Annotated in this window: 55 protein-coding genes (1 of these 55 only partly in view); 29 read left to right on the top strand and 26 right to left on the bottom strand. The window is 69.9% G+C overall.

From position 1 onward, the window contains the following. From ACTOWL_RS18980 to ACTOWL_RS18970, 3 genes are all read left to right on the top strand, one after another. A protein-coding gene (locus ACTOWL_RS18980; protein ID WP_441322828.1) for a hypothetical protein crosses the window boundary here: on the top strand, positions 1-272 show its end. 445 nt of this gene lie to the left of the window's left edge; only the last 272 of its 717 coding nucleotides appear in the window; the start codon falls outside the window, past its left edge; the stop codon is at positions 270-272. A gap of 84 nt (positions 273-356) precedes the next feature. Next, the gene (locus ACTOWL_RS18975; RefSeq protein ID WP_441322827.1) at positions 357-1,274 is read left to right on the top strand and encodes an extracellular catalytic domain type 1 short-chain-length polyhydroxyalkanoate depolymerase; all 918 of its coding nucleotides are present in this window, start codon (positions 357-359) and stop codon (positions 1,272-1,274) included. Then, entirely contained in the window at positions 1,271-1,834 is a 564-nt protein-coding gene (locus ACTOWL_RS18970; protein ID WP_441322826.1) for a DUF2867 domain-containing protein, read from the top strand. Before ACTOWL_RS18975 ends, ACTOWL_RS18970 begins: the two co-directional genes overlap by 4 nt. A 105-nt stretch (positions 1,835-1,939) precedes the next feature. Here the strand turns inward: ACTOWL_RS18970 and ACTOWL_RS18965 are convergent, their stop codons facing one another. Together ACTOWL_RS18965 and pabB are read right to left on the bottom strand one after the other, a co-directional pair. Further along, the gene (locus ACTOWL_RS18965; RefSeq protein WP_441322825.1) at positions 1,940-2,746 is read right to left on the bottom strand and encodes an aminotransferase class IV; all 807 of its coding nucleotides are present in this window, start codon (positions 2,744-2,746) and stop codon (positions 1,940-1,942) included. Continuing rightward, a complete protein-coding gene (pabB, locus tag ACTOWL_RS18960; RefSeq protein WP_441322824.1) occupies positions 2,746-4,155 on the bottom strand; it encodes an aminodeoxychorismate synthase component I in 1,410 nt (469 codons plus the stop codon). Before pabB ends, ACTOWL_RS18965 begins: the two co-directional genes overlap by 1 nt. 98 nt (positions 4,156-4,253) lie before the next feature. Here pabB and ACTOWL_RS18955 point away from each other — a divergent pair, with 98 nt between their 5' ends. After that, positions 4,254-4,778 (top strand): hypothetical protein, encoded by a 525-nt coding sequence (locus ACTOWL_RS18955; protein WP_441322823.1) that lies wholly within the window; start codon positions 4,254-4,256, stop codon positions 4,776-4,778. Positions 4,779-4,787: 9 nt separating this feature from the next. Here ACTOWL_RS18955 and ACTOWL_RS18950 read toward each other — a convergent pair whose 3' ends face one another. From ACTOWL_RS18950 to gabD, 6 genes are all read right to left on the bottom strand, one after another. Then, the gene (locus ACTOWL_RS18950; RefSeq protein ID WP_441322822.1) at positions 4,788-5,960 is read right to left on the bottom strand and encodes a nicotinate phosphoribosyltransferase; all 1,173 of its coding nucleotides are present in this window, start codon (positions 5,958-5,960) and stop codon (positions 4,788-4,790) included. Positions 5,961-5,980: 20 nt separating this feature from the next. After that, positions 5,981-7,369 (bottom strand): class II 3-deoxy-7-phosphoheptulonate synthase, encoded by a 1,389-nt coding sequence (locus ACTOWL_RS18945; protein WP_441322821.1) that lies wholly within the window; start codon positions 7,367-7,369, stop codon positions 5,981-5,983. Positions 7,370-7,512: 143 nt separating this feature from the next. Next, positions 7,513-8,262: a class I SAM-dependent methyltransferase gene (locus tag ACTOWL_RS18940; protein WP_441322820.1), complete on the bottom strand. Its 750-nt coding sequence runs from the start codon at positions 8,260-8,262 to the stop codon at positions 7,513-7,515. Next, on the bottom strand, positions 8,259-9,641 hold the full coding sequence (gene gor, locus ACTOWL_RS18935; RefSeq protein WP_441322819.1) for a glutathione-disulfide reductase: 1,383 nt from the start codon (positions 9,639-9,641) through the stop codon (positions 8,259-8,261). The genes ACTOWL_RS18940 and gor overlap by 4 nt, the downstream gene beginning before the upstream one ends. Before the next feature lie 144 nt (positions 9,642-9,785). Further along, positions 9,786-10,496, bottom strand: a complete 711-nt coding sequence (gene rpiA, locus ACTOWL_RS18930) for a ribose-5-phosphate isomerase RpiA (RefSeq protein WP_441322818.1) — start codon at positions 10,494-10,496, stop codon at positions 9,786-9,788. After that, positions 10,493-11,950, bottom strand: coding sequence for an NADP-dependent succinate-semialdehyde dehydrogenase (gene gabD, locus ACTOWL_RS18925; protein ID WP_441322817.1), 1,458 nt, complete (start codon positions 11,948-11,950; stop codon positions 10,493-10,495). The genes rpiA and gabD overlap by 4 nt, the downstream gene beginning before the upstream one ends. A gap of 655 nt (positions 11,951-12,605) precedes the next feature. Here gabD and ACTOWL_RS18920 point away from each other — a divergent pair. The 5 genes from ACTOWL_RS18920 to ACTOWL_RS18900 all read left to right on the top strand — a co-directional run bounded on the left by ACTOWL_RS18920 (position 12,606) and on the right by ACTOWL_RS18900 (position 17,724). Then, on the top strand, positions 12,606-13,349 hold the full coding sequence (locus tag ACTOWL_RS18920) for a CHAP domain-containing protein (RefSeq protein ID WP_441322816.1): 744 nt from the start codon (positions 12,606-12,608) through the stop codon (positions 13,347-13,349). A 382-nt stretch (positions 13,350-13,731) separates the two neighbouring features. Beyond that, positions 13,732-15,303 (top strand): glycosyltransferase family 39 protein, encoded by a 1,572-nt coding sequence (locus tag ACTOWL_RS18915; protein ID WP_441322815.1) that lies wholly within the window; start codon positions 13,732-13,734, stop codon positions 15,301-15,303. Between the two features lie 8 nt (positions 15,304-15,311). Then, on the top strand, positions 15,312-16,328 hold the full coding sequence (locus ACTOWL_RS18910) for a glycosyltransferase family 2 protein (RefSeq protein WP_441322814.1): 1,017 nt from the start codon (positions 15,312-15,314) through the stop codon (positions 16,326-16,328). Next, a complete protein-coding gene (locus ACTOWL_RS18905) occupies positions 16,294-17,202 on the top strand; it encodes a ChbG/HpnK family deacetylase (RefSeq protein WP_441322813.1) in 909 nt (302 codons plus the stop codon). The genes ACTOWL_RS18910 and ACTOWL_RS18905 overlap by 35 nt, the downstream gene beginning before the upstream one ends. Positions 17,203-17,238: 36 nt before the next feature. Further along, positions 17,239-17,724, top strand: a complete 486-nt coding sequence (locus ACTOWL_RS18900) for a YajQ family cyclic di-GMP-binding protein (protein ID WP_441322812.1) — start codon at positions 17,239-17,241, stop codon at positions 17,722-17,724. 45 nt (positions 17,725-17,769) lie between these two features. Here the strand turns inward: ACTOWL_RS18900 and ACTOWL_RS18895 are convergent, their stop codons facing one another. Next, the gene (locus ACTOWL_RS18895; protein WP_441322811.1) at positions 17,770-19,476 is read right to left on the bottom strand and encodes a calcium-binding protein; all 1,707 of its coding nucleotides are present in this window, start codon (positions 19,474-19,476) and stop codon (positions 17,770-17,772) included. 212 nt (positions 19,477-19,688) lie between these two features. On the opposite strand from ACTOWL_RS18895, the gene ACTOWL_RS18890 reads away from it, so the two are divergent. After that, a complete protein-coding gene (locus tag ACTOWL_RS18890) occupies positions 19,689-20,123 on the top strand; it encodes a YbaY family lipoprotein (RefSeq protein ID WP_441322810.1) in 435 nt (144 codons plus the stop codon). On the opposite strand, the gene ACTOWL_RS18885 is transcribed toward ACTOWL_RS18890, so the two are convergent. Genes ACTOWL_RS18885 through ACTOWL_RS18875 form a run of 3 tightly spaced genes read right to left on the bottom strand, consistent with a single transcriptional unit; the run spans position 20,098 to position 21,723 of the window. Further along, complete coding sequence (locus tag ACTOWL_RS18885; RefSeq protein WP_441322809.1) at positions 20,098-20,580, bottom strand: nucleoside deaminase; 483 nt, start codon at positions 20,578-20,580, stop codon at positions 20,098-20,100. The genes ACTOWL_RS18890 and ACTOWL_RS18885 overlap by 26 nt on opposite strands. Further along, positions 20,567-21,175 carry a dimethylsulfonioproprionate lyase family protein gene (locus tag ACTOWL_RS18880; RefSeq protein ID WP_441322808.1) on the bottom strand — a complete coding sequence of 203 codons (609 nt, stop codon included), beginning with the start codon at positions 21,173-21,175 and terminating at the stop codon, positions 20,567-20,569. The genes ACTOWL_RS18885 and ACTOWL_RS18880 overlap by 14 nt, the downstream gene beginning before the upstream one ends. After that, entirely contained in the window at positions 21,172-21,723 is a 552-nt protein-coding gene (locus ACTOWL_RS18875) for an AAA family ATPase (RefSeq protein WP_441322807.1), read from the bottom strand. Before ACTOWL_RS18875 ends, ACTOWL_RS18880 begins: the two co-directional genes overlap by 4 nt. Positions 21,724-21,817: 94 nt before the next feature. On the opposite strand from ACTOWL_RS18875, the gene ACTOWL_RS18870 reads away from it, so the two are divergent. Next, entirely contained in the window at positions 21,818-22,225 is a 408-nt protein-coding gene (locus ACTOWL_RS18870; protein ID WP_441322806.1) for an NUDIX hydrolase, read from the top strand. Here the strand turns inward: ACTOWL_RS18870 and ACTOWL_RS18865 are convergent. Next, positions 22,222-22,737, bottom strand: a complete 516-nt coding sequence (locus tag ACTOWL_RS18865; RefSeq protein WP_441322805.1) for a hypothetical protein — start codon at positions 22,735-22,737, stop codon at positions 22,222-22,224. The genes ACTOWL_RS18870 and ACTOWL_RS18865 overlap by 4 nt on opposite strands. 390 nt (positions 22,738-23,127) lie before the next feature. Between ACTOWL_RS18865 and ACTOWL_RS18860 the strand changes: the two genes are divergently transcribed. Then, complete coding sequence (locus ACTOWL_RS18860) at positions 23,128-25,566, top strand: S8 family serine peptidase (protein WP_441322804.1); 2,439 nt, start codon at positions 23,128-23,130, stop codon at positions 25,564-25,566. A gap of 155 nt (positions 25,567-25,721) precedes the next feature. Then, a complete protein-coding gene (locus ACTOWL_RS18855; protein ID WP_441322803.1) occupies positions 25,722-26,432 on the top strand; it encodes a Crp/Fnr family transcriptional regulator in 711 nt (236 codons plus the stop codon). A 3-nt stretch (positions 26,433-26,435) separates the two neighbouring features. Here the strand turns inward: ACTOWL_RS18855 and ACTOWL_RS18850 are convergent, their stop codons facing one another. Beyond that, positions 26,436-26,816, bottom strand: a complete 381-nt coding sequence (locus ACTOWL_RS18850) for a winged helix-turn-helix transcriptional regulator (RefSeq protein ID WP_441322802.1) — start codon at positions 26,814-26,816, stop codon at positions 26,436-26,438. A 215-nt stretch (positions 26,817-27,031) separates the two neighbouring features. Here ACTOWL_RS18850 and ACTOWL_RS18845 point away from each other — a divergent pair, with 215 nt between their 5' ends. Then, positions 27,032-27,343 (top strand): general stress protein, encoded by a 312-nt coding sequence (locus ACTOWL_RS18845; RefSeq protein WP_138891958.1) that lies wholly within the window; start codon positions 27,032-27,034, stop codon positions 27,341-27,343. 203 nt (positions 27,344-27,546) lie between these two features. Here the strand turns inward: ACTOWL_RS18845 and ACTOWL_RS18840 are convergent, their stop codons facing one another. Next, positions 27,547-28,248 carry a PhoH family protein gene (locus ACTOWL_RS18840; RefSeq protein ID WP_429228253.1) on the bottom strand — a complete coding sequence of 234 codons (702 nt, stop codon included), beginning with the start codon at positions 28,246-28,248 and terminating at the stop codon, positions 27,547-27,549. Positions 28,249-28,644: 396 nt separating this feature from the next. Next, a complete protein-coding gene (locus tag ACTOWL_RS18835; RefSeq protein ID WP_441322801.1) occupies positions 28,645-29,565 on the bottom strand; it encodes a LysR substrate-binding domain-containing protein in 921 nt (306 codons plus the stop codon). A 110-nt stretch (positions 29,566-29,675) separates the two neighbouring features. Between ACTOWL_RS18835 and ACTOWL_RS18830 the strand changes: the two genes are divergently transcribed. Then, positions 29,676-30,959, top strand: a complete 1,284-nt coding sequence (locus ACTOWL_RS18830) for an MFS transporter (protein ID WP_441322800.1) — start codon at positions 29,676-29,678, stop codon at positions 30,957-30,959. 120 nt (positions 30,960-31,079) lie between these two features. After that, complete coding sequence (locus tag ACTOWL_RS18825; RefSeq protein WP_441322799.1) at positions 31,080-32,168, top strand: AbrB family transcriptional regulator; 1,089 nt, start codon at positions 31,080-31,082, stop codon at positions 32,166-32,168. On the opposite strand, the gene ACTOWL_RS18820 is transcribed toward ACTOWL_RS18825, so the two are convergent. The 6 genes from ACTOWL_RS18820 to ACTOWL_RS18795 all read right to left on the bottom strand — a co-directional run bounded on the left by ACTOWL_RS18820 (position 32,165) and on the right by ACTOWL_RS18795 (position 38,066). Further along, a complete protein-coding gene (locus ACTOWL_RS18820) occupies positions 32,165-32,803 on the bottom strand; it encodes an HD family hydrolase (protein ID WP_441322798.1) in 639 nt (212 codons plus the stop codon). The two genes, ACTOWL_RS18825 and ACTOWL_RS18820, sit on opposite strands and share 4 nt — an antisense overlap. 14 nt (positions 32,804-32,817) lie before the next feature. Further along, positions 32,818-34,572, bottom strand: a complete 1,755-nt coding sequence (locus ACTOWL_RS18815) for a DUF4153 domain-containing protein (protein ID WP_441322797.1) — start codon at positions 34,570-34,572, stop codon at positions 32,818-32,820. Between the two features lie 206 nt (positions 34,573-34,778). Then, a complete protein-coding gene (locus ACTOWL_RS18810) occupies positions 34,779-34,964 on the bottom strand; it encodes a hypothetical protein (RefSeq protein ID WP_441322796.1) in 186 nt (61 codons plus the stop codon). Between the two features lie 475 nt (positions 34,965-35,439). Then, positions 35,440-36,150, bottom strand: coding sequence for a pseudouridine synthase (locus tag ACTOWL_RS18805; RefSeq protein ID WP_441322795.1), 711 nt, complete (start codon positions 36,148-36,150; stop codon positions 35,440-35,442). Positions 36,151-36,160: 10 nt separating this feature from the next. Beyond that, positions 36,161-37,198 carry a class I SAM-dependent methyltransferase gene (locus ACTOWL_RS18800; protein WP_441322794.1) on the bottom strand — a complete coding sequence of 346 codons (1,038 nt, stop codon included), beginning with the start codon at positions 37,196-37,198 and terminating at the stop codon, positions 36,161-36,163. 40 nt (positions 37,199-37,238) lie between these two features. Then, complete coding sequence (locus ACTOWL_RS18795; RefSeq protein ID WP_441322793.1) at positions 37,239-38,066, bottom strand: IclR family transcriptional regulator; 828 nt, start codon at positions 38,064-38,066, stop codon at positions 37,239-37,241. 218 nt (positions 38,067-38,284) lie between these two features. Between ACTOWL_RS18795 and ACTOWL_RS18790 the strand changes: the two genes are divergently transcribed. The 7 genes from ACTOWL_RS18790 to ACTOWL_RS18760 are packed head-to-tail and all read left to right on the top strand — an operon-like array spanning position 38,285 to position 44,896. Continuing rightward, positions 38,285-39,358 carry an ABC transporter ATP-binding protein gene (locus ACTOWL_RS18790; RefSeq protein ID WP_441322792.1) on the top strand — a complete coding sequence of 358 codons (1,074 nt, stop codon included), beginning with the start codon at positions 38,285-38,287 and terminating at the stop codon, positions 39,356-39,358. Continuing rightward, positions 39,355-40,218, top strand: coding sequence for an ABC transporter permease (locus ACTOWL_RS18785; RefSeq protein WP_441322791.1), 864 nt, complete (start codon positions 39,355-39,357; stop codon positions 40,216-40,218). The genes ACTOWL_RS18790 and ACTOWL_RS18785 overlap by 4 nt, the downstream gene beginning before the upstream one ends. Before the next feature lie 7 nt (positions 40,219-40,225). Beyond that, positions 40,226-41,020 (top strand): ABC transporter permease, encoded by a 795-nt coding sequence (locus ACTOWL_RS18780; RefSeq protein ID WP_441322790.1) that lies wholly within the window; start codon positions 40,226-40,228, stop codon positions 41,018-41,020. A 13-nt stretch (positions 41,021-41,033) separates the two neighbouring features. Further along, positions 41,034-41,324 (top strand): (2Fe-2S)-binding protein, encoded by a 291-nt coding sequence (locus ACTOWL_RS18775; protein WP_441322789.1) that lies wholly within the window; start codon positions 41,034-41,036, stop codon positions 41,322-41,324. Then, the gene (locus tag ACTOWL_RS18770) at positions 41,321-42,694 is read left to right on the top strand and encodes an FAD-dependent oxidoreductase (protein WP_441322788.1); all 1,374 of its coding nucleotides are present in this window, start codon (positions 41,321-41,323) and stop codon (positions 42,692-42,694) included. Before ACTOWL_RS18775 ends, ACTOWL_RS18770 begins: the two co-directional genes overlap by 4 nt. Next, positions 42,691-43,818 (top strand): NAD(P)/FAD-dependent oxidoreductase, encoded by a 1,128-nt coding sequence (locus tag ACTOWL_RS18765; protein WP_441322787.1) that lies wholly within the window; start codon positions 42,691-42,693, stop codon positions 43,816-43,818. The genes ACTOWL_RS18770 and ACTOWL_RS18765 overlap by 4 nt, the downstream gene beginning before the upstream one ends. Before the next feature lie 31 nt (positions 43,819-43,849). Then, entirely contained in the window at positions 43,850-44,896 is a 1,047-nt protein-coding gene (locus tag ACTOWL_RS18760; protein WP_441322786.1) for an ABC transporter substrate-binding protein, read from the top strand. A gap of 73 nt (positions 44,897-44,969) precedes the next feature. Here the strand turns inward: ACTOWL_RS18760 and katG are convergent, their stop codons facing one another. After that, the gene (gene katG / locus ACTOWL_RS18755) at positions 44,970-47,147 is read right to left on the bottom strand and encodes a catalase/peroxidase HPI (protein ID WP_441322785.1); all 2,178 of its coding nucleotides are present in this window, start codon (positions 47,145-47,147) and stop codon (positions 44,970-44,972) included. A gap of 409 nt (positions 47,148-47,556) precedes the next feature. Here katG and ACTOWL_RS18750 point away from each other — a divergent pair, with 409 nt between their 5' ends. From ACTOWL_RS18750 to ACTOWL_RS18735, 4 genes are all read left to right on the top strand, one after another. Next, positions 47,557-48,606, top strand: a complete 1,050-nt coding sequence (locus ACTOWL_RS18750) for a LacI family DNA-binding transcriptional regulator (protein WP_441322784.1) — start codon at positions 47,557-47,559, stop codon at positions 48,604-48,606. An 84-nt stretch (positions 48,607-48,690) separates the two neighbouring features. Then, positions 48,691-50,079 carry an ABC transporter substrate-binding protein gene (locus tag ACTOWL_RS18745; RefSeq protein ID WP_441322783.1) on the top strand — a complete coding sequence of 463 codons (1,389 nt, stop codon included), beginning with the start codon at positions 48,691-48,693 and terminating at the stop codon, positions 50,077-50,079. Positions 50,080-50,153: 74 nt separating this feature from the next. Beyond that, positions 50,154-51,035: a carbohydrate ABC transporter permease gene (locus tag ACTOWL_RS18740; RefSeq protein ID WP_441322782.1), complete on the top strand. Its 882-nt coding sequence runs from the start codon at positions 50,154-50,156 to the stop codon at positions 51,033-51,035. Beyond that, a complete protein-coding gene (locus ACTOWL_RS18735) occupies positions 51,032-51,868 on the top strand; it encodes a carbohydrate ABC transporter permease (protein WP_441322781.1) in 837 nt (278 codons plus the stop codon). The genes ACTOWL_RS18740 and ACTOWL_RS18735 overlap by 4 nt, the downstream gene beginning before the upstream one ends. Before the next feature lie 61 nt (positions 51,869-51,929). Here the strand turns inward: ACTOWL_RS18735 and ACTOWL_RS18730 are convergent, their stop codons facing one another. Continuing rightward, on the bottom strand, positions 51,930-52,262 hold the full coding sequence (locus ACTOWL_RS18730; protein WP_441322780.1) for a DUF1476 domain-containing protein: 333 nt from the start codon (positions 52,260-52,262) through the stop codon (positions 51,930-51,932). A 212-nt stretch (positions 52,263-52,474) separates the two neighbouring features. Here ACTOWL_RS18730 and purC point away from each other — a divergent pair, with 212 nt between their 5' ends. Further along, the gene (gene purC, locus ACTOWL_RS18725) at positions 52,475-53,242 is read left to right on the top strand and encodes a phosphoribosylaminoimidazolesuccinocarboxamide synthase (RefSeq protein WP_026870296.1); all 768 of its coding nucleotides are present in this window, start codon (positions 52,475-52,477) and stop codon (positions 53,240-53,242) included. Then, positions 53,239-53,481 (top strand): phosphoribosylformylglycinamidine synthase subunit PurS, encoded by a 243-nt coding sequence (gene purS / locus ACTOWL_RS18720; protein WP_441322779.1) that lies wholly within the window; start codon positions 53,239-53,241, stop codon positions 53,479-53,481. Before purC ends, purS begins: the two co-directional genes overlap by 4 nt. A 112-nt stretch (positions 53,482-53,593) precedes the next feature. On the opposite strand, the gene ACTOWL_RS18715 is transcribed toward purS, so the two are convergent. Together ACTOWL_RS18715 and ACTOWL_RS18710 are read right to left on the bottom strand one after the other, a co-directional pair. Continuing rightward, on the bottom strand, positions 53,594-54,289 hold the full coding sequence (locus ACTOWL_RS18715) for a tellurite resistance TerB family protein (protein ID WP_441322778.1): 696 nt from the start codon (positions 54,287-54,289) through the stop codon (positions 53,594-53,596). 73 nt (positions 54,290-54,362) lie between these two features. Next, the coding region (locus tag ACTOWL_RS18710) for a LysR substrate-binding domain-containing protein (protein WP_441322777.1) at positions 54,363-54,840 on the bottom strand (478 nt) is incomplete at its 5' end.

Raw genomic sequence — 54,840 nt, 5'->3', positions numbered from 1 at the left:
TGCTGTTCCTGATCTACACGACCGGCGCCGAGCTGAACGCCCTGTTCGGTGACGGCGAGCTGGCCCGGATCCTGTTCCGGCACCGCTCCTCCGATCTCAAGCAGACCCGGCGGCAGCGCATCCGCGCCCTGGTGCGGCTGAGCCATCTGACCGAGGACCAGCCGACCTCCGCCCTGCGCGACCCCGCCACCCCTGCCCATCGCGAGCTCGTCGGGCTGATCGAGCAACTGGCGCAGGACGCCGGGCGGCGCGGCAAGGCGGCCAGAGGATAGCGGCGACCCCGCGACCCTTCATCGCGGCCGGATAGCTGGGCCGCCCGCGCTATTCTCGCGCCGGACCCGATCGAGACGGCAGAAATGGCACGACGGCTTGCACAAGCGCTGATGTTCGCGGTGATCGCGGCGCTCGCCCTACCATTGTCGATGGCATCGGGACGAGCCGCCGGCACGGATGTCGAAGCCACGCTGCCGGTCGACGGCGTGGCCCGCAGCTACATCCTGCACCTGCCGCCGGCCGCGGCGGGCGGCAACCCGCTGCCGCTGGTGGTGGTGCTGCATGGCGGCGGCTCCAACGCCGACAGCGCGATCGCCCTGACCGGCTTCAGCGCCGAGGCCGATACGGAAGGCTTCATCGTCGCCTATCCGAACGGCACCGGCCGCCTGAAGCCGACCGCCGAGACCGCCGGCCAGTTCAGCTGGAACGCCGGCGATTGCTGCGGCGCGGCGATGCGGCAGGACGCCGACGATGTCGGCTTCCTGCGCGCCCTGGTGTCGACGATCGAGCAGGAGCGCGCGGTCGACCGCCACCGCGTCTACGCCGCCGGCTTCTCCGCCGGGGGCATGATGGCCTATCGCCTGGCCTGCGACGCCAGCGACATCTTCGCCGGAATCGCCGTGGTCTCGGGCGCCATCCTGGTGCCGTCCTGCACCCCGAGCCGCCCCGTCTCGGTGATCCACGTCCACGGCACCGGCGACGAGGCGGTCCCGTTCAAGGGCACCCCCGAGCGCGAGAGCTATGCCCGCGCCAAGTTCCCGCCGGTGCGGGACTCGGTCGCCTTCTGGGCCGCCTTCGACGGCTGCCGGGCGCAGCCGGTGGCGCGGGCGACGGTGCTGGGCATCAAGGTGGAGGATTATCCGGACTGCCGGGCCGGAACCGCGGTCCGGTTCGACGTGGTCGAGGACGGCTACCACGCGTGGCCGGACGGCCAGATGACCCCCGGCTTCGCCGCCACGCCGCATATCTGGCGCTTCTTCGCCGACCACCCGCGGCTGTGAAGCGCGACATTCTGCCCGCAAATGACTTTATCGAGGCCGTCGGCATGTGTTTAGAACGAAAAGCACGGGTGCGCCGGACCACGCCGCCACCTGAAAGCGTCGTTGCAGGCTGGTACGAGAATGCCAGCCTACTCGATAGCTACAGCATCGATTTGAGTTCATCGAAACAGTACAGCATGCGCATGCTGGCGACCCGGACAGTCGGCGATCCGCCCGCGTGGATCAAGGCGTTGGTCGCGGTGCGCGATGCCATGGTGACGCCCCTTGGCGTCAAAACCTCCGGCGAGGTCCGAGCGTCCAGGGCCGACAACGATCGCGTGGACTTCTTCCCGGTGCAATGGGAAGGCAACGACGAGATTGTGCTGGGTGAGGATGATCGACACCTGGACTTCCGGTTATCGCTGCTCCGTCGCAATTCTCCAACCGGCACGCAGCTCATCGCGACAACCGTCGTGCACTCCCACAATGCCGTCGGCCTCACCTATCTCAACGTGATCAGGCCCTTTCATTACCTCGTGGTCAGGACTCACCTGGCACACTTTGCACGAGCACAAGGTTAGTGGTCACAAAAATCTTGATTTCTGCACCCAGCATCAAAATCGAAAGAAATACTTTCATTCAATCACGAATGTCTTCGCTTCCGCACCCTTCGAATATGTCTTACCTCATACCGCAGGCAATCCCAGTTCGCGGCGCAGGCCGATAGCGGCCTCTGCTCCGACCGGCAGAGCCCTGTCCTCCAGCCGCCCCACGGCGCGGATCGACAGAGCGTTGGTCAGCAGCAGCGCTCCCGCCCGCCGCAGATCCTCGACCGCGAGCGGCCGCTCCACTGCCTCCAGCCGCGCCAGCACCTCGGCGCGCATGATCCCGGGCAAGGCCCCCTCCGCCACCGGCGGCGTTACCCAGGCGCCATCGATCCGGGCGAACAGGTTGGCGATGGTGGTCTCGGCCACCCGGCCCGCGGTGTTCAGCATCACCGCGTCGTCGGCGCCGCGCTCCGCCGCCTCGCGCCGGGCCAGCACCGCGTCGAGATAGTTGAGCGACTTCACCCGGCTGAGCGGCGAGGCCTGGTTGCGGCAGGTCCCGCGGGCGACGACCAGAGCCACAGACCCCTGCGGCGGCAGCCCGGCATGGCCGGCGACCAGCACGGTTGGAAATGGCGCCGCCGGGGGCAGCACGCCGCGCGGTCCGGTGCCACGGCTGACGGTCAGGCGCAGCACCCCGGCCTCGATCCCCTCAGCCGCGATCACCGCGGCGCAGGCTTCGGCCAGCGCGGCATCGCCGAAGCGCGCCGGGATGCCCAGCACGGCGCTGCCTTCGGTCAGCCGCGCCAGATGCCGGTCCAGCCAGACCGCGGCGCCGTCGCGCACCCGGATGGTCTCGAACAGCCCGTCGCCGAGGATGAAGCCGCGGTCGGCCGGGTCAATCCGTGCCGCCCCGGCCGTCAGCATCTCGCCATTCAGCCAGGGCATCAGCCGGTCCCCGCCAGCGCCTGCAGCAGCGGCCGGACCTTCACCATGGCCTCGTCATACTCGGCGTCCGGGTCGGAATCATAGACGATGCCACCGCCGGCCTGGGCTGCCACCTGCCCCTGCGCCCCGCACAGCGTGCGGATGACGATGCTGGAATCCATCGACCCGTCGAAGCCGAGATGGACGACCGAGCCGCAATAGGCCCCGCGCCGCGCCGGCTCCAGCTCCCGGATGATCTCCATCGCCCGGATCTTCGGCGCGCCGGTGATCGAGCCGCCGGGGAAGCAGGCGCGCAGCAGGTCGACCGCGCTGCGGCCCGGCGCCAGCCGCCCCTCGACCACCGACACCAGGTGATGCACCCGGGGGAAGGTCTCGAGCCCGCACAGCACCGGCACCCGCACGCTGCCGACGGCGCAGACCTTCGACAGGTCGTTGCGCAGCAGGTCGACGATCATCAGGTTCTCGGCCCGGTCTTTCGTGCTGGCCTGCAGTTCCGCCGCCAGCGCGGCATCCGTCGCCGGATCGACGCCGCGCGGCCGGGTCCCCTTGATCGGCCGGGTCTCGACCCGCCCGGCCGGGTCGACCGCCAGGAACCGCTCCGGCGAGGCGCTGGCGATCCACCGCCCCTGCCCCAGGTCGAGGAAGGCGGCGAAGGGCGCCGGCGACAGGGCGCGCAGGCGGCGATGCAGCGTGAACGGGTCGAGCCCGTCCGGCAGGTCGGCCAGGAAGCGCTGGGTCAGGTTGGCCTGGTAGATGTCGCCGGCGGTGATCCAGTCGCGGATCCGCCGGACGCCGTCGCGATAGCCGTCCGCCGGCATCTCCGACTGCCAGACGCCGCGGGGCGTCGCGTCGGGCGGCGGCGAGGCCGGGGCTCCGGCGATCGCCGCGGTCAGGTCGTCGGCCTGCGCCTGCGCCCAGTGACGGCGGGCCACGGGGTTCTCCTCGGGCCAGCCGGTCGACAGCACCCAGGCCCGCCGCTGCACCGCGTCGAACACGGCGACGCAGTCATAGAGTCCGAAGGCGATGTCCGGCAGGGCGAGCCCGACCGGCTGCGGCGCCGGCATGCGGTCGGCGAAGCGCCCGGCCTCGTAGCCCAGAACACCGATCGCGCCGGGCCCGAGCGGCGGCAGCTCCGGATCGGGCTCGACCCGATAGCGGGCCAGCAGCGTGGCGATGGCGCCGAACGGATCGGCCGGCGTCTCAGCGGCCCCGACCTCGACCCAGCGGAACGGATCGGCCGCGATCAGCGACCAGCGGCCCCGCGTCCCGTCGACCAGGGCCGAATCGAGCAGCACCGGCCGGGACCGATGGCGGATCGCGGCGAAGGCCTCGACCGGGTCGCGCCACGGGATCGGCCGGCACAGGACATCCGGCGCCACGGTGACGGGCAAAGGGAACGGAGTGGCCAAGCGGTGGTTCACGTAACGATCGGGCTCCGGCGGACAGGTCAGCCCGAAGCTAGCACGCGGCGGGTCGGCACACACCGCCGCGCCTTCGGGAGGCATTCATGGAACTGGTTTCCCGCGCGGCCTTCTTTCTCGTCAGCGTCATCCTGATGCTTCTGGCGGCCGGGCTGACCGCCTATGCGATCTATTCGGTGGTGACGACCTTCCAGACGCCGCACGCCGCGACCGACACGGCGATGCTGGACGTCATCGGCTACCTGATCATCGCCATCGCCGTGTTCGACGTCGCCAAGTACCTGCTGGAGGAGGAGGTCGCGCGGGGCCAGGAGCGGCGCCGCGCCTCCGAAGTGCGCAAGAGCCTGACCAAATTCATCTCGACCATGATCATCGCCGTCTTCCTCGAAGCCCTGGTGGTGATCTTCAAGGTGGCGCGCGACGACGTGAACCTGCTGCTGTACCCGACCGCGCTGATCGTGGCCGGGACCGGCATGATGCTCGGCCTCGGCCTGTTCCAGCGGCTCAGCGCCTCGGTCGAGCGCGACATCGAGCGGGGCGCGGTCGACGACACCGACGACGAGGAGGGCGAAGCGCCGCGCGTCAGGCGGCGCAAACCGTCCCCGTCCTGAGTCCGCGCGTCAGATCCCGGAGCCGGCCATCGTGTCCGGCCCCGTCCGGGCGCTGCCGTCCGGGCGCAGCCGCAGCAGCCATTCGCGCCCGACCTTGACCATCGGCTTGCCGTCGTATTCGACGATGTCGGCCGTGGCGTAGGTCTCGCTCCAGCGCTCCGGCAGGAAGCTGCCGGTGCCGACCACGTCGATCGGCGCCTTGGCCAGCGCCATCACCCGGCACTTGGCCGGGCTGAAGCCGCTCGAGGCGACGATCTTGACCTTGCCGAAGCCGGCTTCGTCCAGCTTGTCGCGCAGATGGTGGATCGCCGCGGCCGAGACGCCGGTGCCGATCAGATGGCGCAGCTCCTCTTCGCTGCGATAGCCGCGCACCGCCTCGGGCACGTGCCGCTCCAGCACCGCGTAGGATTCGCCGGGCCCCAGCCCTTCCATGTAGCGGCCGCCGCCGGTGTCGATGCGGACCGACAGCCGGCCGGCCGCCGCCATCTCCGGGAAGCGGCGGCAGACCTCGAGCGCGTCGGTGACCTCGCGGGCGAAGTAGTCGACCAGGACGGTCAGCGCCTCGTCCGGGTACACCTCGTGGAACATCTCCGCGGCACGGACGGTCGAGCCGGCATAGCCGATCAGGGCGTGCGGCATGGTGCCGAGGCCGGCGGTCTGACCGAAGAAATGCGCCGTGGCGTCGGTGGCGTTGCCGACGAAGCCCTTGGCGTCGTGCTTGCGCCGGGCCCGGGCCGAGCCGACGCTGGCGGCATAGGCCATCGACTCCGCCATCTCGGTGCCGGCGCAGTGCCGCGCATCCATCGCCAGGAAGGCGGCGCGGGACAACTCGGCGCACATGGTATAGGCGTTGTAGGCGGCGACGCAGGCCGGGCCCAGCTTCTGCAGCAGCACCGTCTCGCAATCGACCAGGTGGCGCAGCGGGCCGGTGATGTAGAGCAGCGGCTCGCCCGACCCGACCCATTTGCCCTCGGCGTAGCGCAGCTCGATCTCGACCGTGAAGCCGCGCTCCTTGGCCACCTGCTGCAGCCACTCGATCGCCAGCCGCGGCGCGGCCACCACCGGCCGGCGCATGAACACGGCATAGGTGACGCGGGTGTCGCCGAAGCGCTCCACGATCCCCTTGGTCCGCAGGAAGTACTTGTCGGTCCAGCGCGACAGCTCGTCGACCGAAGGGGTCATGGACGCCGTTCCCTGGGTTGCTATTCCGCAGCCGCGGCCCGGCGGGCCGCATCCTGTGCGCTGCGCTCCTGCTTCAGCTTCTCGGCGATCAGGAACGCCAACTCCAGCGACTGGCTGGCGTTCAGCCGCGGGTCGACCGCGGTCTGGTAGCGCAGCGACAGCGCCTCGTCGGTGATGGCCTGGGCACCGCCGGTGCATTCGGTGACGTCCTGGCCGGTCATCTCGAAATGCACGCCGCCGGGATGGGTGCCCTCGGCCCGGTGCAGGTCGAAGAAGTCGCGCACCTCGGACAGGATCCGGTCGAACGGCCGGGTCTTGTAGCCGGAGGGTGAGGAGATGGTGTTGCCGTGCATCGGGTCGCAGCACCAGACCACGGTGCGGCCCTCGTCGCGCACCCGGCGCAGCAGCGGCGGCAGCTTGTCCACGACCTTGTCGGCGCCCATGCGCACGATCAGGGTCAGCCGCCCGGCCTCGTTGTCCGGGTTCAGCGCGTCGATCAGGCGGATCAGGTCGTCGGGGTCCAGCGACGGGCCGCATTTCAGGCCCAGCGGGTTCTTCACCCCGCGCAGGAACTCGACATGCGCGCCGTCGGCCTGGCGGGTACGGTCACCGATCCACAGCAGATGGGCCGAGACGTCGTACCAGTCGCCCGAGGTGCTGTCGATCCGGGTCAGCGCCTGCTCATAGGGCAGCAGCAGCGCCTCGTGGCTGGTGTAGAAATCGGTCTCGCGGATCGCCGGCGTGGTCTCGGCGTTGACGCCGCAGGCGGCCATGAACTCGAGCGCCTCGTCGATCCGGCTGGCGAAAGCCTCGTAGCGCTCGCCCCAGGGCGACCGGGTGACGAAGCCGAGGTTCCACGAATGCACCTTGTGCAGGTCGGCATAGCCGCCCTGGGCAAAGGCGCGCAGCAGGTTCAGCGTGGCGGCCGACTGGTTGAAGGCCTGCACCATGCGCGCCGGGTCGGGGATACGCGAGGCCTCGTTGAACTCGACGCCGTTGATGATGTCGCCGCGATAGGAGGGCAGCGAGACGCCGTCGATCGTCTCCATGTCGGCGGAGCGCGGCTTGGCGAACTGGCCCGCCATGCGGCCGACCTTCACCACCGGCAGGCCGCCGCCGAAGGTCAGGATGACCGCCATCTGCAGCAGCACGCGGAAGGTGTCGCGGATCTTGTCCGGGTGGAACTCGGCGAAGCTCTCGGCGCAGTCGCCGCCCTGCAGCAGGAATGCCTTGCCCGCGGCGACGCGGCCGAGCGCCGCCTTCAGCGAGCGGGCCTCGCCGGCGAAGACCAGCGGCGGGTACTTCGACAGGGTCTGCTCCGCCGCCGCCACCTTGGCCGCGTCGGGATATTGCGGCATCTGCCTCACCGGCATCGCGCGCCAGGAGTCAGGGGTCCACCGTTCCGCCATCGCCGTACACTCCGCACCTTACGCCCCTGCCCGCGCACTCCCCATGGCGGCCAGGACCGGATGTGAGGCTATACGCCTGCGCCTTCGGCTTTGCCAGCGTCGCAGCGCAGCCCTCTTATGACAAGAACGGCGTGCGGCGGCCGCTACGCCGGCTTGTCCGCCGCGAGCAGCAGGAAGGGGGGCCGGCGCCGCTGCAGCGCGAGCTCCGGCCGGGCCTGCAGCGCCGCCGGATCGGCCTCGGGCTCCTCCAATCGCGCCAGGGACAACCCGGCGTCGACCAGGCCGTTCACATAGCTGGCGACGGTGCGATGGTGCTTGACCACCCCGTCGACGAACCAGCGCGTGTCGCGCCGCCCTTCCTCGCCGTAGCGGTCGACCGGCCAATGCAGCTCGGCCCCGTCGGCATCGCGATGCCATTCATAGACGCCCAACGCGGTGCACATCGGGTGCTCGACCGAGAAGACGAAACGGCCTCCCGGCACCAGGGCGGCAGCGATCTTCCGAACCGCGCCCGCATAGTCGGCGACGTAGTGCAGGGCCAGCGACGAGACGGCCAGATCGAACGCTCCCGGCTCCACCGCCAGCGCCTCGATCGCCGCCTGTTCGTAGCGGATCGCGGGATCCGAGGTCCGCCGCCGGGCTTCCGCCAGCATCTTCGCCGAAACGTCGATCCCCATGACCGAGGCCGCCCCGCGCGCCCGGGCGGAGCGGGCGAAGTCACCGAAGCCGCAGCCGAGATCGAGGATGCGCAGCCCGGCGAGCGACGCCGGCAGCAGCCGCGTCAGGGCCGGCTGCTCCAGCACGGCATTCAGCCCGCTCTCGGCCTCGCGCAGCGCGGCATAGCCGGCGAAGAACACCGGGTCGTCATAGATATTCTGCGGCGAATCCGTCACTGCGCCAGCCCGGGGCTGGCCGGGCGCTCGACCTTGCTGCGCATGGTCACGAACTCCTCCGCCGCGGTCGGGTGGATGCCGATGGTGGCGTCGAACTGCGCCTTGGTGGCGCCGCAGATCAGCGCGATCCCCAACCCCTGGACGATCTCCGGCGCATCCGGCCCGACCATGTGGCAGCCCAGCACCCGGTCGGTCTTGGGGTCGACCACCAGCTTCATCAGCGTCCGCTCCTCGCGGCCCGACAAGGTGTGGCGCATCGGCCGGAACACGGCGCGGTAGACATCGACCTCGCCATGGCGCTCGCGCGCCGCCGCCTCGGTCAGCCCGACCGTGCCGATCGGCGGGTTGGAGAACACCGCCGTCGGCACGTTCTCGTAGGACGGCACCCGCGGCTTGCCGCCGAACAGCGTGTCGGCCAGGGCATGGCCCTCGGCGATCGCCACCGGCGTCAGGTTCAGCCGGTCGGTGACGTCGCCCAGGGCGTAGATGTTGGGCACGCTGGTCCGGTACTGCTCGTCGACGGCGATGGCGCCGTCGGCATCGACCGCCACACCGACCGTCTCCAGCCCCAACCCCGCCGAGTTCGGCTTGCGGCCGGTGGCGTACATCACCCCGTCGGCGGCGACGACCTCGTCGTTGCTCAGCGTCACCGCCAGGGCGTCGCCAACCTTGGCGATGCCCTCGACATTGCAGCCGAGGCGCAGATTGACCCCGGCCTTGCCGATCTCGGTGGCGAGATGGACGCGCAGATCGTCGTCGAAGCCGCGCAGCACCATGTCGCCGCGATGCACCAGCGTCACCTCGGCGCCGAGGCCGTGGAAGATGCCGGCGAACTCGACTGCGATGTAGCCGCCGCCGACGATGACCACGCGCTGCGGCATCCGCTCCAGATGGAACGCCTCGTTCGAGGTGAAGGCGAGCTCGCGGACGCCCGGCCGGTCCGGCAGCACCGGCCAGCCGCCGGTCGCCACCAGGATGCGGTCGGCGGTGACGCGCTTGCCGCCGACCTCGACCGTGTGGGCGTCGACCAGTACCGCCCGGGCGTCGAACATGGTGGCGCCGACACCGGTCAGCAGGTTGCGGTAGATGCCGTTCAGCCGCCCGATCTCGGCGTCCTTGCGGGCGATCAGCGTGGCCCAGTCATGGGTCGCGCCCGGCACGGTCCAGCCGAAGCCGGCGGCGTCCTCGAAATCGGCGGAGAAATGCGCCGCCATCGCCAGCAGCTTCTTCGGCACGCAGCCGACATTGACGCAGGTGCCGCCCCAGTAGCGCTCCTCGGCGATGCCCACCCGGGCGCCGTGCTGCGCCGCGATGCGGGCCGAGCGCACGCCACCCGAGCCGCCGCCGATGACGAAATAGTCGAAATCGTATCCGGTCATGGCATGTCCAGACCGCCCGCCGCGGTCAAAGCGGCGCGGCCGGCGACCGGCCGCGCGGGAAGGGGTTCACCCGGCATTTGGGCCGCGGACCGCGATCGAGGCAAGCCCGTTCCGCCCGCAGGGCCGCTATGTCCTCCGGAGATCTCAGGGCGCGGGCCGCAGCGAGGTCGTTGTGCCGTCCGCCTGGCCGATGATCGCCTGCTCGGCGCCGCCGAGGAACAGACCGGTCTCGACCACCCCGGCGATCGACTTGACCGCCCGCTGCAGCCCATCCGGGTCGCGGATCGGCGCGAAGCCGCCGCAATCCAGGACCAGGTTGCCGCCATCGGTGCGGACCGCGGCGCCGTCGCGCTGCCGCAGCACCGGGGCGCCGCCCAGGGCCGAAAGGCGCCGGGCCGTCGCCTCCCAGCCGAACACCGTGACTTCGACCGGCAGCGGCGCCTTCTCGCCGAGCACCTCGACGATCTTGGAGGCGTCGACCACGGCGATGAAGCGGGCCGCGGCCTCGGCCACGATCTTCTCACGCAGCAGCGCCCCGCCCAGCCCCTTGATCAGGCGCAGCGTCCCGCGCTCGACCTCGTCGGCACCGTCGATGCACAGGTCGAGCGCCTCGGTCGCGGCGAAGTCGGTCAGCGGGATGCCGAGCGCACGGGCCCGCTCGGCCGTCTGCTCCGAGGTCGGGATGCCGGTGACGCGCAGCCCCTCCTCCCGGATGCGGCGGCCCAGCGCATCCAGCACCCAGCGCACGGTCGAGCCGGTGCCGAGGCCGAGCCGCATGCCGTCCTCGACCAGCGCCGCCGCGGCCTCGCCCGCGGCGCGCTTGCCCTGCTCCTGCGGCGACAGGGTCTCGGTCACCGGTTCAGCCCGCCCACGCACAGGTATTTGACCTCGAGATAATCCTCGATGCCGTAATGCGAGCCCTCACGGCCGAGGCCGCTTTCCTTCACCCCGCCGAAGGGAGCGACGGCGGTCGAGATCAACCCCTCGTTGATGCCGACGATGCCGTATTCCAGCGCCTCGCCGACCCGCCAGATCCGGCCGATGTCGCGGCTGTAGAAGTAGGAGGCGAGGCCGAACTCGGTGTCGTTGGCCATCCGGATCGCCTCCTCCTCGGTCTTGAACCGGAACAGCGGCGCCAGCGGGCCGAAGGTCTCCTCCTTCGCCACCTTCATCTCCGGCGTCACGTCGGTCAGGATCGTCGGCTGGAAGAAGGTGCCGCCGAGGGCATGGCGCTTGCCGCCGAGGGCGAGATGGGCCCCCTTCTCCAGGGCGTCGGCGATGTGCTCCTCGACCTTCTCGACCGCCTTCATGTTGATCAGCGGCCCCTGCTGGGCGCCGTCGGTCATGCCATCGGCGACCTTCAGCGCGCCGACCGCCTCAGCCAGCTTGGCGGCGAAGGCATCGTAGACTCCGTCCTGCACCAGCAGGCGGTTGGCGCAGACGCAGGTCTGGCCGGTGTTGCGGTATTTCGAGGCGATCGCCCCCTGCACCGCGGCGTCGAGATCGGCGTCGTCGAAGACGATGAAGGGCGCGTTGCCGCCCAGCTCCATCGACACCTTCTTCACCGTCGAGGCGGATTGCTGGATCAGCAGCTTGCCGATCTCGGTCGACCCGGTGAAGGTCACCTTGCGCACGATCGGGCTCGAGGTCATCTCGCCGCCGATCTCGCTGGCGCTGCCGGTGATGACCGAGAACACGCCGGCCGGGATGCCGGCACGCTCCGCCAGCTCGGCCAGGGCCAGGGCCGAATAGGGCGTCTCGCTGGCCGGCTTGACCACCATGGTGCAGCCGGCGGCCAGCGCCGCGCCGGCCTTGCGGGTGATCATCGCCGCCGGGAAGTTCCAGGGCGTGATCGCGGCACAGACGCCGATCGGCTGCTTGATCACGACGATGCGGCGGTCGCCGGCCGGCGCCGGGATGGTGTCGCCGTAGATCCGCTTGCCCTCCTCGGCGAACCACTCGACGAAGCTGGCGGCATAGGCGATCTCGCCGCGGCTCTCGGCCAGCGGCTTGCCCTGCTCCGCCGTCATCAGCTTCGCCAGGTCCTCCTGATTCGCCATCATCAGCTCGAACCAGCGCCGCAGGATCGTGAACCTCTCCTGCGCCGTCTTGGCGCGCCAGGCCGGCCAGGCCTTGTCGGCGGCGGCGATGGCGCGGCGGGTCTCGGCGGCGCCGGCGCGCGGCACGGTGCCCAGCCTGGCGCCGTCGGCCGGGTTGGTGACCTCGATCACCCGCCCGTCATCAGCGTCCGCCCATCGGCCGTCGACATAGCTTTGCTGGCGGAAAAGCTTCGAGTCGGTGAGCTGCATCGGTTCGGTCTCCCTCTTCTCGGCGCATCTTGCCGCCTGAATCTCGGAAGGAGGTTGTAGCGCGGCCGGCGGAAGGCGGCCAAGGCGTCCAATACTCTGCTATGCGCCAGACGCGGGGCTCGCCGCGTCGCTGCAAGGTCCGAAACCGGAACATCGGTCGTTTTTGTCGGACAATGAATGCATTAGCAGCCGCTTCGCTTCGGAGCTATCAAGTAGCCACCCCAGTCAATTGAACCCGTCAACTTTCCAGCATCGTGTCCAGGGCCGAACGAATAGGCATCCGAAACGACCTATGCACTTTGCAAAAGTCGAATAATTTTTTTACGCCCGCCTGCAATACATGAACCCGGATCGCTTCTGTATTGGCGTTCGAAAGCGGGCAGAAATCTGGCGGAAAGGTGTCATTTCCGCTTGGCGGGAATATTTCAGAATGTTACTAACCGTTCTTGCCGGTGAGGGGGCGGTGACTGGGGTCACCGAACGAGCCGGCCGGAAAGGCGCTGCATCCGTTTGGAGCGCCAAGGGAGCGAGTGCAGTCCGATTGACACAGCGCAGGGGGGACGGGCCAGTGATGACCCGCGACACTGACTATGACCACAGAATCAGAACTCAAACTCGGGCCAAGCGCCCACTCAGTACCCTCACTGCAAGTCTGTTGACGCTGGTCTGCAGCGTCGCCCTTCTCAGCGAAACCGCACACGCCGCCTCACGCACCACGCGCGAGTTGAATGCCGCGGCTGCCGCAGCCGCCGGCCAGTCCAGCGATCAGGTCGAAGGCGCCGTCCGCGACGCCGTGGCCACCCGCCAGGCGGCGACGGACCAGCCGGCCAGCCCGGCACCGGCCACGGAGCGGAAGACGGTCACAGCACCGGCGCCCCGGGCTCGTCCCCAGGCCCCGGCCGTGGCTACTGCAGCGATCCCGCGCACCCAGCTGACGGCCCGCAACGTCACCGAGCAGCGGCAGATCCAGCGCGTCTCGACGCTGAAGGCCCAGCATCGCCGCTGGTCCTGCGTCCCCTTCGCCCGCGAACTGACCGGCTTCCAGATCTCCGGCGATGCCTGGCGCTGGTGGGATGCAGCCTCCGGCCGCTACAACCGCGGCCGCATGCCGGTCGCCGGCTCGGTGATCGTACTGAAGCGCACCGGTTCGATGCGGCGCGGCCATGTCGCGGTGGTGCGCCGGGTGGTCAGTTCCCGCGAGATTATCGTCGACCAGGCCAATTGGGCGCCGCGCGGCCGGGTGAACGAGCCGGCCCGGGTGATCGATGTCTCGGCCAAGAACGACTGGAGCCAGACCCGCTTCTGGCATCAGCCGACCGCCCAGATGGGCACCTCGGTGTACCCGACCTACGGCTTCATCTACGCGCCGAACACCCAGGTCGCCGAACGCGCCGACTGACAGACCGCTTCCCGCTCCCGGTTCCAGCAAGGCCCGCCGCAATTGTCGGCGGGCCTTCGTCTTTTGTGGGCCGGCATGCAGAAGCGACCTTCTTTCAAAAAGAAGATTGCAGCTTTTCATTGAACTACTTAAACAGACCAGAATTATTAATTTCTCTCCACAATACTTGTGTCTCGACCAGACCCCGCGCCAACAAGCAAACAACGCGTCGGAAATGTATACGAAACTGTAAATACCGGAACCTCGGAAGAGCCATTATTTCTAATGGCGCCGCATCCCCGGCCGCGATTGGCCGAACCGCGGCCAAGCGTTCCTAGTGAGCAGCGACGACATCGTGAGCACCGAGGCGGTCCGATCCAGATCCGTTACCGAGTCCCCAGTCGTGCCGGGGACGCACCGGCCCGGCCCGGTGCCGGCCGGAGCGGTGCTCGCCGTCGTCCGCGATATCCATTCCCTCTGGGTCCCCACCTTTCTCGGCGCCGGCTTCGTGGCCTGGACCCTGCTGCCGGCCTGGCTGGCCGGCAACCTGCATCCCGACACGCTCGAAGGGCTCTACTGGGGGCAACACTGGCTCTGGGGCTACCACAAGCACCCGCCGCTGGCGGCCTGGTCCGCCGAGCTCGTCCACGCCGTGTTCGGCAGCGCCAACTGGGCCTATTACGGGCTGAGCCAGGCCTTCATCGCCGCCGCCTTTGCCGCCGTCTGGCTGCTGACGCGCGACATCGCCGGGCGCCGCGCCGCGCTGGTCGCGGTGGTGCTGCTGGCCCTGACCCACTACACCACCTACGCCGCGCCGCGCTTCAACCCGAACACCGTGCAGTTCGCCCTCTGGGCCTGGACGATGGCGCTGTTCTGGCGGGCCGTCACCCGCGACCAGGCGGTCTGGTGGGGCCTGACCGGGCTCGCCGCCGGGCTGGGCCTGCTGGCGAAGTACTCGATCGTCGTGTTGCTGGCCACGCTCCTGGCCTATCTGCTGCTGTCGCCCGCCGGCCGGCGGCACTTCGCCCGGCCGGGCCTCTATCTCGGGCTGGCGGCCTGCCTCCTGGTGGTCGCACCGCATCTGCTGTGGCTGGTGCAGAACGACTTCACCACGCTGAGCTATCTGGCCGATCGAAGCGACGACACCCTGACCGGCCCGGCGGGCCATCTGATCGGCCCCCTCACCTTCCTCGGCGACCAGGCCTTCGCCATCGCGCCGATGCTGCTGGCCGCGGCGATCGGGCTCAGCCCGCTGGGGTGGGAGCGAATCGCCGCCCTCCTCCACCTCGCCCACCAGCGGCTCCGCTCCCCGGCCGGGCTCTACCTCGCCTTCGTCTACCTGGTCCCGATCGCCGCCCTCGCCCTCGCCTCCGCCGCCACCGGCATCCGCATCCGGACGATGTGGGGCATGAGCTTCGTGCTGGCCGCGCCGCCGCTCCTGGCCCTGCTCCTGCCCGCCCTCGCGGCCTCCGGCCTGTCGGCTTCGCGCTTCCGCACCGCCGCCCTCGCCCTGGCGCCGGCCTTCATGATCGGCTTCGCCGTGCTGATGCTGGTCAAGCCCGGCCTGTCCGGCACCCCGAACATCATGAATCTCGACGGCCCGGCCCTGTCCGCGGCAGCCGAGGCGCTGTGGCGGAAGAGCCAGCCCGGCGCGCCGGAGACGGTGATCGGCACCATCCCGGAGGCCGGGACGATCTCCCTGTACGGCGCCGCTCGGCCGCAGGTGTTCGAGGATGCAGACCCGGCGCTGTCGCCCTGGATCGGCCGGGACCTCCTCCTCCGCAGCGGCGCCGTCTACGCCTCGCGGCGCCAGCCGCAGCCGGACCGCCCGATCGCCGGCCTCTGCCCCCGGGACATCACCGCCTATGCCTGGCCGGCGCGGACGGCGCTCGGCACGCCGCTCGAGAGCCGCACCGTCTGGCTCGCCGTGCTTCCCGGCCGGACCACCCCGGCCGTCACCTGCCCCGGCTCATGAGGGCCATGATGAACCACACCCTCCGGACCACCCTGCGCCGCCTGTCGATTGTGGTGCCGCTGTACAACGAGGCGGATTCGGTCCCGGCGCTGCACCGGCAGCTCGAAGCCCTGGCCGCCCGGCTCGACGAGGCTCACGGTCTGGCGGTCGAGGTGATCTATGTCGACGACGGCAGCCGCGACGGCAGCGCCGGAATCGTCGCCGCCCTGCCGGAGGGCCGGGTGCGGGTCGAGCTGATCCGCCTCAGCCGCAACTTCGGCAAGGAGGCGGCGCTGACCGCCGGCCTCGACGCCGCGATGGGCGATGCGGTGGTGTTCATGGATTCGGACGGCCAGCACCCGCCGGAGCTGATCGACAGCTTCGTCCACCACTGGCTGGTCGACGGCGACGACATCGTCTATGCCGTGCGCCGCCGGCGGCAGGCAGGGCCGGTCTACCGCCTGCTGGTCAAGTCCTTCTACGGGCTGATGAATTCCGGCAACACCTTCCGCATCACGCCGGACGCGGCCGATTTCCGGCTGCTGTCGGCACGGGCGGCGGAAGCGCTGCGCGGCCTGCGCGAACGCGGCCGGTTCTTCAAGGGCCTGTCGGTCTGGGTCGGCTTCCAGCAGCGCCGGATCGACTACCAGCCGGCGGAGCGGATCGGCGGCACCACGAAATGGTCGTTCTGGAAGCTGCTGCTGCTGTCGCTCAACGGCGTCACCTCGTTCAGCCGCATGCCGCTCAGGATCTCGACCCTGCTGGGCTTCGCCATGGCCTTGACGGCCTTCGCCTACGGGCTGTGGATCACCGTCGTCTGCCTGGCCGAGGGCGTGGCCCTGCCCGGCGTGCCCGGCGTGATCGCCATCCTGGTGCTGATCGGCGGCGTGCTGCTGATCAATCTCGGCATCCTCGGCGAGTATCTCGGCCAGATCCTCGACGAGGTGAAGGACCGCCCCCTCTATGTCGTCGCCGAGCATAGGCGGCGGGACCCTGTGGAAGAGATGAGCCATGTCCTTGAGGCGTATCACGCTGGTCGCCGATGATTACGGCCTCGCCCCCGGCGTGTCGCTGGCGATCCGCCAGCTGCTGGCCGAGGGTCGCCTGTCCGGCACCAGTTGCCTGACCGTCGGATCGTTCTGGCCCGAGGCCGCCGGCCTGCTGCGCAACCTGCCCGCCGCCGCCGGGCCGGTCGAGATCGGCCTGCATCTCTGCCTCACCGGCCCCTTCGCCCCGCTGTCGCCGCAGCTTCGCGTCGATGCCGGCTGGCGCCGGTTCCCCAGCCTCGCCGCCCTGGTCCGGCTGAGCCTCGCGCGGCAACTGCCGTCGGGCGCCCTGTCGGCCGAGATCGAGGCGCAGCACGCCGCCTTCGTCGACGCCTTCGGCCGGGCGCCGGACTTCATCGATGGGCACCAGCATGTCCATCTGCTGCCCGGCATCGCCGAGACCCTGGCCCTGACCCTGCGCTCCGCCGGGCTGCGGCCGCGCTGGATCCGGCGCTGCGGCGACCGGCCGCGGCGGATCGTCCGCCGTCCCTTCGCCGTGAAATCCCTCTTCTTGCAGGCGCTGAGCCTGCGGTCCGACGCCGTGCTCGACCCGGCGGCCGAGCGGCGGAACGACAGCTTCTGCGGTGTCTACGACTTCGTCGACCGTGGCTACGACGTGCTGTTCGAGCGCTGGCTCGAGACCGCGCCCGACCGGGCGGTGATCATGTGCCATCCCGGCCTGGTCGACGCCCGGCTCGCCGCGCTCGATCCGGTCACCGGGATGCGCGCGGTGGAATACCGCTACTTCGCCGGGCCGGATTTCCCAGCCGCGATGCGGCGGCACGACGCCCGGCTGGCGCCCTTCGGCGCGCCGGCGGCGGCCAATCGCCCCGTCCCGGCCGTGGAGGCTCCCATTCGCCGCGGAATCGGCTAGACTCGTAGGTCCCGTTCCGGAGATCCGCGAACCGCCATGCCCTCCTTCGACATCGTCTCCAAGACCGACCTCACCGAAGTCGACAACGCCGTTGCCGGCGTCACCCGCGAGGTGGCGCAGCGCTTCGACTTCAAAGGGTCGAAATGCACGATCGAGCGCAGCGACGAGACGCTGACGATCCTGGCCGATGACGACCTGAAGCTGAAGCAGATGCACGAGCTGCTGCGCGGCTATTTCGCCCGGCGCAAGCTCGATGCCGGCGCGCTCGACTTCAAGACGGTGGAGAAGGCCTCGGGCAACATGGTGCGGCAAGAAGTGGTGGTGAAGCAGGGCATCGACCGCGACCTGGCCAGGACCATCATTAAGGCGATCAAGGACAGCAAGCAGAAGGTCCAGGCCGCGATCCAGGGCGACGAGTTGCGCGTCACCGGCAAGAAGATCGACGACCTGCAGGCCACCATCGCCCTGGTCCGCGGCCTGAAGATCGAGCAGCCGCTGCAGTATCTGAACTTCCGCGACTGACCCGGGGCTTGGGCGCCGATCCCCGCGGGACCGGCGCCGGCCCGATCACAGCACGAAATCGGCCGCGGTGAGGGTGAGGGTCCCCTGCACCAGGATGGCGAAATCGGCGACCATGTCGCCATTCGCGTCACCCTCGACCAGCAGGTCGTCACCCGCGGCGGCGAAGCGCACCTCCGCTCCCGCCCCGGTGAAGGGACCCGTGCCGACGAAGCTGAAGGTCGTGTTCCCGTTGCCGGCGTTGCCGTCCGCGTCGATCTGGCTGAGGTCGATCCTGTCCTGCTCCAGGCTGTTGAAGTCCTGGATCGTGTCGCGGCCCGCCATGGCGACGGTGCTGTCGCCGACCGCCCGATAGGTGAACAGGTCCCCGCCGGCCCCGCCATTCAGAACGTCGGCCCCGCCGGCCCCGGTCAGCCGGTCGTTGCTGTCCTCACCGGACAGCATGTTGGCGCTGCCGTCGCCGGTCAGGGTGTCGCCGCGGGCGGAGCCGACGACGTTCTCGACACCGACAAAGATGTCGCCCTGCGCCTCGCCGAACCGCCCGGTATTGGCGCCGAGATCGACCGTGACCCCCAGGGTCGACTGGGCATAGGTCACCGTGTCGATGCCGTCGCCGCCATCGAGGCGGTCCGCACCCAAGCCGCCTTCGAGCGTGTCCTGGCCCGCGCCGCCTTTCAGGGAATCGTTTCCGCCGCCGCCCGATAGAGTGTCGTCACCATCGAATCCCCAGAACCCATTGGCCTCGTCACTGCCGATCACGACGTCGTCATGGCCGCTGGCGGCGATGCTCTCGATCGAGATCAATCGGGTCGCAAAGCCGGTTCCATCGTCCCCTTCCCCCTGGATCAGATCGATATGAACGCCTTCGGTGCTGTAGCCGAAATCGGCGGTGTCGATCCCGCTTCCGCCATCCAGCACGTCGTTGAAATCGAAGCTCCCGCGACCGGCGAGGATATCATTGCCATCCCCGCCTTGGAGTTCATTGCGGCCGGCATTGCCGGTGAGGTTGTCGTCGAAGGTGCTGCCGATCGCGCTTGCGATGCGGATGAAGATGTCGCCTTCGGCATCGCCGCCGACACCGGCCGCGCCACCACTCGCCCCGCCGGTCAGGTTGATGCGGACGCCAGCCGAGCTGTCGGCGTAGGACACGGCGCCGACGCCGGCTGCTGGGCCGCTGCTGGCACCGATCAACAGGTCGGCGCCCGCCCCGCCGATGAGTAGCCCGCCGAGCCCACCGCCGTTCAGGGTATCGTCACCGGCGCCTCCGATGAGAGTGCTGGTGATGAAAGCCGTCAGTGCATCGTTGCCGTCCCCGCCGTCCAGGACGCTCGCATTGGCGCTGATCTGGTCGCTGAAGGCCGAGCCGATGAACCTCTCGATCGACGCCGACGACGAGATGATGTCCCCTTGGGCATCACCGCCGGAGCCGGGACCGGAGCGGGTGCCGATGGACACGCCGGCCGCGCTGGCGGCATAGCTCACCGTGTCGTTTCCAGCCCCGCCGGTCAGCCTATCGGCGCCGGGATCGCCCTGCACCAGATCGTCGCCGAGCCCGCCGTCGATCGTGTCGTCGCCGAGCCCGCCCGTGATGGTGTCCGCCCCCGCGCCGGCGATGATGCGGTCATTGCCCGCGGCGCCGTCGATGGTGTCGCCGGTGTCCGTCGCGACCGGCATGTCGTTGAAGCCGGGAGCGGTGCCGCCCTGGCCGGGCACGTGAATGAAGTCGTTGCCGCCGGTTCCCGTAATCGAGGCCATGTCAAATCTCCTCCCTAGGTCAATCGTCTCAATATGAGACGTTATCCATACCCCCAGTGCTGGGATCGAGACAATGCAAAGAAAAATTATCCGCAATTATAATAAGCGCTTATTGAAATTTTATGATCGCACTCCGATTCAACGGGACGCAACGGATCGGGCCATCGAACGTTGTCGTGATGCAGAGCAGCACCCGGGTTGAGAGATCGCCGATGAACCACCTGTTCCTTCCAGCAACCGCCCTGATGGCCGTCCTCCTTCTCGCCGCCTGCGGCAAGACCGGAGAGACCGCCACGCCGACGCCCGCACCCGTCGCCAGCGCCGCCGTCACCGGCACCGCGACCTATCGCGAGCGCATCGCCCTGCCGGCGGATGCGGAGTTGATCGTGCAGCTGCTCGACGTCTCGCTGGCCGACGCGCCGTCGACGGTGGTGGCCGAGCAGCGCATCGCCCCGGTGCGCGTGCCGGCCGCCTTCACCCTGTCCTACGACCCGGCGCAGATCGACCAGCGCCACAGCTACGCCGTCTCTGCCCGGGTCGAGCGCGGCGGCAAGCAGCTGTTCGTCACCGACACCCGCCACCCGGTGCTGACCCAGGGCGGCGGCGGCACCGTCGACATCGTCATGACCCGGGTCCGGTCGCCCTGAGCCGGTCGCGCCACAGCGCGTAGAGGTCGATCCCGTCCAGCCGCACCGGCAGGTGCCGGATGGTCATCGCCTGGTCGGCCGACGGCCGGGCCAGCTCGGCATAGACCGCGGCGGTGGACAGGCCATAGGGCGCTCCCTCCTCGTTGGAATGGGCGTAATACACCTCGGTGATGCCGGTCATGGTCATGGCCGCGAGGCACATCGGGCAGGGATGGCCGCTGGCATAGACGGTGCAGCCGTCGAGCCGCAGCGCCCCGAGCGCATGGCTGGCCGCGCGGATCGCCTGCAGCTCAGCATGTGCCGTCGGATCGCCGGTGGCGCCCATCTGGTTGACGCCGGTGGCGATCACCGCGCCGTCCCGCACCAGCACCGCGCCGAAGGGCCGGCCGCCCTCCTCCTCGACATTGCGGCGGGCCAGCTCGATCGCCTGGGCGAGGAAGCGTTCATGCGTGGTCATCGTATCCTCCACCAAGAAGCTTCGACTTCTGCGCCAGGTCGCCGCCGCGCCAGAGATACAGCGCCAGCAGCGGCTGCGCCTCTGTCCGCATCGCATGGGCGATGCCGGACGGGTGGTGGATCAGCTCGCCTGGGCGCCGTGACCGCCATCCCTCGCCGCCGCGCAACCAATCGGCGGTGCCGGCCAGCGGCATGTAGATCTCCTCCGCCGGATGGCTGTGCGGCGGATACTCGATCCCAGGCCCGAGCAGCAGGACGCCGCAGGCCAGCCGGTCGCTGGCGATCGGGCCACGCAGGCCGATCAGTTCGCTCCAGCCGTAGCGGTCGAGAAAGCGCTCGCCCAGATCCCCCGCCGCATAGGTCTGGCCCCAGGCGAGGGCTCCGGCCGCGGCGACGACCCCGTCGACCAGCGGCCTGGTCTCCGCCGAGGCCAGGGCCTGGTCGAGCCAGCGCAGCACGGGCAGGGGCCTGGGCTCGACCATCCGCCGCGCGGCGTCGGGCGCCGGCCATTCGTCCAGGAACGGGGCCAGCTCCGGCTGGTCGAAGCCGGCCAGCAACGCCCGCGCCGCCGCGGCCAGCCGCTCCGCCGCCGTCACGGCAGTCCTCTCCGCGTCTCGGCGATGCGCGCCAGGATCGCATCGACGGTCTCGCTGACCGTCAGCCCCGAGCTGTCGAGCCACAGCCCGAGCCGCGGCGTGTCGGCGCGCAGGCCGCGGTCCAGATCGGCGGGCGTCCAGGCGCCATATCCTGTCTTGCTTCGCCCCGCCTCGCGCGCGGCCACGGCCTCGGGCGACGGGCACAGCACGACGATGCCGAAGGATCGGCCGCGCCGCAGCTCGGCGACCCGTGCCAGGGTCGGCCCGAGGATCACATCCTGCCAGATCACGGTGAAGCCGGACCCGGCATAGCGCCCGGCCACCGTCGCCGCCAGATCATGGCGCAGGTCGAGCTGGCGCATCGCCTCGGCCGGCAGGTCGGGCGTCACCTCGACCCGGCCGGAGACGATCATGCGCCGGAACAAATCGCCGCGCAGATGCACCGCCCGCGGCAGCCGTTCCGCCAGCGCCTGGGCCACGGTCGACTTGCCCGCCGCCATGATCCCGGTGATGACGAGGATCTCCGGCAGCTCGGTTTCGGTCGGCATGGCGGGCAAATCTCCTCGATCATTGGCTATGATAGACAGGCCCACGGTGATCGCCACGATGTCAACCACCGCCGATCATGATCGAGATCAGCCGATGAAGCACATCGCCTGCGCCATCCTGCGGCGTGACGGCCGCATCCTGCTGGGCCGGCGGACGCCGCAGCGCCGTTCCTATCCGGATTGCTGGGACGTGCTGGGCGGCCATCTCGAGGCCGGGGAGACGCCGGAGCAGGCGCTGGTCCGCGAGGTGCAGGAGGAGGCCGGGGTCACGCCCCTCCGCCACCGCCTGGTGGCAACGCTGCCGGATCCCGATCCCGTCCGGAACGGCGCGGCCCGGTACCATGTCTTCGTCGTCACCGGCTGGACCGGGGGCGAGCCGCGGATGCTGGGCGACGAGCACAGCGAGATGCGCTGGATCCCGATCGAAGACGCCGCCCGGCTGCCCGACCTCGCGGTCGAGGCGTATCGCGACCTCTTCCGGTCACTGGCTTCAGCCGACTAGGTGCGGGCGCTGCACTCGCGCAGCAGCAGGGTGGCGAACCAGTCGTCCTTCAGCAGGAAATTCAGGTTCTTGGCGATGGCGTCGTCCACCGCGCGGTCCACCGACTGGCCACGAGCCACGGTGAAGGTGGTGCCGAAGGCCTGGTCGAACTGGACGTTGCCGCCGACCGCCAGCACGTAGTGGATGTCGACGCCGTAATGCTCCTCCGCCCCTGCGCGGTCGACCTTGAAGTCGCGAACCGTGGCGTCGAGCACGCAGCGCGACGAGTTCAGCCCGGCGCCGGCGCGGCGCAGCTCGGCCTTCAGCGCGTTGGTGACGTAGCCCGGCACGTCCCGCACGCTGCCCTGCGGCGCCACGCCGGTGCGGGGCCGGTATTCCATGGGATTGACTGCGACCGCCCCGGTCAGATGCGCGGTGGTCTGCGGCTGATAGCCGGTGCGCGGTCCCGACACCGGCTGGGCGGCGCAGGCGGCGGCGAGAAGAGCGAGGGCAAGCGGCAGGCGGCGCAGCATTGGGGGCTCCCGAGATGTCCGGCGGGGTCCGAAACGCCCCGCCCCGACATAGCCTCGCCGCCGTCGCGGGGTCAATCCGATGCGGCGCCGCGCGCCGCCGGCCGGGTCAGTTGAAGCCGGTCAGCCAGTGTTGCAGATAGGGTGCCTCCAGCACCGCGATCCACAATGATTCTCTCCGTCGAGATCCGTCAATGTCAGGATAAATTCAATATTTATTAATTTCCGGAATTGCGGCCAAAGGGGAAGTTTTGAAAAAGAATCAATAGAAACTCCAGGAAAACGAAGGAATCGAAATATCCAATTGCTCTCCCCTTTCCCATGAGCGCTGAATTTGAGCGATGCGCCTTTCCGGAGAGAAAAGGCGCCGTCCAACAATTAGGGGGCATACGCATGTCAGACACGATCCAAGGGGCTGTCCTGTCGACCGGCAACGACCCGTTGCTCGACCTGCAGTGGCACCTGAAGGGGCCGGAGGCGAATGGCGCCAATGTGGAGGCGGTGTGGGCGGACTACACCGGCAAGGGCATCAAGATCGCCATCCATGACGACGGCATCCAGCTCGACCATCCGGACCTCGCACCCAATGTCGACCGCTCGCTCTCGATCTACGCCGTGACCGGTGAGGCGGTGCCGAACTACGTGCCGTCGTCGGTCGACAATCACGGCACCGGCGTCGCCGGCGTCGCGGCGGCGGCCGGCAACAACGGGCTCGGCGGCCGCGGCGCCGCCTATGAGGCGACGATCGTCGCCATCCATGATCCGACGATCGCCGGCGTCCCGACGCTGGCCGCGATCGTCAACGCCCGCAACCACGCCGCCGCCCATGCCGACATCATCAATGGCAGCTGGGGCTATGCCGACGGTCTGGACAACGGCGTGCTGCGGGACAATTTCGACGATCCGTATTTCGCCCCGGCCCGGGACGCGACGATCAACGCGGCGGACAACGGCCGCGGCGGGCTCGGCACCATCATCGTGATGGCCGGCGGCAACGGCCGCGCGGACGACGACAACGCCAACTACCACTCCTTCGACAACAACCGCTACACGATCACGGTCGCCGCGGTCGCCGACGACGGCAAGACCTCCTGGTACAGCAGTCCGGGCGCCTCGATCCTGGTCGCCACGCCGAGCAGCGGCCTGACCGGCACGAATGACCGCATCGTCACCACCGACCGCACCGGCGACGACGGCTACGGCGCCGGCGACTACCAAGGTGTCGACGGCGTGCGCGGCTTCGGCGGCACCTCCTCGGCGGCGCCTTTGGTGTCGGGCATCGTGGCGCTGATCCTCGAGGCGAACGGCAGCCTGGGCTGGCGCGACGTGCAGGAGATCCTGGCGATCTCGGCCCGCCAGTCGGATCCGAACGAGGCGATCCAGATCAACGGCGCCGGCACCTGGAACGGCGGCGGCTACACCGTCAGCCATGATTTCGGCTTCGGCGTGGTCGATGCGCTGGCCGCGGTCCGGCTGGCCGAGACCTGGGGCGCCGCGCATACCAGCGCCAACGAGGTCACGGTCGAGAAGACCGTCACCCTGGGCGCGGCCGGCGCGATCGCCGACGATCCCGCGGCGCCGCTGGTCTCCACCGCCGTGATCAGCCAGGGCATCGACATCGACCGCGTCGAGGTCACAGTCAAGCTGAACCACGCGGAGATGGGCGACCTGAAGATCGAGCTGGTCTCGCCGGACGGCACCTCGAGCCTGCTGCTGGACACGCCGACCACGGCCGCCGACTTCATCACCAACCTGACCTTCACCTTCGGCAGCACGCTGCTGCGCGGCGAGACCGGCCAGGGCACCTGGACGCTGCGGGTCACCGACACGGACGGCAACGACAAGACCGGCCTGCTCGACTCCTGGACGCTCAAGCTCTATGGCGACGCGCTGTCGGCCGACGACACCTACTACTACACCAACGACTTCGCCCATCTGACCGATGCATCTCGCCTGACGCTGTCCGACACGGATGGCGGCAGCGACACGATCAACGCAGCCGCCCTGTCGGCGGCGAGCGAGATCGATCTCGCGATCGGCCGGGCCAGCCTCGCCGGCAAGGCGGTGACATTCGCCGCGGGGTCGATCGAGAACGCCTTCGGCGGCGATCAGGCCGACCGGCTGCTCGGCAGCGCCGCGGCGAACCAGCTGCATGGCGGGCGCGGCGGCGACTCGCTGATCGGCCGCGGCGGCAACGACGCCCTCTATGGCGACAACGGCAACGACTCGCTCCGCGGCGGCGCCGGCGCCGACATCCTGCATGGCGGCGCCGGGATCGACCTGGCGAGCTATCTCGACAGTGCGGCGGGCGTGACCATCAACCTGGCCAACGGCACCGCCCTCGGCGGCGACGCGCAGGGCGACCTGCTGGTCAGCATCGAGAACCTCAGCGGCAGCGACGGCAATGACAGCCTTGCGGGCAGCGCCGGGACCAACACCCTGTTCGGGCGCGACGGCAACGACGTGCTCAATGGTGGCGGCGGCAAGGACAACCTGCAAGGCAATGCCGGCGCCGACCGCTTCGTGTTCTCGTCGGCGCTGGACAGCGGCATCGGCTCGAATGCCGACCGGATCGGGGATTTCAGCCACAGCCAGAGCGACCTGATCGACCTGAGGCTGATCGACGCCAACACCGCCGCCGGCGGGGACCAGGCCTTCACCTTCATTGGCACCGGCCTGTACACGCACACGGCGGGAGAGCTGCGCTTCGCCGTCAATGCCGGCGGCAACGCGGTCACCCTCGCCGGCGACATCGATGGCGACGGGGTGTCCAACTTCCAGATCGTGCTCGGCGGCATCGCCGGCCTGATCGCCGCCGACATCCTGCTCTGATCTCGTTTTCAACCGTCTGAGCAGGATTGTTGAGGGGCCGTTCTCCGGGGCGGCCCCTGGTCTTTCCGCCGGGCCGGTCCGCCGCGTTTCGGCGGACCTCGGAACCGGCTGCCGGTTCGGCCCGTTGCTGACATGCCGAACCGGGAGAGCCTGCCATGTCCCCGCACGACCTGAACGTGAAGCTCGACACCGACATGCCGCAGCTCAGGATCCTCGATCCCGAGCTGCTCGACTACATCCGGCGGCGCCGGGTCGAGGATGTCGGCTTCCTGGCCGGCGCGCGGATCATGACGGAGGGCGATTCCAACCCGCCGCTCTACACCGTGACCAGCGGCTGGGCGATGCGCTTCAAGTCGCTGCAGGACGGCCGCCGGCAGATCCTGTCCTTCATCCTGCCGGGCGACGTGATCGGCTTCCAGGCCCAGTTCTTCGACAGCGCCGTCACCTCGGTCGAAGCGGTCACCGACGTGTCGCTCTGCGTCGTCCCCCACCAGGACGTCGCCGGGCTGTCCGAGACCCAGCCGGAGATCGCCCTCCGCTTCGCCGCGCTGACCGCGGACCAGAAGCGCGTGATGGAGGAGCAGCTGCTGTCGCTGGGCCAGCGCACGGCGCCGGAGCGGGTGGCGGCGCTGGTCCTCGATCTGTATGGCCGGGCCGCGGCGCGCGACATGGTGCGGGACGACGGCATGCCGTTCCCGCTCACCCAGCAGCATATCGCCGATGCGCTCGGCATCTCGCTGGTGCACGCCAACCGGACGCTGAAGCGGCTGCAGCGCGACGGGCTGTTCCGGATCAAGGGACGGCGGCTGCAGGTCCTGGACGCGCCGGCGCTCGAGAAAAGGGCGGCGCAGAAGCCTGCGGCCTGAGCGTCAGGCCGCCTCCGCGGTCGGCGGCACATACGCCATGCGGGCGGCGCGCACCTTGTCGTGATGCTGGTCGGCCCAGCGCACCAGCGCGTCCAGCGGCTCCATCAGCGACCGGCCCAGCGGTGTCAGCGCGTAGTCGACGCGTGGCGGGATGGTCGGATGCGCCGTGCGCGACACCAGCCCGTCCTGCTCCAGCCGACGCAGCGTCTGCGCCAGCATCCGCTGGGAGATGTCGCCGATCTCGCGCTTGACCACGGTGAAGCGCTTCACCCCCGGCGCCAGCGTCTGCAGCACCAGCAGGCTCCAGCGGTCGCCGATCCGGTCCAGCACGTCCCGGATCGGACAGGGATGGAACGCCCCGTCCACCATCTGCCGCGCAACCATCACCGCTCCTCCGTTCGCCGCGACAAAACTCGCCGGTATACTATTGGAACTGAAATCCTGAACGGAACCGCCTCGTTGCCGCAGGCGCACAATCGCGCCGGAAGCCCGCAAGCGAAGCCTGACGAACCGGCTGAAAGTTAAGGATTTTTCATTGGGAACCTCGCCTCGCTGCGGCCTATTCCCATGACGTGAGCCCACAGCAAGGGAGCTTGGATATGGCGAGCAGCCAGACTCCGCACCGGGGCGGCGCCGGGAACTTCGCCTACAACCGGGAGCGTGCGGCGGAAGCCGGCCGCAAGGGCGGCCAGAAGAGCAGCGGCAACTTCGCCCATGATCCCGCCCGCGCTTCGGAAGCCGGCCGCAAGGGCGGCCAGCACAGCGGCGGCAACTTCAAGAACGATCCGGCCCGGGCGGCGGCGGCAGGCCGCAAGGGTGGGCAGGAAAGTGGCGGCAACTTCGCCAATGACCGCGAGCGCGCGGCGGAAGCCGGGCGGAAGGGCGGTCTCTCCGGCCACGGGCCGCATTGACGCGACAACGCTGACGTCACGTCGTCAGGGCAGGCCGAGCCTGCCCTTCTTTTTGTCCTGAGTGTCCCGCCGGCCGTCCCTGGAAACGACCGGCCGGACGTCATGCCTCAAGCCGCCCGCGGATGGTGGCTGGTGACGAGGGCCGCCGACCGTGCGGCAGCCCTCACTCCAGCCAATGGCAGCGGTCGCCCCGCGGTTCCGGATCAGGCCAGGAGCGGCATCATCGCGGCGACCAGCGGGTGGCGCACGATGTCCGCGGTGGTCAGCCGGACCACGGCGACGCCGTCCAGCGGCTCCAGCCGCCGCGCCGCCTCCTCCAGCCCGGACAGACCGGGCAGCAGGTCGGTCTGGTCGGGGTCGCCGGTGATCACCATGGTCGAGTGCCAGCCGAGGCGGGTCAGCAGCATCTTCAACTGCTGGAACGTCATGTTCTGCGCCTCGTCGACGATGACGAAGCTGCGCGAGATGGTGCGGCCGCGCATATAGGCCAGCGGCGCGATCTCGACGATCCCCTCCTTGGTCATCTGGCGCACCTGCTTGGCGCCGAGACGGTCGGACAGCGCGTCGTAGATCGGACGCATCCAGGGGTCCATCTTCTCGTTGATGTCGCCCGGCAGGTAGCCCAGGCTCTCGCCCGCCTCCACCACCGGCCGGGTGATGACGATGCGGCTGACCCGCTCGGCGGTCAGCGCTTCGACCGCCTTCGACACGGCGAGATAGGTCTTGCCCGTGCCGGCCGGGCCGAGGGCCAGGGTCATGGCATGGCCGTCGATCGCCTTCATCAGAACCTCCTGATTGGCGGTCCGCGGCTTGACCGTCTTCAGGTAGCTCTGCTCCCGGAAATCATCGTCGTAGCCCTCGCTGATCGGGACGATACGGGCGGTGGAAGCGCTGCGCTTGGCCATGGAACGTCGTCCTTTGCTCTCGCTTGCATCCTCGAACAGGGGATCCCAGTTGCGGCCCCCTTCACCGGGTGATCTCATTCGCCGGAACCCTCCGTCGGGTCGGGTGGAACAGGACAGGTGGCGGATCGGAACGGGCGGCCGGAAACAGCAAACGCCCCTGCGAGGGGGCGTTCGAACGAGTGTCGATGCTGATGCTGCCCCTGGTCGGAGCCGGGAAGCGGATGGTGATGCCAGGCTGCTGCCCGTCGCATGTCGCCTTTCCGATCACTGACGACGGAAATCACGTCGCCAAGGAGAAGCGTCGCACCAACCTTCGTGCTGCACCAGCGAAAAGAAACAGCGACACGGAAAATTCATACCAATTGTGGCCGGGCTGCGCCGGGGTTGCGGCTAGATCTAGCGGCTGCCACCAGACAGCGTGTCCGGCCGGGTCGCCATCTCGATGAAGGCGCGCGCCGCCGGTGAAGTCTCGTCCCGGCGCCAGGTCAGCCACATGGTGGTGACGGCGCCCGGGTCGGACAGCCGGCGGAACACCACGCCCTCGACCTGGATGCGTTGCAGCGAGGCCGGCAGCAGCGACACGCCGAGCCCGGCCGCGACCAGCCCGACGATGGTCGAGACCTCGCGCGCCTCCTGTCCCAGCCGCGGGCTGAAGCCGGCATCGCGGCACAGGCCGATCATCTGGTCGTACAGGCTGGTGCCGGCGTCGCGCGGATAGCAGACGAAGGATTCATCGGCCAGCTCGGCCAGGGCCAGCGGCGCGGGGGCGCCCGCCGCCAGCGGATGGTCGGTCCGCAGCGCGGCCACAAGCGGGTCGCGGAACAGCTCGCGCACCTCGATCCCGTCCGGCACCGGCGGGAAGGTCGGGTTGCGCAGGAAGCCGATCTGCAGCCGCCGCTCGGCCAGCGCCTCGATCTGCTGCCGGGTCGGCATCTCCTGCAGCTCCAGATGCACGTCCGGATGGCTGCGGCGGAAGGCGAAGATCGTCTGCGGGATCAGCGTGGTGAAGGGGGCGGAGGCGGTGAAGGCGATGCGGATCTCGCCGATCTCGCCGCGCTGCGCCCGGCGCACCACCTCCGCCGCCCGGTCGGCCGCGGCCAGCACCACCCGCGCCTGCTCCACGAACAGCCGGCCGACCTCGGTCAACGCCACCCGCCGGTTGCTGCGCTCGAACAGCCGGGCGCCGAGTTCCTCTTCCAGTCCCTGGATCTGCTGGCTCAGCGGCGGCTGGGAGATGCCGAGCCGCGCCGCCGCCCGGCCGAAATGCAGCTCCTCGGCCAGGGCCACGACATAGCGCAGATGCCTCAGTTCCATCATTCGCCAAAGCTATCAAACATGCCGCCAAACATATTGGACACTATCAATCGGCAGGGCCATGTTTTCCGTCAGGATCGGGCCCCCTTCCGCAGGCCCGGCGGAGAGATCCCGTGACCGCATCGGTCCAGTCGCTGCCGCGCTCGTCCGCGCCGCCCTCGACCGCCGACACCATGCCGGCCGGGACGGTGGCGGCCGAGGACGTCGTCGCCTTCATCGAGCATGGCACGACCGCGTTCCACCGCACCAACCTGGCGCTGTTCGCCGCCGGCTTCGCCACCTTCGCCCTGCTGTACTGCGTGCAGCCGCTGATGCCGGTGTTTGCCGAGACCTACGGGATCGGCGCGGCCGAGAGCAGCCTGTCGCTGTCGCTGACCACCGGCACGCTGGCCTTCGCCATGCTGGTGGCCAGCGCCCTGTCCGAGGCCTGGGGCCGCAAGCCGATGATGCTGGTCTCACTGTTCGCCTCGGCCGTGCTGACCGTGCTCGCCGCCCTGATGCCGTCCTGGCATGGCCTCCTGCTGCTGCGGGCGCTGATGGGGCTGACGCTGAGCGGGCTGCCGGCCGTCGCCATGGCCTATGTCAGCGAGGAGATGCATCCGCGCTCGGTCGGGCTGGCGATGGGGCTGTTCATCGGCGGCAGCGCGCTCGGCGGGCTCGGCGGCCGCCTGATCGCCGGCGTGCTGACCGACGTCGCCTCCTGGCGCCTCGGCCTCGGCTTCGTCGGCCTCTCCGGCCTGGTCTGCGCCGTGCTGTTCTGGCGCAGCCTGCCGCCCTCGGCGCATTTCAAGCCCCGGCCGCTGCGGCCGCGGCTGCTGCTGGCCGCCTTTGCCGACCATCTGCGTGACCCCGGGCTGCGCTGGCTGTTCCTGGAAGGCTTCCTGCTGATGGGCGCCTTCGTCACGCTCTACAACTACACCGGCTTCCGCTTGCTCGCACCGCCTTACGGCCTCAGCCAGACCGCGGTCGCAGCGATCTTCGTGGTCTATCTGATCGGCATCGGCGCGTCGATCTGGGTCGGCCATCTCGCCGGGGTGCTCGGCCGCCGCCGGGTGTTCTGGGCGCCGATCGTGCTGATGCTGGCCGGCATCGCCCTGACCCGCGGCGACGATCTGTGGGCGATCGTCGCCGGCGTCGCGGTGCTGACCTTCGGCTTCTTCGGCGCCCATTCGGTGGCCAGCAGCTGGGTCGGCCGCCGGGCACTGCACGCCCGCGCCCAGGCCTCCTCGCTGTACCTGTTCTTCTACTATCTCGGCTCCAGCGTCGCCGGCTCGCTCGGCGGCGTGGCCTGGGCCGATTGGGGCTGGTCCGGCGTCGTCCTGATGATCGGCGCCCTGGCCATGGCGGCGCTGCTGATCGCCCTGCGCCTGGTCGTCCTGCCGCCGCGTCAGGCCTGATGCGCCTGCCGGCAGGGGTGCATGGCCTCGCCGTCGAGTCTATCCTGCCCCGCATCGGAATCGCCTCCCAGGCGGCGGACATCCTGCTCAGCCGGACCTGAGGCGGAAAGCGAGGCTGCAGTGGTTTCCGTGAACGGCCCGGCCCTGCCGGTCCTGGCCAGGCTTCCGCGTGCCGGGCAATGGGCCGTCCTGCTGGCCGTCTCGGTCGCCGTCGCCGGCCTGCTGGAGGCCGCCGCCCTGCCCGCGGCGCTGCTGCTGGGCCCGATGGTCGGCGGCATCCTGGTCGGCGTCGGTGGCGGCACCATCCGCGTGCCGCGCCAGCCCTATCTCGGCGCCCAGGCGATCATCGGCTGCCTGATCGCCGGGGCGATCACGCCGGCGATCCTGGTCACCTTCCTGCAAAGCTGGCCGCTGTTCCTGGCGATCGTGCTGTCGACCCTGGCCGCCAGCAGCCTGCTGGGCTGGCTGATGAGCCGCTGGCAGGTGCTGCCCGGCACCACCGGCGTCTGGGGCTCCTCCCCCGGCGCCGCGACCGCCATGGTGCTGATGGCCGAGGCGTTCGGCGCCGATGCCCGGCTGGTCGCCTTCATGCAGTATCTGCGCGTCGTCTGCGTCGCCACCGCCGCCTCGCTGATCGCCCGCTTCTGGATCGACACCGGCGATGCCGGGCCGGCGGCGATCATCTGGTTCCCGCCGATCGATGCCGGCCCCTTCGCGGCGACGCTGGCCCTGGCCGCGCTGGGCGCCGTGGCCGGGCAGCGGCTGCGCATCCCCGCCGGCTCGATGCTGGTGCCGCTGGTGGTCGGGGCGGTGCTGCACGCCCTGGGCCTGATCGAGATCGAGCTGCCGGAATGGCTGCTCGCCCTCGCCTATGCGCTGATCGGCTGGAACATCGGTCTCGGCTTCACCCGCTCGGTGCTGGTGCACGCCGCCCGGGCGCTGCCGCAGATCCTGCTGTCGATCGTGGCGCTGATCGCCTTCTGCAGCGGCCTCGCCTTCGTGCTGGTGCGGACGCTCGGGGTCGACCCGCTGACGGCCTATCTGGCGACCAGCCCGGGCGGCATGGATTCGATCGCCATCATCGCCGCCTCGAGCGATGTCGACCTGCCCTTCGTCATGGCGCTGCAGACCGTGCGCTTCTCCCTGGTGGTGCTGCTGGGCCCGGCGGTGGCGCGCTTCATCGCCCGTCGGTCCCCGCACGCTTCTTAGCCGGCCGCCGCCTTCAGCCGGCCCAGCTCCTCCAGGAAACGGTCGGCCGCAAGGTCAGGGGACCAGGGCTCCCAGGGCGTGCCGCCATAGGCCGGCAGCAGCGGGTCGTCCTCGACCGGGCGGAAGCGGATCTTCAGCACCCGCCAGACCTCGTCGCGGGTCCAGCCGACCACATGGATCGCCTCGCTGGCCGCGGCCACCCGGTCGGCCCGCTTGTGGAAGGCCTTCTGCTCCACCGTCCAGCGCGGCAGGCCATAGCGCAGGAACACCGTGTCCTCGAGCCGCGCAGCCAGGTCGCGGAACTCCTGGCCCAGGAACGGCTTGATCACCGACAGCGGGTCGAAGCCCAGCAGCCCCTCATCGGCGTCGTGCAGCAGCTCGCGCAGCTCGGCCAGCGGCGACAGCGGGGCCGGCGCCCAGGCCCGGCACAGCGCCAGCACGGCCAGCGAATGCTGGGCGACGGAAAGCGGCAGCGGCCAAGCCGAATGCCCGCCCCAGCGATAGGTCCGGGCGAGGCCCAGCGCCAGGTCGCGGTCGTCCCAGTCGAAGGGGGTGGGGTTGAGCAGATCCAGCCGCTTGCCCGACGGCAGCCGGACCCAGGCCCGCGCCATCGCCGTCCGTCCCTCCCAGCGCATTCAGGCCGCCCGGCTCACGATTTGCCGCAGCCGGACACCGGCGTCCGGCCCGTCTCCAGCCGCAGCCGCTGGCCGGCAACGTCTAGATCCGCGAAACGCGGCGGCGCCGGGGCCAGGTTCCCCGCACGCATCGCCTCCACTAGCCCGGGGCAGGTGCCCGGCTCCAGCCGCCCGATCAACTCCCACCGTCCCTCCTGCTCCTGATAGGCGCTGATCATGCCGCCCGCCGACAACAGCACCTCCGCGACGCCGTCGCTGGTGAGATCGCCGAAGAACGCCTCGCATTCGGCCTTCGCCGTCAGGCAGCTGGGCTGCGGCCATCCCGTGCTCCAATCCTGGCGCAGAAAATTGTCCGGCAGGCTCCGCCCATCAGGCCACACCCTGATGTTGGCCCGGCGGATCTCCGGGGTGATGGCGGCTTCCTGACGGTGCTGACGGCGCTGCCGGGTACCCAGCCACTGTGTCTCGGCCGCCCGCTCACCGGCCGCGCCGCCTTGCGCCGCCAGCTGCTCCAGGGCCGAGCGGCCGTAGCGAGCGCCGCTGGAGTGCAGGAAATAGTAGTCGAACTCGGCGGCCGACACGGTCCCGTTCCGCAGCCGCCGCAGTTGATCGGCCACCGACAGCCTTGCCGGATCGGCCAGCGGCGTGAACAGGGCCAGCAGCACCGCGACCGCGGCCACGCCCGCAACGATGTTGGTGGACTCCAGCGGCTTGAGCCAGGGCGCGGTCCGCAACGCCGCCGCGACATAGCCCAGCGCGTAGCAGGCGCCCACCACGACGCAGGCGATGCCGATGACGCGTTCGGGCGTCAGGCCGTGTTGGTCGACCCTGAGCCAGATCGCATAGGCGGCCAGGCCGGTCAGCGCGGCCGGCAGGATGGCGGCCAGCCGGCCGGCCCAGCGCAGCGGCGCCGGCGGCGGCCGGTCGGGCTGGCCATCCTGGTAGGCGGCGTTGATCAGGACGATCAGGGTCGCGGCGGCACCGAGCAGCAGGGCCGCCGCGCGGCCGGTGCGCCACAGCGGCTCCAGGCCGGTGAAGGGCAACGCCAGCAGGAAGGCGGCCGTCAGGGCGGCCAGCAGCGGCGCCAGCCACGCCAGCAGGGTCAGCGCGACGGTGCGGATGCCGCGGATCAATCCCGACCGCACATCGGTCAGGTGGATCGCCGCCGCGGCCATCACCGCGGTCGCCGGGAAGACGAACCATCTCTCGCCGATGACGTCGCGCACCTGCCGGATGCCGATCATGTCGAACAGGGCCGCGCCGAGATACAGCACCAGCCAGAAGACGCCGACGAAGGCGCCGGACAACGCCAGCTGGACACCATGCTTCCAGGCGATCTCGAAGTAGCGCGGATAGGAGGCGATGATCCGGCGCTCGGCATCCGCGGCGGCGATCAGGTGATGCGCGATGAACACCATCGCCGCGGCAGAGACCCAAAGGCCGAAGGACGGCCACGGCCCGCCCCGGGCGTCGATCGCCCGGCCGGCATCGTGGACGCCCAGCCCGGCGAGGACCAGCGCCGCGACGATCGTCCAGGCCAGAAATGTCCTGAGGCGGAGGGACCCGAGGCCGACAAGGGCGACCAGCGGCACATAGATGATCACCAGGGCCGCCGCGGCGAACAGGGGCCGCAGCTGAGCCACCCAGATCGGCTCGTCGGCGACCCGCCACAGGAGATAAAGCGCCACGCCCTGCAGCAGGCCGATGACCAGCCGCCCGATGGCGATGGTCTGCATGTCCTCGGTGCTGTCCGGCCGTGAATCGCTCATCCTCACCCCCGGGCCGACTGTGGCCTGCGGCTCAGCCGGGGGCAAGACGCATGGTCCCGGCTCCCTCGCCTTCCCGGCGGTGGAGCGGGTTCGAGCGAATTTTGATTAAAATCACCCGCTCGAGGGCGGGCTGAACTGCTTGCCCGGAAGAGGCGAAGCCGCGGGGCTGCGATAAGGGTCAGCCGCCGCGGCGAGAGGGAGAGTGCCTAGTCTTTCACGGAAACGCCGGAGCGCATCGGCGCCCAGTTGCGCACGATGGCGCCGGCCGGTCCGTAGCGGCGGGCGAATTCCGCCTGGGACAGGCGCAGCCCGCGGCACAGCATCTCCGCCCGCAGGGCGGCCTGGATGCGGGACGGGCGGGGTGCGGCGGGTTGTTCGGCCGGAGGGGCCATTTCCGCGATCTCCCTCATCGGGACCACAACGTCGGTGTCGTTCGCGGCCTTCTTCGGCGGAAGAGCGGTTTGCTCGTGTTCATCCGCCCGAAGCGGGGCCGGACTCGTCCTGGGACGCCTGCGGTGCTGACCTGCCATGGCGGTTCCTCCAGCGGCTTTTGTCGTTGCGGCCCTTGGCGGCCCCGAAGGCCCGCCGCGTGCCGTGGTTCTAGCAGGAGAAGATCGCTCCCATGTTCATCGGCGATGCGACGGATCCTGTGAAGCGCATCGGCACCGGGGACGGATGCCAAACCGACAAACACACGGGCCGACGGGGCTGACGGCAGAAAATCTGCTCGGCGCCCCCGCGGCCGATCTCCGACCTGCAGGGTCGGCACTCTGCGCCAGCGGTAGCGCCCCGACAAGGAAAATCATGAACGAAGACATAATATTACATTCCGATGACGCGCTGGGGCCTGAGTGGCCGAACATGTGTTCAAGGTGCCGTCGGCTTGAACACTGTCGCCACGTCGGCGGGGACCAGCAGCCGCCACTTGCCTTCTGCCAAATCATCGAGGCCGAGGCCGCCGATGGCGGTCCGGTGCAGCGCCTCGACATGGTTGCCGGCGGCCGCGAACATGCGCCGGACCTGATGGTAGCGGCCCTCGGTCACGGTCAGCCGGGCGCGGCGCGGCCCCAGCGGCTCCAGTATCGCCGGCTCCAGCGGCGTGGTCTCGGACCGCAGCATCAGCGTGCCGGCGGCGAAGACCGCTGCCTCCTCCCCGGTCAGGTCGCGCGCCAGCGTGGCCTCGTAGATCTTCGGAATCCGGCTCTTCGGCGAGATGATCCGATGCAGCAGCGGTCCGTCATCGGTCAGCAGCAGCAGGCCGGTGGTGTCGCGGTCCAGCCGCCCGACCGGAGCGATGATCGGGTTGCGCAGCCGGAAGCGCGGCAGCAGCAGCTCATACACCACCCGGCCAGGATCGCTGGTCGAGCAGGTGTAGCCGGCCGGCTTGTGCAGCATCAGCACCGCACCGGGCGGCGGGTCGAGCGGTTGGCCGTCGATCCGGATGTCCTCGTGCTCCGGCTGTGCCTCGGCGCCCAGCGGCCCGCCGTCGGCATCGGTGACGCGGCCGTCTCGCAGCAGCGCCTCGACCTGCCTGCGGCTGCCATAGCCGAGATTGGCGAGGCGGCGGACAAGCTTCATCCGGCGTCCTTCATCGCACGCCCTTCGCCGCCTCGATCACCTTGTAGGCACCGTCGTCGGCAATGCGGCGGACCATGGTGAAGGCCTGCTCCAGCGTCGCCTCATAGGGCAGCTGCCGGTTCGCCACGAGAAACAGCCGGCCCTTGAGACGCAGCGCCGCCGCCGCCGCGGCGATGAAGGCGCGGCCGAGATCGTGCCGGTCGGCCCGCCCGCCCTCGTGGAAGGGCGGGTTGGTGACGACGAAATGGTAGCGCCGGTCCCGCGGCAGCCCGGCGGCGACGTCATGCCAGAGGAAATCGAGCTCGGCCCGGCCGGCATAGGGCTCGAGGTTCCGCCGCGCCAGGTCCAGCGCCCCGGCCTCCGCCTCGTAGAGATCCAGCGCCGTCACCTCCGGGCAGCGGTCCAGGACCTCGGCCGCGAGGTAGCCGAAGCCAGCGCCGAGATCGGCGCCCTGCCCCTTCAGATCCGCCGGCAGATGCGCGGCCAGCAGGGCCGAGCCGGGGTCGATCCGGTCCCAGGCGAACAGGCCCGGGCGGCTGAGGAAGCGACCGTCGGCCACCAGCCGCGGTTCATCCAGCGCCACCCACTCGGCCTGCAGGGCCGGATCGCCAGCGCCGGCTCGCACCCAGAACACGCGGCAGCGGTTCTTCGACAGGCTGTCGATCGGGCCGGCCAGCCGGGCCAGATCCTCCTCGGCCGAGCGCGCCCCGTCGGTGTTGGCCAGGCTGACCACGACCATCCCACCGGGCTCGGCCTGGTCCAGCGCCCGGGCCAGCAGCGCCCGCGCCGCCTCGCGCTGGCGCGGCGGCAGCACCAGCACCAGCGGGAAGCGGCCCTCGACCCGGGTCGACACCGCCAGCCCCGCCGCCTCCAGCGCCGCGGCCCGCGGCCGGAAGCTCTGCTCGCAGGCCAGGGCCGGCGAGGCGAATTCGGCCAGGGCGGCGCCGGCGCGGGCGCCTAGGAGCAGCGCCCGGCCATCTGCCGGCCAGGCCAGGGTGCCGCTGTGGAACGGCAGGAACAGGGTGTCGAGCGCGGGATCATCGGTCATGCCGGCCCTCCCTGGCATATCGACACCGAAAACGGAAGCCTCACCCTCCACGCGCAGCGCTGCCCAGCGACTGGGCGGGGCGGCGCAGCGCCGGGTCGAACGGGTTGAGGCGCGGTCCGATCGCCGTCGCCTCGCGCTTCAGGATCTCGACCACGGTCGGCAGCCGGTCCTCGCCCAGCCGCTCCGAGATCGTGCCGATGCTGAGTGCCGCCACCGCCCGGCCGTCGCGGTCGAGGATCGGCACCGCCGCGCCGCCCATGCCGGGCAGCACGAAGTCGCGCCGGGCGGCGAAGCCGGTCTCGCGCGCCTTGGCCATCTCGGCACGGAGATAGACCTCGTCCATGAAGCCCTGGCCGACCAGGCGCGGGACGTTGAAGCGGATCACCTCCTCGCGCTCCGCCTCCGGCAGGAAGGCCAGGATCACCAGCGCTCCCTGCCCGACCCCGAGCGGCACCCGGCCGCCGATGTCGCCGGTGAAGGAGCGGATCGGGAACGGCCCTTCGCAGCGGTCCAGGCACATCGCGTCGAAGCCGCTGCGCACCAGCAGGAACACGGTGTCGCCGAGCATGGCCGACAGGCGCTGCAGCACCGGCCGGCACAGGTCGCGCAAATTGCCGGGGTTCCCGGCCCGCGCCGCCAGGGCGAAGAAGTCGATGCCGAGCCGGTACAGCCGGCTGCGCCCGTCCTGCTCGACCACCCCCTCCGCCAGCAGCGCCTGCAGCAGCCGGTGCACGGTCGCCTGGGTCAGGCCGGTGGTCTCGGCGATGCGGATCAGCTTCGCCCCCTCGCCGCCCGCCTCGGCCAAGGCCCGCAGGATGGCGAAGCCGCGCTGCAGGCTCTTGCCCGGGGCCTCGCTCTCTTTCGCCATTTCCGGAAGCTCCAGGTCGAATTCTGCGCTATAAATTCCGTTTTCCGGAATCTTTCTCACAATACTCTCAATAAAATGGAATGTCTCCTTGACTCACCGCCGCGAAAGAGTCTTCTGGAAAGACGCGCCGGCGCCTTCCGTTCCACGGAAGCAAGACCGGCGGGGCCGATGCGCGGCAGCGCGGAACGGCTATCGACAGGGATGCCAGGGAGACTGCAGTGACCTTCCTCCGTCTCGAGCGGATCTCGAAGCTCTATGGCGACGTCGCGGCGGTCGCCGATCTCGACCTGACCGTGGAGCGCGGCGAGTTCGTGTCGCTGCTCGGCCCCTCCGGCTGCGGCAAGACCACGACGCTGCAGATGGTCGCCGGCTTCGTCCCGGCCACCACCGGGCGGATCCTGCTGGACGGGCAGGACCTGACCCGGGTGAAGCCGAACCGCCGCGGCCTCGGCGTGGTGTTCCAGAGCTATGCCCTGTTCCCGCACATGACCGTGGCCGACAACGTCGCCTTCGGCCTGGAGATGCGCGGCGTCGCCAAGCCGGAGCGGGCGAAGCGGGTGGAGGAGGCGCTGGCGCTGGTCCATCTCGACCACCTCGCCGGCCGCTATCCGCGGTCCCTGTCCGGCGGCCAGCGCCAGCGCGTCGCTTTGGCCCGGGCCCTGGTGATCGAGCCGCCGGTGCTGCTGCTGGACGAGCCGCTGTCCAACCTGGACGCCAAGCTGCGCGAGGCGATGCAGTTCGAGCTGCGCCAGATCCAGCGCCGCACCGGCACCACCACGATCATGGTCACCCACGACCAGTCCGAGGCGCTGTCGATCAGCGACCGGGTGGTGGTGATGGAGCGCGGCCGCATCACCCAGATCGACCAGCCCTACCGGATGTACGAGCATCCGCGCAGCCGCTTCATCTCCGACTTCGTCGGCAAGGCCAACCTGCTGGACGGGGTGGTCGCCCAGGCCGGCGCCGTGGCGCGGGTGACGGTCGGCGCCACGACCCTGGAGGTGCCCGGCGACGGCCTGCCCGCCGGCGCCCGCGTGCTGCTGTGCCTGCGGCCGGAGAAGCTGGTGCTGGGCGCGCCCGGCACCGGCCGGCTGCCCGGCACGGTGTCGCGCCGTTACTTCCTGGGCAGCCAGTGGCTGTACCATCTGGACAGCCCGGCCGGCGAACTCCTGGTAGCGGCGCCGAACCTCGGCGGCGAACCGCTGGCCGAGGGCGCTCAAGCCGGCATCGATTGGGCGCCGGAGATGGTCCGGGTGCTGCGCGACGCCGAGGCCGCCGAGGCCTTCCGATGAGCGCGGCGACCGCCGAGGGGCGCCTGGCCCCGGCGGCGATGGTGCTGCCGGCGACGATCCTGTTCGCCGGGCTGGTGCTGACGCCGCTGGCGCTGACCCTGATCCTGTCCTTCCACGTCTACGACCACGCCACCGGCGTGCAGGACGCCTGGACCCTCGGCCAGTACCTGACGGTGCTGACCGACCCCTATTATTACGAGATCTTCCTGCGCACCTTCCGCCTGTCGGCCCTGACCACGCTGATCTGCATCGTGGTCGGCGCGCCCGAGGCCTATGTGCTGAGCCGGATGCGCAGCCCCTGGCGGTCGGTCTTCCTGCTGGTGGTGCTGGCGCCGCTGCTGGTCTCGGTCGTGGTCCGCGCCTTCGGCTGGAGCATGCTGCTGGGCCCGACCGGCCTGGTGAACGAGGCGACGCAGGCGCTGGGCCTCGGCCGCATCCGGCTGCTCTACACCGAGACCGCGGTGGTGGTGGCGCTGGTCCACGTCATGGTGCCGTTCATGGTCATCCCGGTCTGGACCTCGCTGCAGAAGCTGGACCCGGCGGCCGAGCAGGCGGCGCTGTCGCTGGGCGCGTCGCACGCCACCGTGCTGCGCCGGGTGGTGCTGCCGCAGGTCCTGCCCGGCCTGCTGTCCGGCAGCCTGATCGTGTTCGGCCTCGCCGCCAGCTCCTTCGCCATTCCCGGCCTGCTCGGCGGGCGGCGGCTGAAGATGGTCGCGACCGTGGTCTATGACGAATACCTGAGCTCGCTGAACTGGCCGTTGGGCGCCGCCATCGCGGTGATCTTGCTGGTCGCCAACCTGGCCATCATGCTCGGCTACAACCGGATCGTCGAAGGACGGTACCGGAAGACCCTCGGCTGAGGTGCCGATGTCCCGCAACGGTCCCCTCGCCCTGGTCTTCCACACGCTGGTCGTGATCTTCATGCTGGCGCCGCTGGCGATCGTCTGCCTGGTCGCCTTCACGCCGGAGAACACGCTGAGCCTGCCGACCGCCGGCCTCTCGCTGCGCTGGTTCGATGCGGTGTTCCACCATCCGGACTTCCTGCAGTCCTTCTGGAACAGCCTGTGGCTGGCGACGCTGTCGGCGACGCTGTCGACCGCGATCGCCGTGCCGGCCGGCATCGCCACCACCCGCTACGCCTTCCGCGGCCGCGACGCGCTGAACGCGCTGTTCCTGTCGCCGCTGCTGATCCCGCATCTGGTGCTGGGCGTGGCGCTGCTGCAGCTGTTCTCGCGGCTCGGCGCCGCCGGCAGCTTCTTCTGGCTGGTGCTGGCGCACAGCGTGGTGATCACGCCCTATGCGCTGCGGCTGGTGATCGCCGCCCTGGTCGGCTTCGACCGGTCGACCGAGCAGGCGGCGGCGTCGCTGGGCGCCGGCGCCTTCACCGTGTTCCGCCGCATCACCCTGCCGATGATCCTGCCCGGCGTCGCCGGCGGCTGGCTGCTGGCCTTCATCAACAGCTTCGACGAGCTGACGATGTCGATCTTCGTCACCTCGCCCGCCACCGTCACCCTGCCGGTGCGGATGTACATGTACGCGACGGAATCGATCGACCCGATGATGGCCGCCGTCTCGGCGCTGATGGTCGCCGTCACCGCCGTCACCATGATCGTGCTCGACCGCATCTACGGCCTCGACCGCATCCTGGTCGGCCGCCAGTGACCGGATCCTCCTCATGCCCATCCTGACCCGCCTGGCCGAGAAAGGCCGGCCCGAGATCCGCTTCCGGCTGGACGGCCGCCCGGCCACGGCGCTGGCCGGCGACACGGTGCTGACCGCGATCCTGACCACGGCCGACCGGCTGCGGCGGTCGGAATTCAGCGGCGGCCCCCGCGCCGGCTTCTGCCTGATGGGCGCCTGCCAGGATTGCTGGGTGGCGACCGAGGACGGGCAGCGCTTCCGCGCCTGCTCCACCGCCATCGCAGAGGGCATGCGGCTGGTCACCGGACCGGGAGGGGCGGCATGAGCGGCGACATCCGGCCGGTCATCGTCGGCGCCGGCCCGGCCGGCATCCGCGCCGCCCAGGCCCTCGTGGCGGCCGGGCTGCGGCCGGTGGTGGTGGACGAGGCCGCCAAGGGCGGCGGCCAGATCTATCGCCGCCAGCCGGACGGCTTCACCCGCGACGCCAAAACCCTCTACGGCACCGAGGCATCCAAGGCCGAGGCGCTGCACCGGACCATCGACGGGCTGGCTATCGACCACCGGCCGCAGACCCTGGTCTGGAACATCGAGGCCGGGGCGCTGGACCTGCTGTGCGACGGCCAGGCCGAGCGGCTGCCCTACAGCCACCTGATCCTGGCCACCGGCGCCACCGACCGCATCCTGCCGATCCCTGGCTGGACCCTGCCCGGCGCCTACAGCCTGGGCGCGGCGCAGGTGGCGCTGAAATACCAGGGCTGCGGCATCGGCCGGCGCGTCGCCTTCATCGGCACCGGCCCGCTGCTGCCGCTGGTCGCCTCGCAATATCTCAAGGCCAGGGCGGAGGTCGTGGCCGTCCTGGACACCGCCCGGCAGGCCGACAAGCTGGCCGCCCTGCCTGGGCTGCTGCGCGGCCCGGCGGTGCTGGCCAAGGGCCTGCGCCTGATCGCGGCGCTGAAGGCCGGCGGTGTGCCCATGCGCCACGGCGCCCGGCCGCTGCGCATCCTGGGGACCGAACGGGTCGAGGGCCTCGTCTGGCACGACGGCGAGCGCGAGCATCGCATCGACTGCGACGCCGTCGCCTTCGGCACTGGCCTGCGGTCCGAGACCCAACTGGCCGACCTGGCCGGCTGCCGCTTCCGCTTCGACCCGCTGAACCGCGCCTGGCTGCCGGAGCGCGACGCTGCCGGCCGCAGCAGCGTGCCCGGTCTATACCTTGCCGGCGACGGTGCCGGCATCGCCGGAGCGGACGCGGCCGAGCTGGCCGGCGAACGCGCGGCCTTGGCCTTGCTGCAGGATCTCGGCCGGCCGGTCGACCGCGCCCGCGCCGCGCGGCTGGAGGCGAAGCTGACGGCGATCGGCCGGTTCCGCCACGGGCTGGAGCGCGCCTTCCCCTTCCCCGCCGATTGGGCCGCCACGGCGCCGGATGATCTCGTGGTCTGCCGCTGCGAAGAGGTGTCGGCCGGCACGCTGCGCGCCACCGCCACCCGCTGGGGCACGCCTGAGCTGAACCGGCTGAAGGCGCTGTGCCGGGTCGGCATGGGCCGCTGCCAGGGCCGCATGTGCGGCGCCGCGGCGGCCGAGATCCTGGCCGCCCATCGCGGCGTGCCGGTCGAAGCGGTGGGTCGGCTGCGCGGCCAGGCCCCGGTCAAGCCGATCCCGATCGCGATCGAGGACGCGCCGGAGGCAGCGGCATGACTGTCACCCAGCGCATCGACACAGACGTCGCCATCATCGGCGGCGGCATCGCCGGCGCGGCCGCGGCCCTGGCGCTGCGCCGCATCGGGATGTCGGTGCTGCTGCTGGAGCGCGGCTTCTGCGGCGCCCAGGCCAGCGGCGTGAACTATGGCGGCGTGCGCCGCCAGGGCCGGCCGCCGGAGCAGATCCCGCTGTCGCAGCGCGCCCATGCGATCTGGCAGCGCCTGCCCGAGACGATCGGCATCGACGGCGAGTACATCCGCTCTGGCCACCTCAAGCTGGCCCGCAGCGAGGCCGAGTTGGCGTCACTGGAGGCCTATCAGGGCCGGGTGCGCGACCTCGGCCTCGGGCTCGAGATCGTCGCCGGCAACGCCTTCCGCGCCCGCTGGCCCTGGCTGGGCGACCGGGCCCTCGCCGGATCCTGGTGCCCGGATGACGGCCATGCCAATCCGCGCCTGGTGTCGCCCGGCTTCGCCCGCGCCGCGCGCAAGGCCGGGGCCGACATCCGCGAGCAGACCGCGGTTCAGGAGGCGGTGCGCGACGGCGACGGCTTCCGCCTGCTGGCCGGCGACGGGCTGGAGATCCGGTCCCGCCTGCTGCTGAACTGCGCCGGCGCCTGGTCCGGCCGCTTCGCCACCGCCTTCGGCGAGACCGTGCCGCTGGAATCGGCCCATCCCAACATGGCGGTGACCGAACCGCTGCCGCGCCTGATGGACATCAATGTCGGGGTCGAAGGCGGCAGCGTCTATGCCCGCCAGGTCGAGCGCGGCAACTGCGTCATGGGCGGCGGCCGCGGCATCGGGCTGGATGCCGACCGCGCCCGGCCCGGCCGCAGCGCCATCGGCGCGCTGCTGCGCCAGGCCGCGGAGCTGTTCCCGGCCCTGCGCGGCGCCCAGGTGATCCGGTTCTGGAGCGGGATCGAAGGCGACACGCCCGACCGCAACCCGGTGCTGGGGCCGAGCCGCACCACGCCGGGCCTGATCCACGGCTTCGGCTTCTCCGGCGCCGGCTTCCAGATCGGCCCGGCGGTCGGCGAGGTGCTGGCCGAGCTGGCGCGCGACGGCCGCAGCACCACCCCGATCGAGGCCTTCGACATCGGCCGCTTCGCCGGAACAGCGGCCTGAATATCAACAACCGGAAACAGGAGAGAGCGACATGAACGGACGGATCGGAACCGCATTGCTGGCCACGACGGCGCTGCTGACCTCGGGCGCGGCGATGGCGGAGACCAAGACCATCTATCTCGGCATGAATGGCGGCGACATGGAGAAGGCGTACAGCCAGTACGTCTTTCCGGATTTCGAGAAGGCCAACGACGCCAAGGTCGTGGTGGTGCCCGGCACCTCCTCCGAGGTGCTGGCCAAGCTGCAGGCGGCCAAGGACAACCCGCAGATGCACCTCGCCTTCCTCGATGACGGCGTCATGGTCCGCGCCATCGGCATGGGCCTGTGCCAGAAGACCGAGACCGTGCCGGCGATGGCCGACCTGTACCCCGCCGCGCGGATCAAGGACGACATGGCGCTGGGCGTCACCGTCACCGTGACCGGCCTCGCCTACAACACCAGGATGTTCCAGGAGCAGGGCTGGGCGGCGCCGACCTCCTGGATGGACCTGGCCGACTCGAAATACGAGGGCAAGGTCGTGTTCCAGTCGCTGTCCAGCAGCACCTACGGGCTGCACGGCTTCCTGATGTTCAACCGCATCCAGGGCGGCAGCGAGGACAATGTCGATCCGGGCTTCGCGAAGTGGGGCGAGAGCATCGGCCCGAACGTGCTGGAATACATCCCGAGCTCGGCCAAGCTGTCGGAGATGGTGCAGACCGACGAGGCGGCGATCTTCCCGCTGACGCCGACCGCCGTCGCCAGCTTCCAGGACAAGGGTATCCCGGTCGCCTATGCCCAGCCGAAGGAGGGCGCGGTGGTGCTGATGGTGGCGGAATGCGTCGTCGCCGGGAACTCCGAGCCGGCACTGGCGCAGAAGCTGGCGCAGTACCTGCTGACGCCGGAGGCCCAGGCCAAGGCGCTGCAATACGGCAACCAGATCCCGTCCAACACCAAGGTCGACGGCCCGACGCCTGAGACCGCGGCGCAGGTGAAGGAGATGCGCGGCTATCTCGAGCACGCGGTCACGGTCGACTGGGACCAGATCAACGCCCACCGGCCGGACTGGAACGACCGCTGGAACCGGACGGTGGAGCGGTAAGACCGCGTAGAGTTGACGATATGCAACGGTGGAGCGGGTCCCCGGCGTCGCCGCCGGGGACCCGCCATCGACATCAGGCGACGTCGAACCGGTCGAGGTTCATCACCTTGGTCCACGCCGCCACGAAGTCCTTCACGAGCTGCGCCTGCCCGTCGGAGCTGCCATAGACCTCGGCCAGCGCCCGCAGCTGAGAATGCGACCCGAAGATCAGGTCGACGCGGGTGGCGGTCCACTTGGCCTCTTCCGTCTTCCGGTCCCGGCCCTGGAACACGCCATGGGCATCCGCGGACGGCTGCCATTGCGTGCCCATGTCGAGGAGGTTGACGAAGAAGTCGTTGCTCAGCACCCCCGGCCGCTTGGTGAAGACGCCATGCGGGGAGTTCCCGGCATTGGCGCCCAGCACGCGCAGGCCGCCGACCAGGGCCGTCAGCTCGGGTGCCGTCAGAGTCAGCAGCTGCGCCCGGTCGGCCAGCAGTTCCTCGGGCGGCAGGCCCCGCGCATCGCCGACATAGTTGCGGAACCCGTCGGCCTTCGGCTCGAGCGGCGCGAAGGAGTCGACGTCGGTGTGCTCCTGCGACGCGTCGGTGCGGCCCGGGGTGAAGGCCACCTGGACATCCTGCCCGGCATCCTTCGCCGCCTTCTCGACCGCGGCACCACCGGCGAGGACGATCAGATCGGCCAGCGAGATCTTCTTGCCGCCGGCCGCCGAGGCGTTGAACTCCGTCTGGATCGCCTCCAGCTTGGCCAGCACCGTCGCCAGCTGGGCCGGCTGGTTGACCGCCCAGTCCTTCTGCGGCGCCAGGCGGATGCGCGCACCATTGGCGCCGCCGCGCTTGTCGGAGCCGCGGAAGGTCGAGGCCGACGCCCAGGCGGTGGCGACCAGCTGCGGGACGGTGAGGCCGGAGGCGAGCACCTTCGCCTTCAGCGCGGCGATGTCCTGCGCGTCGACCAGCGGGTGGTCGACCGCGGGCACCGGGTCCTGCCAGGGCAGGATCTCCTTCGGCACGAGCGAACCGAGATACCGCGCCCGCGGACCCATGTCACGATGGGTCAGCTTGAACCAGGCGCGGGCGAAGGCGTCAGCGAACTGCTCCGGATGCTCGTAGAAGCGTCGCGAGATCTTCTCATAGGCCGGGTCGAAGCGCAGCGACAGGTCGGTGGTCAGCATCGCCGGCGCGTGCCGCTTCGACGGGTCGTGCGCGTCCGGGATCGTGCCGGCGCCGGCGCCGTTCTTCGTCGTCCACTGATTCGCCCCGGCCGGGCTCTTGGTCAGCTCCCATTCATATTCGAACAGGTTCTTGAAGAACTCGTGGCTCCATTTCGTCGGCGTCGAGGTCCAGGTCACCTCCAGGCCGCTGGTGATCGCATCGCCGGCAAAGCCGCTGCCATGGCTACTCATCCAGCCCAGGCCCTGATTCACGATGTCGGAGCCTTCCGGCTCGACGCCGACCTTGGCCGCGTCGCCGGCGCCATGGGTCTTGCCGAAGCTGTGGCCGCCGGCGATCAGGGCGACCGTCTCCTCGTCGTTCATCGCCATCCGGGCGAAGGTCTCGCGGATGTCGCGGGCCGCGGCCACCGGGTCCGGGTTGCCGTTCGGGCCCTCCGGATTGACGTAGATCAGGCCCATCTGCACGGCGCCGAGATGGCCATGCAGCTCGCGGTCGCCGCTGTAGCGCTCATCCCCGAGCCATTTGCCCTCGGGGCCCCAGAAGATGTCCTGGTCGGGCTCCCAGGTGTCGGGGCGGCCGCCGGCGAAGCCGAAGGTCTTGAAGCCCATCGACTCGAGCGCGACGTTGCCGGTCAGGATCAGCAGGTCGGCCCAGGAGAGCTTGCGGCCGTATTTCTGCTTGATCGGCCACAGCAGCCGGCGCGCCTTGTCGAGGTTGCCGTTGTCCGGCCAGCTGTTCAGCGGCGCGAAACGCTGCTGGCCCCGCCCGCCGCCGCCGCGGCCGTCGCCGATGCGGTAGGTGCCGGCGCTGTGCCAGGCCATGCGGATGAACAGCCCGCCGTAATGGCCGAAATCGGCCGGCCACCAATCCTGCGAGTCGGTCATCACCACGCGCAGGTCCTGGACCACCGCGTTCAGGTCGAGGCTCTTGAATTCCTTGGCGTAATCGAACGCCTCGCCCATCGGGTCGGACAGGGCGGAGTGCAGGTGGAGCACCGAAAGGTTCAACTGGTCCGGCCACCAGTCGCGGTTGGTGTGACCGCGGGTTCCGCCCGTGACCGGGCATTTGCTTTCACTGGCCATGTTCCCTCCGTTTGCGTTCCGCAACGTCCAATTTTGAATCATTCTAAAACCAACATCGCGCTTTGGCCAAGGGCGAATAGGCATGTGGTCGCCGAGCCTTGGCGGCGGGCGACGGCAGCCTCGCTCTTGCGTCCGCAGGGCCGCTCATGTTACCGGTCACATCAATAAGAAGGACAAATTGACCCAGGCCGTGAGGGAGGGCCGACATCATGCTTGCCATCGATCGCGTCCGCCCGACCGCACGACGCGCCCGGCCCTGCCGATGACCCGTTCCGTGGCCTGCCGCGCTTCCGCGCGGCCCTGCCCCATCAGCCGGCCTGCCGCCGCGGCCCGGACGCGTCGGAATGCGCGGCCCCGCCGGCGCGCGGCCCGGCGTGGAGCGGTCGCGCGGCCGATCGAGAGCCAAGCCATGCCCAAGCGTTCCCTCCGGCCGACCATGCGGGACGTCGCCCGTCTCGCCGGGGTCTCGCCGATGACCGTGTCCCGGGTGCAGGCCGGCAGCAGCCGGGTGGCGCCGGAGACCCGCGACCGCATCCGCCAGGCGATCGAGCAGCTCGGCTATGTCGACGACAAGGTCGCCGCCGCCCTGTCGTCACGCCGCACCGGCTTCATCGCCACGCTGGTGCCGACGCTGACCAACTCCAACTTCGCCGACACCGCGCATGGGCTGTCGGAGGCGCTGCGCCGGACCGGCTACCAGCTCCTGATCGGCTACACTCTCTACCGGACGAGCGAGGAGGAGGCGCTGGTGCGGGCGATGCTGGAGCGCCGGCCGGAGGCGATCGTGCTGGCCGGCATGCACCACACCGACGCGGCGCGGACCATGCTGCGCAGCGCCGGCATCCCGGTGGTCGAGATCTGGGACTGCGGCGCGGCCGCCCCGATCGACCGGGCCGTCGGCTTCTCCAACATCGAGGCCGGCCGAGCCGCGGCGCGGCACCTGATCGCGCTGGGGCACCGCCGCATCGGCGGCATCGGCCCGGCGGTCGGCGGCGCCTCGCACGACTTCCGCGGCGAGGCCCGGCTGGTCGGCTTCACCGAGGTGCTGCGCCAGGCCGGGCTGCCGGTCGACGCCGTCGTCCATCGCGGCCATGTGCCGGTGTCGTTCGCCGGCGGGGCCGCCGCCATGGCCCATCTGCTCGACGCCGCCGGGCCGATCGACGCGGTGTTCGCGGTCTCGGACCTCGCCGCGGTCGGCGCCCTGATGGAATGCCACCGCCGCGGCATCGCCGTGCCGGGGCAGGTCTCGATCATGGGCTTCGGCGATTTCGAGATCGGCGGGCAATGCGTGCCGGCGCTGTCGACCGTCCGGATCGATGCCGAAGATATCGGCCGCCGGGTCGGCGAGCTGCTGCTGCGCATCCTCGACGCCAAGGACGACGCCCCGGCGCCACCCCGGGTGATCGATGTCGGCTTCGAGATCGTCGAACGGGGCTCCACCGCCAGGAGGCCCACCTGAAAAACCCCGCTTCCGGCCGTCCGGAAGCCACCAGCAAGACGGCACAAGCCGCCGCTTCCATTCCTCTGTTCTGGGAGAAGTTCAATGCCCAAGATCGGTCTCCGCCATGTGTTGTCGGCGGGTTGTGCTCTGGCCCTCGGCCTCGCCGTCGCCCTGCCCGCCCAGGCGCAGGACACGCTCACCGTCTGGGTCACCAAGGGGTTCTACAAGGGCGAGGACGACGCCCTGCTGGGCCTGATCGACCGGTACCAGAAGGCCACCGGCGTCAAGGTCGAGCTGTCGCTGTATTCGACCGAGGACTGCATCGTGAAGTCGGTCGCCGCGGTCGAGGCCGGCACGCCGCCCGACGTCGGCTACTGCACCACCTATGATTTCCGCACCACCGGCCAATGGGCCTTCGAGGGCCGGCTGGAGGATGTCAGCGACGTCCTGACCCCGATCAAGGACCAGTTCCAGCCCGACGCGCTGGCCACCACCTTGCTGATGAACGGCAAGACCGGGCAGAAGGCCTATTACGCCTTCCCGATCGAGCGCCAGACCATGCACATCTTCTACTGGAAGGACATGCTGCAGGATGCCGGCTTCAGCGAGGCCGACATCCCGACCACCTGGAACGACTACTGGGACTTCTGGTGCGACAAGGTGCAGGCCGGCCTGCGCGCCAAGGGCAAGCGCATCTACGCCATCGGCCATCCGATGAGCGTCGCCGCCTCGGACACCTTCTTCAGCTTCCTGACCTGGGCCAACGCCTACAACGTCAAGATCGTCGACGAGACCGGCAAGATCGTGCTCGACCAGCCGGAGAACCGGGCGGCGATGATCGAGGCGGTGAAGGGCTACAGCTCGATCTTCACCCGCGGCTGCACCCCGCCCTCCTCGGTCAACTGGCTCGACACCGACAACAACGTCAACTTCCACAACAAGACGACGGTCCTGACCCACAACGCCACGATCTCGATCCCCAGCAAGCATCTGGACGATTCGACCAACCAGACGCTGACCGAGGAGCAGCGGGCCCAGGCGAAGAAGAACTACGAGGAGAACATCCGCACCACCCTGTTCCCGAAGAAGCCGGATGGCGGCACGCTGCCGAACCTGGCGGCAACCAAGACCGCGGTGATCTTCGCCGATTCCAAGAACAAGGCCCAGGCCAAGGAGTTCATGGCCTTCATGCTGAAGGACGAGAACCTGACGCCCTTCGTCGAGGGCTCGGTCGGCCGCTGGTACCCGGTGACCAAGTCGGGCGCCGCCCGGCCGTTCTGGACCGACGGCAGCGACCCGCACCGCGCGGTGGTGTCGCAGCAGTTCACCGGGGGCACCGTGCCCTTCCCCTTCGTCTACAACTACCACTTCACCACGGTGAATGCGGAGAACGTCTGGGCCAAGGCGCTGAACCGCGTGGTCCAGGACGGGATCTCGCCGGATCAGGCGGTCGATGAGATGATCGCCCGGATCAAGGAAATCGCCGGTTAGGACCGACCTGCCGGCCCGGCCCGCGCGGACGCCGTGCGGGCCGGGCCGCAGCCTGCTTCAGAGAGGACCAGCCGATGACCGCGACCACGGTCCATGCGATCCCGGCCGCCGCCCGTCGCAGCCACCGCCGCACCTGGACGATCTGGGGGGCGATCCTGCTCGCCCCCTATGTCGCCGTGCTTCTGGTGCTGGTGGCCTATCCGGTCGGCTACGGCCTCTATCTCGGCGCCAACCCGGCCAGCTACCGGCGCCTGTTCGCCGACCCGATCTTCGCGACCGCGGCGGTCAACACCGTCCTGTTCCTGCTGATCGCGGTGAACGTGAAGATGGTGATCGCGCTCGGCCTGTCCGGCTTCTTCGCCGTGCCGCGCTGGTGGATCCGGCTGCTGCTGGTGCTGTTCATCCTGCCCTGGGCGGTGCCGTCGATCCCGACCATCCTGTCCTTCCGGGTCATGCTCAACCCCGAGACGGGCATGATCAACCAGCAGCTGTTCCAGCTATTCGGTATCTTCGAGGGCCCACCCTGGCTGACCAACCCGTGGCTGGCCTTCTTCGCCGCCATCGTGGTCCATATCTGGAAGTCGCTGCCGTTCTGGACCCTGATCCTGCTGACCGGCCGCCTCGCCATCGCCCGCGACCTGTACGAGGCCGCCTCGGTCGACGGCGCCTCGCGCTGGCAGCGCTTCCGCTTCGTCACCTGGCCGTCGGTGGCGGCGCTCTACGTCACCTCGGTCATCCTGTCGACGATCTGGACGCTGGGCGACTTCAACAGTGTCTACCTGCTGACCGGCGGCGGCCCGAACGACAGCACCCAGGTGCTGGCGACGCTCGGCATCCGCTACCTGCGCAACAACGCCCTCGACCTCGGCGTCGCCTCGATCATCGTCGCCATGCCGCTGGTCCTGCCGCTGGTCTTCGTCATGGTGAAGCGCCTGTCCAAGGGAGGCGAGGCATGAAGCGCTGGCTGAACGAGGCGGCCCTGATCCTGATCGCCGTCCCGGTGGTGCTGTGGACCCTGGTGCCGCTGTACCACCTGTTCGTCCTGGCGATCTCGCCACAGGACGCGGTGCTGGCCGGCACGCTGTGGCCGGAGCATCCGACCTTCTCCAACTTCCTCACCGTGTTCCGGCAGCAGCACTACTATCTCAGCAACTTCTGGCTGCAGCTCGGCAACAGCTTTTTCATCGCGGTCACCACCGGGGTGGCGACCCTGTTCGTCGCCACCTGCGCCGCCTTCGCCATCAGCCGGCTGCGCGTGAAGGGCGGCCGCCAGGTGATGAACCTGGCGCTGGCCACCTATCTGATCCCGGCCGCCTTCCTGGCGGTGCCGATGTACAAGACCATGGGCTCCTACGGCCTGCTCGACACCCAGGCCGCGCTGATCCTGGCGATGATCGCGCTGGCCTCGCCCTATGCCATCTGGGTGCTGAAACAGGCCTCGGACAAGCTGCCGCGCGAGCTCGACGAGGCCGCGATCATGGACGGCGCCAGTCCGCTGCAGATCTTCCGCTTGGTCTATCTGCCGCTGATGCGCCCGTCTCTGGTGGCGATCGGCATCTACGCGCTGCTGCTGGCCTGGAACGAGTACCTCTACGCCTTCCTGCTGCTGTCGAGCGAGAAGGCGGCGCCGCTGTCGGTCGGGCTGGGCCTGTTCCTGTCGGCCGACGATTCGCCGTGGAACCTGCTGATGGCGACCGGGCTGATCTACGCCGTGCCGCCGGCGGTGATCTACTATGTCTTCCGCAACGCCATGACCAGCGGGCTCACGGCCGGCGCGGTGAAGGGTTGATCGATCGGCAAAGAAAAGGGCGGCCGAAGCCGCCCTTTTCCGTCCAGCGAGGACGCCCGCCTTACTTCGGCGTCGCCTCGGTCATGATCTGCTGCCGCGCCACGGCCAAGAGCGCGTCCATCTTCTTGCGCAGCCGGTGGTCGGACAGGTCGACGTCGTGGATCTTCAGGTCGGCATAGACCTTGTCGTGCACGTCCTCGTCGGTCTGCGTCTCGAAGTCGGACATGATGACCTCCTTCGCATAGGCCTCGGCGTCGGCGCCGGTCAGGCCCATCAGCTCGGCCGCCCACAGGCCCAGCAGCTTGTTGCGCCGGTTCTGGATCCGGAACAGGAGCTCCTGGTCGTGCTGGAACTCCGCCTCGAATGCCTGGCCCCGCGAGTCGAACGTCGTCATGCCGTGTCCTTCCACCTGCCCGCAACCGCGGGCGCATTCCATAGCGGAGGATATAGCGTCTCCGGTCGCCGCGGTCACCCTCGGAGGCGGACGGGAGCGCGCAATTGTTTACCGGAGCCGCGCTTGCTATATGTGCGCGAGCGTGGACGTCCTCCGTGGGACGTCCCGACCCTTTTTTGCTGTTGGCTTCCCCGTACCATGGACGCTCCCACATGAGCCGCCGCAGGCGCATCTACGAAGGCAAGGCCAAGGTCCTTTACGAAGGGCCGGAGCCGGGCACGATCGTCCAGTACTTCAAGGACGATGCGACGGCGCATAACGGTCAGAAGAAGGCGGTGATCTCGGGCAAGGGGGTGCTGAACAACCGCATCTCCGAGTACCTGATGACCCGGCTGTCCGAGATCGGCGTGCCGACGCATTTCATGCGCCGCCTGAACATGCGCGAGCAGTTGATCCACGAGGTCGAGATCATCCCGCTCGAGGTGGTGGTGCGCAACATCGCCGCCGGCTCGTTCTCGAAGCGCTTCAACGTGCCCGAGGGCACGCCGCTGCCGCGCTCGATCATCGAGTACTATCTGAAGTCGGATGAGCTCAACGACCCGATGGTGTCGGAAGAGCACATCACCGCCTTCGGCTGGGCCAACGCCCAGGATCTGGACGACATCGTGTCGCTGTCGCTGCGGGTGAACGACTACCTCACCGGCCTGTTCCTCGGCATCGGCCTCAAGCTCGTCGACTTCAAGCTCGAATTCGGCCGCCTGTACGACGAGAACGACGAGATGCGGATCGTCCTGGCCGACGAGATCAGCCCGGACAACTGCCGCCTGTGGGACGTGCAGACCAACGAGAAATTCGATAAGGATCGCTTCCGCCAGGACCTCGGCGGCGTCCTCGAGGCCTATCAGGAAGTGGCCCGGCGCCTCGGCATCCTGCCGGAAGGAAGTGTCGTCGACATCCGTGAGAGCCAGGTCGCCCCATGAAAGCCCGCATCCATGTCATGCTGAAACCCGGTGTCCTGGACACCCAGGGCAAGGCGATCGGCCATTCGCTGCAGGGCCTCGGCTTCGACGAGGTCGGCGAGGTGCGGCAGGGCAAGGTGATCGAGGTCGAGATCGCCGCCGCCGACGCGGCCGAGGCGAAGGCCCGCCTCGACGAGATGTGCCGCAAGCTGCTGGCCAACCCGGTCACCGAGAGCTACACGATCGACCTGGTCGCCTGAGGCGGTCCAGTCTTTCCTACCCCTGTCATTGCCGGGCCTGACCCGGCAATCCAGAAGATGCCGACAGACTCTGGATGCCCGGGTCAAGCCCGGGCATGACAGTGAGAGATTGTCAGACGACCGCGGCCGCCTGCGCCTCGAGATGGGCCGCGAGCCCCTCGGGCAGCTTCAGCCGCGTCGCCAGGTCGTCGAGATAGGCCTTCTCGCGCGGGTCGTCCGCATCGATCGCCAGGCGCGAGGCCAGCCAGATCTCCGCCGCCTGTTCCGGTGTCGCCGGCAGGGCCGCGATCGCCGCGATGTCGAGCGGCTTGGCCAGCTCGTCCATGACGAACGCCTTCTCCTCGGTGCCGAGGTTGAGCTGGCCGATGCGGTCGAACAGGGCCCGCTGCTCCTCGGCGTCGATATGGCCGTCGGCCTTGGCCGCGGCGATCATCGCCCGCACCACGGCGATGCGCGCGTCGCCGCCGCCGGCGGCGCTCTGCGTCTCCAGGTCGAACGGGCTGCGCGGCGGCGGCAGGGCCAGCGGCTGCTGCGCCGGCGGCTGGGCCGGGGCCGGCGCCCGGTTGGCCGACCAGTCCTGCCACGCCTTGTAGGCCAGGCCGCCGAGCACCGCCGCGCCGCCGTAGCCGAGCGCGCTGCCGCCGAATTTGCGGACCTTCTTCGAGCCGAGGAGGAGGCCGATCAACCCGCCGCCGACCGCGCCGGTGGCCAGCGTCCCGAGGTTGCCGGACAGGCCGGAGCCCTTGCCGCCGGGCTGCTTCGCGCCGCCGCCGAGGAAATCCTCGAACAGCTTCTTCGGATCGATCACGCGCCTCTCCTCCAATCGTTGCACCGGAAGGCAGATGGTCCGGCCGGCGCCGCCCGACAAGCCCGGGCGCGGCTCAATCGGCCGGGCGCGACGACGCGACCGGTTCCAGCGGCGCCAGGGTGGTCGCGGCCGCGGCGGCGACGATCCAGTCGCGGAACGCCCGGACGATCGGCCGGCGCAGCGACCGCGGCGTGGCGACGAAGTGATAGCTGGCCTGGTTCTGGATCGAGAGATCGAGCGGCCGCACCAGCCGCCCCGCCGCCAGGTCGTCGGCCACCAGGGAGTGCACCACCAGAGCCACCCCCTGCCCTTCGACCGCCGCCTGGATGGACAGGGAAGAATCGCTGACGCGGGGTCCGCGCACCCAGTCGACATCCGCCATGCCGACGGCGCGCAGCCAGTCGCGCCAGGACGCCAGGGACTGGTCGTGCAGCAGCGTGTGCCGGCGCAGGTCGTCGAGCGTGCGCAGCCCCGGCCGCCCGTCGCGCAGCGCCGGGCTGCACACCGGGAAGCTACACTCGGTGAACAGCCGGTCGCACGCCAACCCCTCC

The organism is Inquilinus sp. CA228 (assembly GCF_052078665.1).
GTDB lineage: Bacteria > Pseudomonadota > Alphaproteobacteria > DSM-16000 > Inquilinaceae > Inquilinus.
Note: the sequence above shows the minus strand (reverse complement) of the source record. Positions and strands in the feature narration are given on the sequence as shown.

What these genes read in the sequence shown, in the direction of transcription:
- ACTOWL_RS18845 (WP_138891958.1), top strand. Translation starts at nt 27,032, where the DNA reads ATGGCGAGCAGCCAGACTCCGCACCGGGGCGGCGCCGGGAACTTCGCC.
- ACTOWL_RS18800 (WP_441322794.1), bottom strand. Translation starts at nt 37,198, where the DNA reads ATGACCGATGATCCCGCGCTCGACACCCTGTTCCTGCCGTTCCACAGC.
- ACTOWL_RS18795 (WP_441322793.1), bottom strand. Translation starts at nt 38,066, where the DNA reads ATGGCGAAAGAGAGCGAGGCCCCGGGCAAGAGCCTGCAGCGCGGCTTC.
- ACTOWL_RS18910 (WP_441322814.1), top strand. Translation starts at nt 15,312, where the DNA reads ATGAACCACACCCTCCGGACCACCCTGCGCCGCCTGTCGATTGTGGTG.
- ACTOWL_RS18840 (WP_429228253.1), bottom strand. Translation starts at nt 28,248, where the DNA reads ATGGCCAAGCGCAGCGCTTCCACCGCCCGTATCGTCCCGATCAGCGAG.
- ACTOWL_RS18975 (WP_441322827.1), top strand. Translation starts at nt 357, where the DNA reads ATGGCACGACGGCTTGCACAAGCGCTGATGTTCGCGGTGATCGCGGCG.
- purS (WP_441322779.1), top strand. Translation starts at nt 53,239, where the DNA reads ATGAAAGCCCGCATCCATGTCATGCTGAAACCCGGTGTCCTGGACACC.
- katG (WP_441322785.1), bottom strand. Translation starts at nt 47,147, where the DNA reads ATGGCCAGTGAAAGCAAATGCCCGGTCACGGGCGGAACCCGCGGTCAC.
- ACTOWL_RS18780 (WP_441322790.1), top strand. Translation starts at nt 40,226, where the DNA reads ATGTCCCGCAACGGTCCCCTCGCCCTGGTCTTCCACACGCTGGTCGTG.
- ACTOWL_RS18760 (WP_441322786.1), top strand. Translation starts at nt 43,850, where the DNA reads ATGAACGGACGGATCGGAACCGCATTGCTGGCCACGACGGCGCTGCTG.
- purC (WP_026870296.1), top strand. Translation starts at nt 52,475, where the DNA reads ATGAGCCGCCGCAGGCGCATCTACGAAGGCAAGGCCAAGGTCCTTTAC.
- ACTOWL_RS18865 (WP_441322805.1), bottom strand. Translation starts at nt 22,737, where the DNA reads ATGCTGCGCCGCCTGCCGCTTGCCCTCGCTCTTCTCGCCGCCGCCTGC.
- ACTOWL_RS18775 (WP_441322789.1), top strand. Translation starts at nt 41,034, where the DNA reads ATGCCCATCCTGACCCGCCTGGCCGAGAAAGGCCGGCCCGAGATCCGC.
- gor (WP_441322819.1), bottom strand. Translation starts at nt 9,641, where the DNA reads ATGACCGGATACGATTTCGACTATTTCGTCATCGGCGGCGGCTCGGGT.
- ACTOWL_RS18955 (WP_441322823.1), top strand. Translation starts at nt 4,254, where the DNA reads ATGGAACTGGTTTCCCGCGCGGCCTTCTTTCTCGTCAGCGTCATCCTG.
- ACTOWL_RS18950 (WP_441322822.1), bottom strand. Translation starts at nt 5,960, where the DNA reads ATGACCCCTTCGGTCGACGAGCTGTCGCGCTGGACCGACAAGTACTTC.
- ACTOWL_RS18905 (WP_441322813.1), top strand. Translation starts at nt 16,294, where the DNA reads ATGTCCTTGAGGCGTATCACGCTGGTCGCCGATGATTACGGCCTCGCC.
- ACTOWL_RS18785 (WP_441322791.1), top strand. Translation starts at nt 39,355, where the DNA reads ATGAGCGCGGCGACCGCCGAGGGGCGCCTGGCCCCGGCGGCGATGGTG.
- ACTOWL_RS18730 (WP_441322780.1), bottom strand. Translation starts at nt 52,262, where the DNA reads ATGACGACGTTCGACTCGCGGGGCCAGGCATTCGAGGCGGAGTTCCAG.
- gabD (WP_441322817.1), bottom strand. Translation starts at nt 11,950, where the DNA reads ATGCAGCTCACCGACTCGAAGCTTTTCCGCCAGCAAAGCTATGTCGAC.
- ACTOWL_RS18805 (WP_441322795.1), bottom strand. Translation starts at nt 36,150, where the DNA reads ATGAAGCTTGTCCGCCGCCTCGCCAATCTCGGCTATGGCAGCCGCAGG.
- ACTOWL_RS18850 (WP_441322802.1), bottom strand. Translation starts at nt 26,816, where the DNA reads ATGGTTGCGCGGCAGATGGTGGACGGGGCGTTCCATCCCTGTCCGATC.
- ACTOWL_RS18750 (WP_441322784.1), top strand. Translation starts at nt 47,557, where the DNA reads ATGCCCAAGCGTTCCCTCCGGCCGACCATGCGGGACGTCGCCCGTCTC.
- ACTOWL_RS18965 (WP_441322825.1), bottom strand. Translation starts at nt 2,746, where the DNA reads ATGCCCTGGCTGAATGGCGAGATGCTGACGGCCGGGGCGGCACGGATT.
- ACTOWL_RS18745 (WP_441322783.1), top strand. Translation starts at nt 48,691, where the DNA reads ATGCCCAAGATCGGTCTCCGCCATGTGTTGTCGGCGGGTTGTGCTCTG.
- ACTOWL_RS18820 (WP_441322798.1), bottom strand. Translation starts at nt 32,803, where the DNA reads ATGCGCTGGGAGGGACGGACGGCGATGGCGCGGGCCTGGGTCCGGCTG.
- ACTOWL_RS18900 (WP_441322812.1), top strand. Translation starts at nt 17,239, where the DNA reads ATGCCCTCCTTCGACATCGTCTCCAAGACCGACCTCACCGAAGTCGAC.
- ACTOWL_RS18890 (WP_441322810.1), top strand. Translation starts at nt 19,689, where the DNA reads ATGAACCACCTGTTCCTTCCAGCAACCGCCCTGATGGCCGTCCTCCTT.
- ACTOWL_RS18870 (WP_441322806.1), top strand. Translation starts at nt 21,818, where the DNA reads ATGAAGCACATCGCCTGCGCCATCCTGCGGCGTGACGGCCGCATCCTG.
- ACTOWL_RS18860 (WP_441322804.1), top strand. Translation starts at nt 23,128, where the DNA reads ATGTCAGACACGATCCAAGGGGCTGTCCTGTCGACCGGCAACGACCCG.
- ACTOWL_RS18740 (WP_441322782.1), top strand. Translation starts at nt 50,154, where the DNA reads ATGACCGCGACCACGGTCCATGCGATCCCGGCCGCCGCCCGTCGCAGC.
- ACTOWL_RS18835 (WP_441322801.1), bottom strand. Translation starts at nt 29,565, where the DNA reads ATGATGGAACTGAGGCATCTGCGCTATGTCGTGGCCCTGGCCGAGGAG.
- ACTOWL_RS18895 (WP_441322811.1), bottom strand. Translation starts at nt 19,476, where the DNA reads ATGGCCTCGATTACGGGAACCGGCGGCAACGACTTCATTCACGTGCCC.
- ACTOWL_RS18735 (WP_441322781.1), top strand. Translation starts at nt 51,032, where the DNA reads ATGAAGCGCTGGCTGAACGAGGCGGCCCTGATCCTGATCGCCGTCCCG.
- ACTOWL_RS18770 (WP_441322788.1), top strand. Translation starts at nt 41,321, where the DNA reads ATGAGCGGCGACATCCGGCCGGTCATCGTCGGCGCCGGCCCGGCCGGC.
- ACTOWL_RS18855 (WP_441322803.1), top strand. Translation starts at nt 25,722, where the DNA reads ATGTCCCCGCACGACCTGAACGTGAAGCTCGACACCGACATGCCGCAG.
- ACTOWL_RS18810 (WP_441322796.1), bottom strand. Translation starts at nt 34,964, where the DNA reads ATGGCCCCTCCGGCCGAACAACCCGCCGCACCCCGCCCGTCCCGCATC.
- ACTOWL_RS18945 (WP_441322821.1), bottom strand. Translation starts at nt 7,369, where the DNA reads ATGGCGGAACGGTGGACCCCTGACTCCTGGCGCGCGATGCCGGTGAGG.
- ACTOWL_RS18875 (WP_441322807.1), bottom strand. Translation starts at nt 21,723, where the DNA reads ATGCCGACCGAAACCGAGCTGCCGGAGATCCTCGTCATCACCGGGATC.
- ACTOWL_RS18765 (WP_441322787.1), top strand. Translation starts at nt 42,691, where the DNA reads ATGACTGTCACCCAGCGCATCGACACAGACGTCGCCATCATCGGCGGC.
- ACTOWL_RS18885 (WP_441322809.1), bottom strand. Translation starts at nt 20,580, where the DNA reads ATGACCACGCATGAACGCTTCCTCGCCCAGGCGATCGAGCTGGCCCGC.
- ACTOWL_RS18815 (WP_441322797.1), bottom strand. Translation starts at nt 34,572, where the DNA reads ATGAGCGATTCACGGCCGGACAGCACCGAGGACATGCAGACCATCGCC.